Below are 57,671 nucleotides of genomic sequence, written 5' to 3'. Positions count from 1 at the left end.
GACTACCGGACAGTTGATGAAACAAAACTGAACGAACCACAATATAACTGGGGCTATGATCCTAAAAACTACAATGTGCCGGAAGGCTCGTATTCTACTGATCCTTATGATCCAGCTGCAAGAATTACAGAATTGAAGACAATGATTCAGGAATACCATAAAGAGCAGCTGCGGGTTGTAATGGATGTTGTGTATAATCATGTATTTGCAGTAAATGAATCCAGTTTCCATAAGCTTGTTCCAGGCTACTATTTCCGCTATAACGAAGATGGAACACTTGCCAATGGCACAGGAGTCGGCAATGATACAGCTTCGGAAAGAAAAATGATGCAGAAATTTATCGTCGACTCTGTTGCATATTGGGCTGAGGAATATAATCTTGATGGATTCCGCTTCGATCTGATGGGCATTCATGATACTGAGACAATGAATAAAGTAAGAAAGGCATTGGATAAAATTGATCCTACTATCATTATCATTGGGGAGGGATGGGATTTAAACACACCACTGGCAGCTGAAAGAAAGGCCAATCAGAAAAATGCCGAAGATATGCCTGGCATTGGCCATTTCAACGATGGCATCCGGGATGGTTTAAAAGGCAGTGTGTTTGATGAACTGGATAAAGGTTTTGTAAATGGCAAACAAGGCATGGAAGAATTTGTTCAGCAAGGAATTGCAGCAGGATTGGAATATCCGGGCACTATGGCCACATACAAAGATCCTGAACAGGCGGTTACCTATGCTGAGGCGCATGATAACCACACTCTTTGGGATAAGCTTGAACTGACTAATCCAGACGCAGCGGAGGAATCAAGAAAGAAAATGCATAAATTGGCTTCTTCCATTATACTGACATCCCAAGGAATCAGCTTTGTTCATGCAGGCCAGGAATTCATGCGGACAAAATACGGGGATCACAACAGCTATAAATCCCCTGACAGTGTAAATCAGTTAGACTGGGACCGCCGAACAGATTTCAGCGGGGAAGTAGACTATTTTAAAGGTCTGATTAAGCTCAGAAAGCATTATAAATCGTTTAGAATGACATCAGCTGAGGATATTCAATCAAAGCTTGAATTTATTGATGCCCCAGATAATACGGTGGCTTATAGACTGGATGCAAAAGGCCTAAAAGATAGAGCGAAAGAGATTGTTGTAATCCATAATGCAAATACAGAAACAGCCAAAATAACACTTCCAGGCAAGGGCCCTTGGCATTTGCTTGCAGACGGAAAACAGGCAGGGATAAAAACCCTAAAGATATATCAGTCAAAAACAATTGAAGTACCTGCACAAACAAGCTTTATTCTAAAAAGATAAGTAACGGAGGAGAATCCTGTCAGGGGATTCTTCTTTTGTTTTGCTTAGCGGAACAGATTGTTTTAAAAATTTCATAACTATATAGGTATTTTAACTCCCTTTGCTAAATTTTTAGGTTAATATTAAAATAGATGTCTACAATTTGTTCTACAATGCAAAGGGAGCTAAAGTATGAAATTGATAATCGCGGAAAAACCCGATCAGGGTATGACGCTGGCTTCTATTTTTAAAATGAAGAAACACCAGGGATATATTGAGATTCTTCCGAACGATATATTTCCCCATGGGGCTCATGTTACTTGGGCTATAGGCCACCTATGCCAGCTGTCTGCCCCTGAAAAATACAAGAAGGATTGGAAAAAATGGTCATTGGATACATTGCCCATAATTCCGGAGCAATTTCAATATGAAGTGACAAAGGATAAAGCAAAACAATTTAATATAATCAAACAGCTTGCTTCTAATCCTAACTTAACAGAAATTATCCATGCTGGTGATGCAGGGAGAGAAGGCGAGCTTATCATCCGGAATATTCTAAGGCTTACCGGTACCAGAGTGCCCATGAAAAGGCTCTGGATCTCTTCCTTGACACCTAAAGCCATAAAGGAAGGGTTTCTTACCCTGCTGGATGAAAGTGACACAAGGAACTTATATTATGAAGCCTATACGAGAGCATGTGCCGACTGGATCGTTGGCATGAATGCTTCACGATTATACAGTCTTCTTCTGCAGCAGAAAGGCTTCTCGGATGTTTTTTCAGTAGGAAGGGTTCAGACTCCCACTTTAGCTTTAATCGTAAAAAGGGAACAGGAAATCCAGAATTTTGTTTCCGAACCTTTCTGGGAAGTAAATGCACAGTTTAAAGTAAACGGGAAAAAATATACCGGCAAGTGGGAAAAAGATGGGGAATCAAGAATTAAGACGAAGGAGCTTGCCGAAAAGATTGCGGCATTCTGCAGGGACAAAGATGCACAGGTAGAAGATGTGCAGGCCGAAAAAAAAGAATTCCTGCCGCCGATGCTTTATAACCTTTCTGCATTGCAGGCAGAAACCAACCGCAGGTTCAAATTCCCGCCCAAAAAAACACTTGATGTATTGCAGAAGCTTTATCAAAAAGGAATCGTTTCATATCCTCGCTCAGATTCCAGGCATGTAACAGAAGGAGAAGCGGAAATGTTTCCGGAGATCCTCAGGAAAATGGAAACAAAAGATGAGTATAAGGAATTTTTCCCTTTGCCTTCAAGCTCGATTTTGCAGAATAAACGGTATGTGAATGATAAAAAGGTAACTGATCACTATGCTATTATTCCGACCGAACAAGTGCCCGACCTGGTAAGATTATCTTCGGATGAAAAAATTCTCTATGACCTGATCGTTAGGAGCTTAATAGCTGCACATTATGGAAAAGCTGTAACAGAATATACAACTATTAAAACCCTTGCAGATGGAAGAGCTTTGTTTTTATCCAAGGGAAAAGTACAGCTTGAAGAAGGCTGGAGAAAAGTGATTCCGCAGCAGGAGAAGGAAAAGGAACCGATTCTGCCTTTATTGCAGGCGGGTGATCAAGGTACAGTGTTAAAGGCGGATGTAAAAGAAAGCAAAACCCAGCCGCCAAAAAGGTATACGGAAGGCCAGCTGATTACACTGATGAAAACGGCCGGGAAGCAAATCGAAGATAAGGAACTTGAGAAGGTCCTGATGAAGACGGAAGGCCTTGGAACGGAAGCTACAAGGGCGGGAATCATCACAATGCTGAAGGAGCGCAAATACATTGATATAAAGAAGAATCTTGTATATGCAAACTCAAAAGCAAAAATCCTGATAGAAGCAATAGGCACAGAAATACTGGCTTCTCCAGAAATGACAGCCAAATGGGAACAGCGGCTGAAGGATATTTCGGATGGTCAGGCATCCCCCAAACAATTCATGGAGCAAACCAATAAAATGGTTGGCCATTTGATTTCCGCCTCCATTGAACATGCGGGAAAGTGGACATTCTCTGAGGAAGATAAAGAGGGGTTCACGCCCGGGAAATTCAAGCAAAAAAGAGCAGTCAATCTGGGCAAATGCATGCTGTGTGATGGTAAAGCTGTTGATAAGGGGAGCTTTTATGGCTGCTCCAATTATAATAAAACAAAATGCACTTTCACTATTTCCAAAAGCATTATGGGCAAGACGATGACTCAGAAACTGATCAAACAGCTACTGAAGGATGGGGAAACAGACTTAGTTGAAGGTTTTACAAGCAAAGGAAAGGATAAAACATTTTCAGCTAAATTAACCTGGGACCGACAGGAGAATAGAGTCAAATTTCTCTTCCCGCAAAAGACCTGAATTTGCTTGCTGCAGCGAATTTCCTTGTCTCCATTTTCCAACTGTAGTAAAATCGTTAAAGTCTTATAATTGTTAATGAATGAAATAAAGTGGACATGGCGCTCTGCGCATTTATAATATCTGAATTTATATCTTTGAATTTTGAGAATGGTCTAGCTCGAGCGGCTACCCCCTCGAGATCACAAGTCAATCCTCCCAAAGAGGCAAAGAACGCCTTTCTGATAGGCTCGTCTTGTGTTTGTCGGGGGTGGGCAAGGCGCTTGCGCTTTTCTAATTGGCAGGAGGTTGCGTAATGCCAACACCAAGTATGGAAGATTACATTGAACAAATATATATGTTAATCGAGGACAAAGGATATGCCAGAGTTTCTGATATTGCCGAGGCTCTCTCTGTACATCCCTCTTCTGTGACAAAAATGGTTCAGAAGCTTGATAAGGATGAGTATCTAGTTTATGAAAAGTATCGAGGGCTTATTTTAACGCCAAAAGGAAAAAAAGTCGGCAAGAGGCTTGTATATCGGCATGAGCTTTTAGAACAGCTCCTGCGTATTATTGGAGTTAAAGAAGAAAATATTTATGAAGATGTGGAAGGCATTGAACATCACCTGAGCTGGGATGCCATCGATAGGGTTGGCGACTTGGTTCAGTTTTTTGAAGAGGATGATAGCCGCATTGGAGTGCTGAGGGAAATCCAGCGTAAAAATGAAGAAGAACAGTAAAAACCTGACTGCTTTCGTCAGGTTTTTTTCATGCACCGGACTTTTTTAATAGAAGCTGGGAAAATCATCAAAAGATGACGCAAAGGAAGGATTCAGATATATCGAACCATCTTCGTTTTCATAAATTTGAATACCTTCAATCAAGCCTTCTTTAGCCTCCAATAGTGCTTTCCGATAAGAAATGATCCTTCCTCCGGAAGTCTGGAATGAAATAATCTCTTCATTGTTGTTTCTGTAGACTGCAGTCAGCTGTTCACCGTTCATATAAACACTCCTTATTCATTTTCTATCAGTATTGTTGCCTTTTTTAACATTTTATAATCAGAGGTATTTTTGATAATCTTAGCGAATTTAAAATATTGGGAACTTTTTTAATGAACAATCGTATGCATACACGGGGGGATATGATGAGCACTTTTAACTGGTCTGCAGAAGCAGAGAGGCTTTGGGATGAAAATTCGGAATCATGGAATGCAAAGAGTGCAGCAATGTGGGAGGAAGGGAGCCGAAAGGATATCATCTCCTTCTTCGAAAAGCATGTCAAAAAGGGATCTGCCGTATGTGACCTTGGATGCGGTGATGGGTATGGTTCATATAAACTTGCTTTGGCTGGCTATAAAGTTATCGGGATTGATGTCTCTGAAGAGATGATACATAAAGCAGAAAAATTGAACGAAAAAACAGGTGCGGTATTTAAGAAAGAAGACATTTCAGATCTTACCCTTGAAGAGAATGCACTTGATGCGGTCCTTGCCATCAATTCACTGGAATGGACAGAGAGCCCGCTGGATGTATTAAAAGAAATTCGGCGAACTGTTAAGCCGGGCGGAAGGGCATGTATAGGCATTCTTGGTCCAACAGCTGCACCCAGGGCTAACAGCTACCGCAGGCTTTATAAGGAAAAAGTTATCTGCAATACCATGATGCCGTGGGAGTTTGAACGGCTTGCAAAAGAAAACGGATGGTCAAAGATTGATGAACTTGGTGTTTATAAAAAAGCATCAGACCAGCTTTCAAAAGGCTCGCTGACGGATGAGCTAAAGCAATCATTATCTTTTATGTGGATCTTTATGCTTGAAAACAGGAAAAATGAAGGGATGGGAAGAGAATGAGCAGATATTCAATTGAAGAGTTTGTAAAGCAGACAAAACAGCAGGATAAAGGAGAAGGATTATTTGAACTTGAAACACCAAGGATGCTCGAAATTAATTTAACCAGCCAGGTTTGGGCTAAAGCAGGCGGGATGGTTTCCTACCGCGGCCAAATTAAGTTTGAACGCGAGGGGATACTCGAGCATGGCTTAGGAAAAATGTTTAAAAAGGCACTTACTGGAGAAGGGGCAGCTTTAATGAAAGCTACGGGCAACGGAAAGCTGTACCTTGCAGACCAAGGAAAGAAAATTTCAATTCTGAATCTCGATGGAGATGCCATCTTTGTAAATGGGAATGATCTGCTTGCATTCGAGCCTTCTATCAGCTGGGACATTAAGTTAATGAAGAGGATGGCAGGCATGCTTGCAGGAGGTTTGTTCAACGTTCGTTTAGAAGGAACAGGAATGGTGGCTATCACTTCTCACTATGAGCCGCTGACACTCTTGGTTACTCCTGATAATCCGGTGTATACAGATCCAAATGCGACAGTTGCATGGTCAGGTACACTGCAGCCGGAATTTGTGACAGATATCTCATTTAAAACGTTCCTTGGAAGAGGAAGCGGAGAGTCGATCCAAATGAAGTTTTCAGGCAACGGCTTTGTAGTAGTTCAGCCATTTGAAGAAGTGTATTATGCTCAGCAATCATAAGGAAAAGCCGGTATTTGAGAGGGGCAAACCTCTCAAATACCGGCTTTTTTTATGCTTTGCTGCAAACTAAGTTATCCGTTCACTGCACTATTAATCCCAATCATAAGGAGTTTCCTGGTAAACATAGTAGTTCAGCCAGTTGGAAAACATTAAATGGGCATGTGACCGCCATTTATTATGGGGGGTTCTGCCGGGATCATTATTCGGGAAATAGTGTTTTGGCATGGGGACCTGCAGGCCTCTGGTTCTGTCTCTTGTGTATTCTTCCGCAAGTGTGCCTGCTTCATATTCCAGGTGTCCTGTTACCATGATTTGTCTTCCGCCGTTGGCACTCATGATGAAAGGACCCGCTTCCTCAGATGATGACAGGAGCTTGACTTCCGGGTGTTTCAGCAATTGCTCTGTATAAACATCAGTATGGCGCGAATGCGGAGCAAAGTAGATGTCATCGAATCCTCTCAATAATTTCTCGCTTCTGTCATGGACTTCATGAAGGTAAACGCCTGAGCACTTTTCAGGCAGCTCATATTTTCCAATTCCAAAGTGATAGAATAACGCTGCCTGTGCTCCCCAGCATATATGCAGGGTGGAAGTAACATTCGTTTTCGTCCACTCCATAATTACGGTTAGTTCCTCCCAATAGTCCACTTCTTTAAAGTCGAGAAGCTCTACAGGTGCTCCAGTTATGATCATCCCGTCAAATTTGCGGTTTCGGACTTGCTCAAACGTAGTATAGAATTGTTCGAGATGCATAGGACTGGTATTTTTTGATTGATGTGTGGCAGTTTTTAAAAACGAGATGTTCACCTGTAAAGGCGTATTTCCAAGGAGTCTTAAAAGGTGTGCTTCGGTTTTTTCTTTTTCAGGCATCAAATTCAGGATGAGGATATTTAATGGGCGAATATCCTGCTGTTTGGCACGATCCTCATCCATGATAAATATATTTTCTTCCTCTAAGATCTCCCTTGCAGGAAGCAGCTTAGGAATTTTTATTGGCAAGTGATCATCTCCCTGTGCAAAAATTCAATTAAACTTATTATAAAGACGATTCGAAATTGTATCAATGCTTCACTGTGTGAAAATGCGAAAATATCAAAAGTAAATGACAATATTTCGATTCGGGGATGGTACAATATAGCTGTAAGGAACCTATACATATTGGATTCTAGGGGGATAAAAATGAATGTGAAACCGATTGTAAAATCAGACATTGAAATTGCCCAGGCATCTGCAATGAAGCCTATTGCGGAAATAGCTGAAAAAATCGGGCTCTTAGAGGATGATCTGGAGCTTTTCGGCAAGTATAAAGCAAAATTATCCGCTGATACCTTAAAGAAATTAAGTACGAAAGAAAGCGGAAAAATAATTCTTGTCACCTCCATTAATCCGACACCTGCAGGAGAAGGAAAATCCACAGTAACAGTCGGTCTTGCCGATGCTTTCAACAGACTTGGCAAAAAAGCTATGGTCGCGATGAGGGAACCTTCTCTTGGGCCAACTATGGGAATCAAGGGCGGAGCAACCGGCGGAGGGTATTCGCAGGTTCTGCCGATGGAAGACATCAATCTGCATTTTACCGGTGATCTTCACGCAATCACTACAGCCAATAATGCATTGGCTGCCCTGATTGATAATCACCTCCAGCAGGGGAATCTGTTAAATATTGACCAGAGAAGGATAGTATGGAAGCGTGCCCTGGATTTGAACGACCGTGCATTAAGAAAAATAGTCATTGGCCTTGGAGGGCCTGTACAAGGTGTTCCGAGAGAAGATGGATTTGATATCACTGTGGCTTCAGAAATTATGGCCGTCCTATGCCTTGCCTCCGACCTTCAGAACTTGAAGGAAAGACTGGGGAAAATGGTGATAGCATACAATTATGATAAACAGCCGGTAACAGTAGCCGATCTTGGAGTGGAAGGAGCTCTTACCTTGCTTCTTAAAGAAGCAGTCAAACCTAATCTGGTGCAGACAATTGAACATACACCGGCATTGGTTCATGGCGGCCCGTTTGCCAATATTGCTCATGGATGCAACAGTGTGATTGCAACTGCCGCTGCCTCCAAGCTGGCTGACTATGTAGTGACAGAAGCCGGTTTTGGCGCGGATCTTGGTGCAGAAAAGTTTTTAAATATTAAAGCCAGAACAGAGGGCATTGACCCTGAAGCAGTGGTGATTGTAGCTACAATCCGTGCTCTAAAAATGCATGGCGGCTTGTCAAAAGCAGAATTGGGCAAAGAAGATACTGAAGCACTCACTAAAGGCTTTGCTAATTTAAAAAAGCATATTGAAACAATTGAAAGTTTTGGCCTTCCGTATGTAGTGGCTATTAACCGGTTTATTTCCGATAGCGAGAATGAAATAGAGGTCCTTACAGAACTTTGCAGTGAGGCCGGCATGCCAGTGGCGCTGACAGAGGTTTGGGAAAAAGGCGGGCAGGGAGGAATTGAGCTGGCCGAGAAGCTCCTGGGAATTTTGGATGAAAAAGCAGCGAATTTCAGCCACCTATATGATTTATCTTTGCCTCTTGAGGAGAAAATTCTAACAGTAGCCCAGACGGTTTATGGCGCAAGCAAAGTGGAATACTCAACTAAAGCCAAAAAGCAGATAAAAGACTTTGAAAGCTTTGGCTGGGGCGTCCTGCCGGTTTGTATGGCTAAAACACAATATTCATTATCTGATGATCCTTCAAAGCTTGGAAGGCCATCAGATTTTACCATTACTATACGCGAGCTGAAGCCATCTATTGGTGCAGGATTCATTGTAGCACTCACCGGTGATGTGATGACTATGCCTGGATTGCCTAAAGCCCCTGCAGCCATGAACATGGATGTAGATGAAGATGGGAATGCTGTCGGCCTATTTTAAGGGGGAATTAGCCCATGTTTGACCCAACGGCCTTTGAGAATATGAAGGTTGTAATGGAAGGCGGATTCTATGACCGGGATCTGGACGGTGAAATAAGAATCGTTGATCGAAATGACATATTAAACTCAGCTAAAATGAGCCGGAGGTATGACATTACTTTCACAGACATTGCAAAAGGGCTGGCAGAGATTTTCTGTACCTTTACAATGGAAGCGGGATTGGATAATCTCGCAGCTGAGCTATTGCCTCAAGGGAAATCTGAGAAGCTGGCAGGCTGCCGGATTAATGTAAAATTTACAATTAAGCATCCACAAGATTCAAAAGCATTTCTGCAAATCCGTGAAGTTCTGCGTCATATCTGGGGCAGCGGACGGAAGGTCGAACAGACTGTAAAATACAACCCTGAAAATATGAAGGCCTTGGCTGAAACAGAAACCGTCATTTCTTTTAACCGGCTTATTCATGAAGAACAGATAGATGATCTGAATGAAATGATCACTTATATGACCGCTTCGATGAAAGCTTTAAGAAAAGTCTATATTTAATATGAATGCGTCTTGCCGAAAATAGCAAGGCGCTTTTTTCGTATGGAATTTATACGGAAAATTCAAAATTATATTTACAATCATTTACTCTGATAATACGATTAAGAAGGAATGGAAAAACATTCCGAATAATATCAAAAGGAGGAGAGGCAAATGGTTTTGGTTATCATTGAAGGAAAAGGAATTGAGAAGGGTAGACAAGACGTAACCTAGTCAGGAGGACAAAGGTATGATTCAAAGTACAGACAAAATAGTCATTGCAGAGTATCATGAGGGCTTTGCGGCAGGAATAGCAAAAATGTGGAACTTGAGCAGAGACAGCTGGGGCGGAGATACCAGTGTAATGACTGAAGAACAAGTAAAAACGAAGGAAGCGAATAATGGCAATATTACTTTATACTTAGCGCTGGATGGTGAAGAGGTCGTAGGCTATTGCGGGTTATCGGAATATAAAGAAGATACGGGATCCCTATACATCCCTCTTTTAAATGTAAGGCCGGATTACCATGGACGGAAAATAGGAAAGATGCTTGTGCTGAAAGCGCTGCAAAAAACAATTGAATTGGGCTGGCCGCGCCTTGACTTGTATACATGGCCAGGAAATGTGAAAGCTGTCCCGCTTTACAAAAAATGCGGTTTCTTCTGGGAAGACAGAGATGATACAACACACTTAATGAATTTTATTCCGGCTGTTCATCAGACACAGCTTTTGAAACCTGCCTTCGAAAAGCTTGATTGGTATAGCAGCAGCATGAGAGAAATTGACGTGAAGCCAGATGGAATCAAAGAAAGCGGCTTTACATTTTACGAGTATTTATGGGAGAGCGGGGAAGTGTCTGCGAGAGTCAGGTTTGAAAGAACGGGCAGAGGAATCAGTTTAATAGAAACGGATGATTACCTTCTAGAACTATCCATGGATCATCATGAAGTAATCGAAAATGAAATCCAAAATTTCCAGCTCAAACTCATCAATAAGACGGGAGTTCCTGTTTCTTTTAAGGCTGAAGGCAGTAACCAGGGAAGAGTCGAAGCTGTTTTCGAACATGACCTGATGGCCGAGAGTGACGCGGTAATTACCGGACAATTCATAGTGCATGAAGGGGAAGAGCCTAGTATCTGGAAAACGCATCCTTCATTAGAAGTTAAGGTGTGGGTAAATGGTGAGGAGTGTGAATTGCGCCTTGGTCTGCTGCCTAAGCAGCCAGCCAAAATTACAGGCGGTTCTAAAGGGAATCTCAGGTTTATAAATCAGGAAGCTGAATTGGAAATTGAGGTTGAGAACAACCTTGAAGAAGACGCCGTATTTCACCTTTCATTTCCTGTAAGTGATCTTGTCGAATTAGAAGAGCGGGACTTTAGAATAGAGCTTCACAAAAAAGGGCGTAAATTGCTGAAGGTGCCTTTCATTGTTAAAAAATATGGCTTTTATCAGCCGGAAATGGCAATATTGGCAACAAAGGAGAATGGAGACGACCTCGCTTTTTCATGCAGCTCAATGGGCATCCCCATTAAAAGCTTCGGTCAAAAGTTCGGGGGAGAGTCAAAGGATTATTGGCATATCTGCAATGGAATCTGCCAGGTGAATATCCGTAAATTGGATTATAAAATAACGGCTGGCAGGAACGAAAGTGTTAACCAGCCTTTCGCGTTTTTTGCTCCTAAACTTGGGAAACCCTTTTCAGCTGAATTTTCAAAGGCAAAGCCGGCGGCAGCTGAGTGGTTTACAGATGACACGGCAATCACTTTCAAATTGGTATTCAAGTCTGAAGCATTTACAGGTATTCTTGTATCATTGTTTACATCCCTATATGGTGAAGGCCTTGTTAAAATATGGGCTGAATTGACAAACGAAGGGGATGAAAAATATGAGAATCTGTATTTCAGCCAGCCGTTATATTATGAAATGCAGAAGCCGTATTTCCCCCTGGATAATGAAGTAATCGAGTTTTCTGACATAAAAGAATTGGGGTTCATGGAGTTATCAGGTATAACCGAAAATTGGTTTTTCGCCGATCATAACGGCGAGCCGGTTGGATTCTGCTGGCCGAAAAATGCGAAGTCCAATCCTGATGGGTGGCAATTTTACTATCAGCAGGAAACTGGCTGCATTGAATCGGGAGATCAGATAGTATTGGCACCTGGCTATTTATCAATAGGAGCTTTCCGGACATGGGAAGAAATGCGGCATTTTGCAGGTGTCGGGACAGAGTATAAAAAAAATGTTTACCAAGAAAAAGCACTAATTATCAATAGGGGAAATCCAGTTGCAAAAGAACAGGATACAGCAGAATTCACTCTTAAAACATATCGTTCTAGTTATCTTAATGGCACTATTGATTTATATTTAAATACAGATAAAAAACAAACCTCAAATTTCAGTCAAGAACAGGAATTAAGTGTGTTCAAATCCAATTTTCCTATTAAGGATACGGAACCTCTATCTATTATAAATGCTGAAATTACCCTTGACAGTGAAAAGAAGCAAGTAAGGGAACTTCTGCTTGTGCCCCGGGGTAATGTCCGTATGCTTACGGAAGAGCATGGCGGCAAGACTGTTTATATCATGGATAATGGCATCATTAGTTTAAAAGGTGCACCGGATTTTTATCCTGGCTTATTCTCATTAACCTATAAAGAGAGGGAGTGGCTTGATTCATCCTTTCCCGAACCGGTTGCCAAAGGATGGTGGAACCCATGGACTGGCGGCATGAAAACTGTGCCATCGCAAATGAGTGTGTTCTCGCTATTGAAGGAGTCATCTTCTGCTGAATTTACCAGTGTTAAAGATTCGTATGGAAACGAATGGTCTGCATTGGCCATCCGTACTAAAGTTGTCCATCACTCCATATGGAAAGGCCTTGAATATACACAGTATTTCGCGTTATTGCCGGGAGTGCCGCTCCTTGCCCATTGGGTAAAAGCGGAGAATGCAGGCGGGAAGTACCTGTTAAATGAAAAATGGATTACAGATTTATTTATAGCCGGTAGCTCATTAAAGGATCTTACTCTTACAGTAAGTGACAAAGGAGCAGAATCAGCATATCAGGCCGGAGTTGAGGAGCAGTCATTTGTTCTAATTGATGGATCCCGTATTTCCAGCTGCCTGTCTCCTGAAAATATGTATGTAATGAGAAGTAAAGATAATGAATTCCTTGGAGCATATATGAATAAAGAAGCATTCGAAGTTATTTCGGAACGAAAAGCAGGCCCATTGGCCAAACCGGGCTTTATTGCATTTGATGAAAGAAGCTTCGAGGGCAGACTGCTTAATAGACTCCACAACCTGGAATTCTGCTAAAGGAGAAATTATGAAAGTCATAGATGCACATATTCATTTTTCTGATATTAAATCATTTCATCATACTGCCAATGAACTCTCACTTGTAGATTATTCATACCATGGGCATCAGCAGGAGTTCCAAAAAGCTAATGTAGTCTTGAGCATTGCAATGGGGCTTACAGAAACAGAAAATATGGGCTTTCCGGATTATGAAGCAAGAACGCCTATGGGGCTTGACCTGGATGATAAGATACCGGCTAATGTTGTTTACTGCGCTGGCATCAATCCATATGATCTCAATGAAGGAGCTCTTCAAAGGCTGGAGGATAATCTGCAAAAGCCGAACGTGGCAGGGATCAAGACTTACCTGGGATATTATCCTTTCTACGCCTATGATGATGTTTATGAACCTGTGTACGAACTCGCTGCAAAATATGGAGTTCCTGTTGTATTTCATACAGGAGATACTTATTCAGAAAGGGGATTGCTTAAGTATTCTCACCCGCTGGCTATTGACGAGGTTGCTGTTAAACACCGGAATGTTAATTTCATGATGGCTCATTTTGGAGACCCATGGACTTTGACAGGAGCTGAAATCATATACAAGAATCCAAATGTCTATGCGGATCTTTCAGGCCTGATTGTCGGTACAGAAAAAGAATTGAAGAAGCGCAGCAAAGGAAGATTTTTGGATCATCTGAGGCATGCTTTAGTGTTTGCAGATTCTTACGATAAATTGCTGTTTGGAACCGATTGGCCTCTTGCGCCAGTGGGTCCTTATATTGAATTTATAAAAGAACTCATACCTGAAGAGCATCATGAAGATGTATTTTACAATACCGCTATAAAGGTTTTTCCTAAAATCAAGCCTTTTCTGCCATAGAACCTGCGGCTGGAAGAGAAATCTTTCACTTCCAGCCTTTCAAATAGTCTTAATTACATACATACACGTATAAATATCTTAAAAGGGGGCGGCTATAGTGGATAAAATTGCATGGGTAACAGACAGCACTGCTTTTTTAAATAACGAGTTAAGGAACCATCCTCACATGTACCAGATTCCGATGACCATCATTATGGATGGCAAAGAATATACAGATGGAGTTGATTTAACACCGGAAGAACTTTATGCGAGCTTAAAAACCCTTGATACTCCTCCAAAAACTTCCCAGCCATCCATTGGTGCTTTTCAGGAGTTATATGAAAATCTGCAGAAGGACTATGACTGTATTATCGCAGTGCTGGTATCGGCAAAACTCAGCGGGACCGTTTCTTCCAGTGAACAGGCCGCCCAGCTGGTTGATATACCAGTATACAGCATAGACTCCAAGATATTATCATACCCTTTAACAAGATTAATCCTTAAGGGGATGGAATTGGCAGAAGCCGGACTGGATATTAAAGAAATTATCCGCAGGCTTGAGGCACTCCGCGATACGGGAGAAACCTATGTCCTCATTGGGAGTCTTGAACAGCTTCATAGAAGCGGCAGGATGTCCGGAGTTCAGTTTTTCCTGGGCAGCATGCTAAATGTAAAGCCGATCATTTCAGTTCGTGATGGGGAATTAAGCGTAAAAGAGAAAGCCAGAAGCGAAAGAAAGGCAAAAGACAAAATTGTGAATCTGCTCAAGGGTGCACATGAGAGAAAACTGCTGAAGGAAGTATTCATCCTATACGGTTTGCATCCGGAAGAAGCGGAGGCATGGAAGAAGGAGCTCCAGGAAGAATTTAATGGAGTTGAATTTGGATGCTATTCTTTGGGGGCTACCATTGGCGTCCATGCAGGAGAAAATACACTTGGCATCAGCTGGCTGAATGGCCTGGAATAAAATAGCTTAGGGACCTGGTGCAGGAAATCAAATACTGGTTTTCTGCACCATTTTTTTATCGGTGCAGTCTGTAAGAATGAATCCAATAACTGGTTCTATAGATATAGCATTACCTTGCCATCGTTTCTTTTTGGGACTAATGTTAAAATGGAGTGTGGAGTTTGAAAGCAGGTGAAATAATGAAGGAAAAAAATATACATTTAACAGAAAAATTCGTCCGGGATACACTCGGAGAAGATTCGACCGGGCATGACTGGCATCATATTGAGCGGGTGAGAAAAAATGCCCTTTACATAGCTAAAAAGGAACAAGCAGGAGATCCTTTTTTAATTGAAATGGCAGCACTGCTTCATGATATACCCGATGCTAAACTGAACACTTCAAGGGAAGCTGGAGAAAGGAAGCTATCTGATTTTCTGCAGGAAATTGAGATTGCAGAAGAAGCTTCCAGCAGCATTAAGACAATTATTGATTCAGTTTCTTTTAAAGGAGGCAATAACAAGAAGGTCTTAACCGTGGAAGCTAAAATAGTCCAGGATGCGGACCGATTGGATGCGATTGGTGCTGTGGGGATTGCACGGGCATTTGCCTATGGCGGCAAAAAAGGGCAGCCAATTCATGATCCCGGCCTTGAAATCAGAAAAGTAATGACTGAAGATGAATACCGGAATGGTAAGTCATCATCCATCAATCATTTCTACGAAAAGCTATTGAAGCTGAGAGAACTGCTAAATACTGACACTGCCAGGGAAATGGCAGAAGAGCGGCATCAAATTATGGAGAAATATCTGCATCAATTTTTTATAGAATGGAATGGTCAAGCATGAAGATGATCTCTGTTGAAAATGTTACAAAAACATATGGAGAGAAAGAACTTTTTAATGATATATCTTTTACAATCGCTGAAAAAGAAAGAGCAGGACTGATCGGTGTAAACGGTACAGGGAAATCTTCCCTGCTTAAAGTGATTGCCGGTGTTGACCTGCCAGACTCTGGAGAAATAGTCACTCCTAGAGATTACACCATTTCATATTCAGCACAGCAGCCTGAACTCAACTATGATTTAACAGTTCTCGAGCAGGTTTTTGCAGGAGATGCGCCAATTCTTGTACTGCAGAGAGAATATGAACAAGCCCTGCTGGAGCTTAGCATGCACCCCGAAGATACAGACATTCAGCAAAATCTTTTCGAACTTCAAAAAAGAATGGATACCCTTGATGCCTGGGAAGTGAACACCGATGCAAAAACGATACTCACTAAGCTGGGTATCGAGGAGTTCAGCAAAAAGATTGGAGAGCTTTCTGGCGGGCAAAAAAAACGGGTTGCCCTGGCACAAGTATTGATCCAGTCACCTGACTTGCTGATTCTTGACGAGCCGACAAATCATCTTGATTTTGAATCGGTCAAATGGCTGGAAGAATATCTGGGCAGGTACAGGGGGGCTCTGCTCCTTGTAACACATGATCGTTATTTCCTTGACCGGGTTACAAATAGAATGTTTGAACTTGAAGGCGGAAATCTATACAGCTATAAAGGGAATTATGCTGCATTCCTTGAAGCAAAGGCGGTAAGAGAGGAAAATGAGGCGGCAGCCATCGATAAGCAGAAAAATCTGTTCAGAAGGGAACTGGAATGGATCAGAAGAGGTGCAAAAGCCCGTACCACCAAACAAAAAGCCAGAATCCAGCGGTTTGAAACCCTTGACAGCCAGCTTGCTTCAGTTAAATCCTCCGAAAAATTGGATATGTCCCTAAGCGGCAGCCGCCTAGGAAAACAGGTATTTGAACTCGAATCTGCTTCAAAAAAGTATGGCGCTCAAACGATTCTGGATCATTTTGATCTTCTTGTAAAACCAGGGGATAGAATAGGGATTATCGGAAGAAATGGAACGGGGAAATCTACTCTGCTTAACATACTGGCAGGCCGGATTCCGCTTGACTCAGGTAAGCGCATTATTGGGCAGACAGTAAAAATCGCTTACTATACACAGGAAAGCGAAGATATGGATGAGAACAAGCGCATGATCGAATACCTCAAAGAAACAGCAGAAGTGGTTGAAACATCCGATGGCAAAACGATTTCTGCAGCTCAAATGCTTGAGCGCTTCCTATTTCCGGCCTATTCTCACGGCACTCCTATCCGCAAGCTTTCCGGCGGGGAAAAACGAAGGCTGTATTTATTGAAAATCTTAATGTCTGAGCCTAATGTTCTTCTGCTTGATGAGCCGACCAATAACCTTGATACTCAAACCCTAACGGTTCTCGAAGATTATCTTGAAGATTTTCCCGGTGTAGTCATTACAGTTTCGCATGACCGCTACTTCCTGGATAAAGTGGCTGAGCAGCTTCTTGTATTAAAAGGCGAGGGCAAAATCGAATCCTACTATGGAAATTACAGTGAATTTCTTGAAAGCGAGAATGCCAAGCCTGTTCAGGAAGCTGATCATGCCCCCAAAAAGGCGAGGGAAACTAAGCCGAAAAAGAAGAGAATGAGCTACAAAGAAAAAAAGGAATGGGAAGAAATCGAGGGTAAAATTGAAGCGGCTGAATCCCGTCTCGAAGCGATTTCCTCAGAAATGGCCAGCATCGGCAGTGACTTTGAAAAGGGTCAGGCCTTAGTAGAAGAAGAAACAAAGCTGAATGAAGAGCTTGAATACTTGATTGAGAGATGGAGCTATCTTTCAGAAGCAGCTGAAAATGAATAATTCATACCCGGGGATTTTTCCCGGGTTTCTTTGCATATTCAGAAACAGCTAAAATGCCTCGATAATCTCCTTATGTTAAAATAATACCAGTTACCATCGTGAATATATAAAAAAGGGTGATACTTTTGAGAATAAAAGCAATCGAACCAACACCAAGTCCAAACACTATGAAGGTTATTCTTGATGAAGAGCTTCCGATGGGGAAGGCCAATAATTATAAAAAGGAAAAAAAGGAAGGAGCTCCAAAGATTATTCTAGATATACTTGAAATTGAAGGAATCAAAGGGGTGTACCATGTTGCCGATTTCCTTGCTGTCGAAAGAAATGCGAAATATGACTGGAAAGAGCTTCTCCCTCAAGTAAGATCCGCTTTTGGCGAGGATGTGGAAAATGAAGGCACAGAAGACAACGGCATCGATGAACATTTTGGCGAAGTCCAAGTGTTAGTCCAAATGTATAAAGGAATTCCCATGCAGGTGAAACTGACTGACGGCACAGAAGAAAAGCGCTTTGGACTTCCTGAAAACTTTATCAGTGCTGTTTCAGAGGCCCAGGATCCTGCAGATAACGTTGTCATGGTCCGCAAGTGGAAAGAATTCGGTGTCCGCTATGGAGACTTTGACCAAGTTGGCCATGATATTGTTGAAGAACTAATGGCTGCCTATCCAGAAGCAAGACTCCAGATACTTGTTAAAACGGCAAAAAGCCCGGATAAAGCGGAGGAAAAACACGCACGTTCCCTTCTTAAACTGTCTGTCGAAGATCTGGATTCCCCAGATTGGCGGGAGCGCTATCAAAAACTCGAACAGATGGATGATCCTGAACTGGAGGACCTGCCTGTGCTTGAAAAAGCGCTTAAAGATGAGAAGGCTTCAATCAGAAGACTTGCGACAGTTTATCTTGGGATGATTGAGGAAAAGAGTGTCCTGCCTCTCCTCTACAAAGCATTAAAGGATAAAACGGTTACTGTAAGACGTACAGCAGGGGATTGTTTGTCAGACCTGGGATTTGAAGAAGCAATGGACGCCATGAAGGAAGCACTGCAGGATGACAGTAAACTTGTGCGCTGGCGTGCGGCTATGTTCCTTTACGAAGTGGGTGATGAAAGTGTGCTTCCTGCTTTAAAAGCAGCAGAAGACGATCCGGAATTCGAAGTCAGCATGCAAATCAAATTGGCTATTGAAAGAATTGAACATGGAGAAGAAGCAAAAGGGTCAGTTTGGAAACAGATGACTGAATCCCGGAAACAGGGCCAGTAATAATTACAGGAAAAAACCGCTCACAGAATGAAAATCTGGAGCGGTTTTTTTGTTGGGCATATAAGGAATTGTTCCCGGCGTCTTAGGAAAGACGGCAGCAGTAATAAGGTAACGACTGAAGCAAAATTGTGTGCCCGGCTTTTTATAGAATGTCCCGTCCTCAATTATTGAATTCCATAACTCACACACACTGCAGTTTCACCCATTTAAAGCGAAAAATTATAATAAATTTGTAAAAATTATTGAAATTATCCGAAAAAGGGTCTATATTGGAAAGAAAATATTTGGGAGCAGGAGGCTTATCATATTATTCCCATAGAATAAGAGATTATGAATCTAGGGTAAACGGAGGTATTACATACTATGACTGGCTCACAGATGAGAAGTGATATGATCAAAAAAGGCACAGACCGGGCTCCGCACCGCAGCTTGCTGCGTGCTGCCGGGGTAAAGGAAGAGGATTTCGGAAAACCATTTATTGCTGTGTGCAATTCCTATATTGATATCGTACCTGGACATGTGCATTTGCAGGAATTCGGTAAAATTGTTAAAGAAGCAATCCGTGAAGCAGGAGGAGTTCCATTTGAATTTAATACCATCGGAGTAGATGATGGAATTGCCATGGGCCATATTGGCATGCGCTATTCTCTGCCAAGCCGCGAAATCATTGCAGACTCACTTGAAACAGTTGTTTCTGCACACTGGTTTGACGGAATGGTCTGTATCCCGAACTGCGATAAAATTACGCCTGGAATGATGATGGGGGCCTTAAGGGTTAATATTCCAACCGTTTTTGTCAGCGGAGGCCCGATGAAAGCTGGCGTTGATTCAAGCGGAAAACCTTTATCTTTAAGCTCTGTCTTTGAGGGTGTAGGTGCCTTTGAATCTGGACAAATCGATGAAAAAAGGCTTCAGGAAATCGAGCAGGTTGCCTGTCCGACTTGCGGATCATGTTCCGGAATGTTCACTGCAAATTCCATGAACTGTCTGGCAGAAGGGCTGGGTCTTGCACTTCCTGGCAATGGGACGATTCTGGCAGTATCAGAAGAGAGAAAAGAGTTTGTTAAACGTTCAGCCAAGCAGCTGATGGAATTAATAAAAAAAGACATCAAGCCGCGCGATATCGTTACAATTGATGCGATTGACAATGCATTTGCCCTGGATATGGCAATGGGCGGGTCAACCAATACAGTTCTTCACACATTGGCACTTGCTCACGAAGCCGAATTTGAATATCCGATTGAACGAATTAATCAGATTGCCAACCGGGTTCCGCATTTAGCGAAGATTGCTCCTGCTTCAGATTATCATATTGAAGATGTTCATAATGCGGGTGGAGTCAGTGCGATCATCAATGAATTGCTTAAAAAGCCGGACGCCCTGAATGGAGATTGTCTGACGGTTACCGGAAAGACGCTAAGGGAGAATGTTGCAGGCAGTGAAATTCTGGATAAAAACGTAATCCGTACCCTGGAGAATCCGCATTCTGAACGCGGAGGGCTGGCAGTTCTGTTTGGAAATCTTGCTCCTGAAGGATCAATTATAAAAGTCGGTGCTGTTGATGAATCAGTAGGCGGATACCATAGAGGACCAGCCATCTGCTTTGATTCGCAGGAAGAGGCATTATCCGGAATCATTACCGGCAAAGTGCAGGAAGGCCATGTTGTAGTCATTCGATATGAGGGTCCTAAAGGAGGGCCTGGAATGCCGGAGATGCTTGCACCTACTTCCCAGATTGTTGGCCGGGGACTTGGGGCAAAAGTCGGCCTGATTACAGATGGCCGTTTCTCAGGGGCTTCCAGGGGGATCAGCATTGGGCACATTTCTCCTGAGGCTGCTGAAGGCGGGCCTATTGCATTCGTGGAAAATGGAGATATCATTGAATTGGATTTGAATAACCGTACAATCAACCTGGAAATCTCCGATGAAGAATTTGAAGAACGCAAAGCCAATTGGCAAGGCTTCGAGCCAAAGGTCAAAAAAGGGTATCTTGCCCGTTATTCGAAACTTGTAACCAATGCCAGCACAGGCGGCGTTATGAAAATTTAATAATGTTAAGAAAGCCGGTCATTTATGACTGGCTTTCTTGCTGATAAGAGTTTTTGGCCGATATGTATGTGATTTAAGACGATAGAACACCGTAATAGGACGATAAAAAGGATTACAAAGTAATACCCGGCATAGAAAAATTGCATAAAGATCATACGTTATAGTATGCTTACTTTACAAACTGCAGCTTAAGGAGGAGGCAATTTTATGTCTATGGCATATGAAGAATATATGAAACAAATGGTAAAGCCGATGCGTGAGGAGCTTGTACAGGCTGGTTTTAAAGAACTGACGGCTTCAGAGGATGTAGAGCAGTTTATGGAAGGTCTTGAAGGAACAGCTCTTGTTGTTGTCAATTCAGTTTGCGGCTGTGCTGCTGGACTGGCTCGGCCGGCAGCTACACAGGCCGTTTTACGCAGTGAAAAGAAACCTGATCATTTAGTGACGGTGTTTGCAGGACAGGATAAAGAGGCAACAGCTAAAATGCGCGAGTACTTTGATGGATATGAGCCTTCATCTCCTTCTATGGCTGTTTTAAAAGGGAAGGAAGTTGTGCACTTCATTCACCGCCATGATATTGAAGACCATTCCATGGAAGCGATCATGGAAAATCTTCTTGCGGCTTTTGAGGCGAATTGCTGAGAATATAAAGATTAAACAAAACGGGGTGTCTGCTGGCACCCTTTTTTTATAGCAAAATTAAGAAATTCAGGTGAACACAATGATTATTACAACTGCCGGACGCACCAATGAAGCAATGAAAGAAAAAGCAAAAAAAATTGCCGAACAATTGGGTGCAGAATATATCAGCAGGAATAAAAGGTCTGTAGGAATGATCCAAAAACAAGTTCCTGAAGACTGCATAGTAGTTGGAAAAGAACGTTTGGAGCTTTTTCCGATAGGTGAAAGCCAGCCATTTTTCTTTCATCCCAGTTCAGCGATGTTCAGAGTAAAGCGTCTCCTAAAAGGAGAGGGTGATCCTTTTCTTCAGGCTGCGGGGCTTAAAGAAGGCAGCAGTATTCTAGATTGTACCCTTGGACTGGCCTCGGACAGCATAACAGCCAGTTATGCAGCAGGGAGTAAAGGCAAAGTTACAGGGCTGGAAGGAAATAAATATCTTTCCTTCCTGGTGGCGAATGGCCTTAGACAATGGGACTCCGGGCTTGATAGTATGAATCAGGCAATGAGAAGAATAAAGGTGGAGTCGTCAATGGCCCTTCCTTATTTGAAAAAATTGCCCCCGGACAGTTATGACGTTGTATATTTTGATCCCATGTTTGAAGAAAAAATCCTTGAGTCAGAGGGGATTAAAGCACTGAGGAACTTTGCTGTTTATGAGGACCTGTCAGAGGAAGTTATTTTTCATGCAAAAAGAGCAGCCAGACAGAGAGTGGTTCTGAAGGATCACTTTAGAAGTTCAAGGTTTGACCGATATGGCTTCAAAGTAATTGAAAGAAAGTCATCGAAATTTCATTTTGGGGTAATTGAAAAATAAGAAAAAGTGCCTGAATACCAGGCACCTTCTTATTTAATCTGCGATGGCCAGATAAACAAAGTAAGCCATCAGCAAAAGGCTTGCAATAACAAAGAATACAGACCAATCCATTTGAATTTCCCCCTTTTTATTCTCCTCGGCTTGAAGAAAACGATTTGTTCTTATTATTCCCGCTTTGCTGATTTATAATCCGGCAAATATATTTTTCACTATATATCTATTGTTCTTTTTAACGATACATGAAATCAATTTAAATTTGATTCGAAAAGAAGTATAATAGAAAAATAGAATTGAGATACATAGCGAGGAAGGATACTATGGAATTTCCTATTTCAAAAAGAATGGCTTCTTTTCCGGAAAGTGTGTTTGCTGAATTGTCCCAAATTAAGAATTCGAAACTTTCAGACGGATTTCCGGTGATTGATTTGAGCATTGGCAGCCCTGATTTGCCCCCTCCCGCTTTTGTTATGGAGGAGTTAGCAAGAGGAACCCGGGAACCAGAATCATATGGGTACTCGTTAACAGGTACAAATGAATTTCATACTGCAGTCTGCAGCTATTATAAACGAAATTTTGAAGTGAATCTTGAATCTTCAGAGGTGCTGCTTTTAATGGGTTCCCAGGACGGGCTGGTTCATTTGCCGATGGTTCTATGCAACCCTGGAGAGTATATCCTAGTCCCGGACCCGGGATATACTGCTTATGCTGCAGGTGCAGCATTGGCCGGGGCAAAGATGTACGGCATGCCCTTAAAAAAGGACAGTAGCTTCCTGCCGGATTTTGATGAAATCCCTGATGAAATACTCGCAAACACGAAATTAATGATTCTGAATTTCCCCGGCAATCCCGTTCCTGCAATGGCGACAGAAGAGTTTTTTCTTCAGGTGATCCATCTGGCAAAGAAGTACGGCTTTGCTGTATTGCATGATTTTGCGTATTCAGAACTTTATTATGAGAAGAGACCTCTAAGTTTTTTGTCTGTTACAGGGGCAATAGATGTAGGGATTGAAATGAATTCACTATCAAAAAGCTTTAATATGACAGGATGCAGGGTGGCATATGCTGCCGGTAATCAGCAGCTTATTGCGCTGCTGGCCAACTTCAAATCCAATTTGGATTATGGAGTATTCTTGCCGGTGCAGTCAGCTGCAGTGAAAGCATTGAATGATCAGTCCTCTTTTTTGAAGGACTTGAGAGAAACATATAGAAAAAGAAGAGATGTATTATTAAAAGAGCTGAAAAACATCGGGTGGGATATCAGCAAGCCGGAGGGGTCAATGTTTTTGTGGGCTGAGGTTCCAAATGGATACAGCTCCTCCCGGGATTTTGCGGTTGACTTGATTAACCGCTCCGGCGTAGTCGTAACCCCTGGAAGTGCCTTTGGCCAATGGGGTGAGGGATATGTTCGGATTGCACTTGTTCAGCCCGAAGATGTATTAAAGCAAGCTGCCGCAAATATTGAAAAAAGCGGCATATTTAAGAAAATCATTGCTTAGCAGAAAGGAAGGCGAAAAAACATGCCGAATTGGCTGAGAAAATCCTTTGTTGTACTTGTTACCATTTTAACATTTGGCCTCGTCACACCTTCTCAGGCTTTTCTATATGAAAATACCAGCCAGTTAAAAGCCTCTAGAGCTTCTGATGTGGAAAACTCGGAAAACAGTGCAGAACTTGCTGAAGAGGAAGATACTAATTTTGATAAGGATGACTTTATCAGGCAAATGCTTATAGAAGCTGAGGCACAATCATATGAGAAGTTTGGCGCAAAGATAGGCCCTGTTATTGAAGATGAGTTTAACGAGGTGATACTTCCAAATATTGAGAAAGCCATCCACGAGGTGGCGGTGCAGTTTCCCGAAGAAAGCCTTGCTAACTTAAAGGTTACAGAAACTCCGGGGGGCGGATTGTCGGAAAAAATCTTCCATATCACCAATAGCAAGGCGAATGAAGATGTCATTCGCTTCCATGTAAGAAGGGACCATCCTCCTCAGCAGGGATACTGGTTTAATTTTCACTATCATACACACCATGATAATTTTCAGGCCCATCATGAACTTGGATCAATTTACTGGAATAAAAACACTCCGCCGAAATGGATGACTTAAAGATTGAAATAAATCCTGGAATATGAAAAAATATTTTTATGGATTATGAAACTTTTCATGATTTATAGCGTAAATACATTTATTCTACATAATGGAGGTTTGAGTTGAAATGGCAGTAAGCTTATCAAAAGGACAAAAAGTTGACTTAACAAAAACAAACCCGGGTATGACTAAGGTAATAGTCGGACTTGGGTGGGACACGAATAAATACGATGGCGGAACTGACTTCGATTTGGATTCTTCTGTATTCCTCCTCGGAGACACTGGGAAGGTAACTTCTGAAAGCGACTTTGTTTTTTATAACAATACAACTGGTGCTAATGGTTCCGTTGTACATACTGGAGATAACCGTACAGGAGAAGGGGCTGGAGATGACGAGCAGGTGAAAATTGACCTTGCTAATGTGCCTGCAAACATCCAGCGTATTACGTTCACAATCACAATTCATGACGGAGAAGCACGCAATCAGAACTTTGGACAGGTATCAAATTCCTATGTAAGAATCCTTAATGAAGATACAGGCGAAGAATTGATCCGCTATGACCTGGGGGAAGATTTCTCTATTGAAACTGCACTTGTAGTTGGAGAACTATACAGACATAACGGAGAATGGAAATTCAGTGCGATTGGAAGCGGATATCAGGGCGGACTGGCTGCACTGGCAAAAGATTTTGGTTTACAGGTTGGATAAATAAGAGGTATATTTGCTTAATAAGGCTCGGCATTGCCGGGTCTTTTATACGGACAAATACTTGGGGGGAATAATACAAGAATGGAAGTTTTAGAGGCAATTCTGAATACTTATGCCAAGTTTTTTCACTGGGACATGTGGGTGGAGGCTTTATCAAAACCGGAAAGCTGGGCACTGATAGGTACACTAATAATTTTAGAAGGTTTGTTATCTGCAGATAATGCATTAGTACTTGCTGTAATGGTAAAACATTTACCAGAAAAACAGCGTAAGAAAGCACTTTTTTACGGACTGCTAGGTGCTTACTTCTTCAGGTTCCTTGCAATTGGAATCGGGGTATACTTAATAGAATTCTGGTATATTAAGGCATTGGGTGCAGCATATTTAGCATGGCTTGCAATCAAGTATTTTATTGATAAGCGGAAAGCCGAGCAAGACGGTGATGAAGAGGCCATTGAAGGGATTAATCAGCGAGGTTTATTAATTCGTCTTTTTGGCACTTTCTGGGGAACCGTCATTGCGGTGGAATTGATGGATATCGCCTTCTCCATAGATAGTATATTAGCTGCGCTTGGAGTAAGTGAAGAAATCTGGGTGCTGTTAATTGGAGGCATGCTTGGTATTATCATGATGCGTGGAGTAGCGGGAGTATTCTTAAAGCTGATTGACAGGGTGCCAGAATTGGAAACAAGCTCATATATTCTAATCCTTCTAATTTCTGCTAAGATGCTTGCCAGTGCGGCAGGTATTCATATTGACCATATTTATTTCTTTATTGTGTTGGTCATCGTGTTTGCACTTACTTTTGTAGTTCATGCAAGGAATGCAAAAAAGGAAGCTGCAGATCAGGGCTGAACTTAAATATCTAATTGCTCAACGTTTAAAAGGGAACAGACACTTGTCCGCTCCCTTTTATTTTTATCTTTTTTGGACGAAAAAGGAAGAAAGTAGTATTTATGTGAAGGAATGGAGCTGCAAAAATGAGACTATTTTCCGATCTTCCGGATGAAAAAATAAATCAGGTGTTTTACAAAAAGCCGGGCCATTTTAACAAGAGGTCAGGCAGGGATCTTTTAGCATATGCACTTGGAGCAACTTTGTATATGCCGGCTACAAGGCCTAATATTCATCAGGATCTGCTCTCAAAAAAGCATGCAGGCCTTACATCCATGGTCATATGCCTTGAAGATGCAATTGGTGATGATGAAGTGGAACAGGCAGAAGACCTGCTGTCTTTGGAATTGGAAAATTTGAGCTCGGACCTTGACAAGGGGCTTTGTGAAGAAGAAGATCTCCCTTTGCTCTTCGTGCGTATCAGAAGCTATGAACAGCTTATTAGACTCAAAAACAGAATCCCCAATGGCATGCATCTTCTCACTGGTTTTGTTCTGCCAAAGTTCTCTCCGGCTGAAGGATGCAAAATTTTAGCTGAAATTAAAAAGCTTAATTCTTATGGTTATTGTTTATATGCCATGCCGATTCTGGAAACTAAAGAAATCATTCAAAAAGAAACAAGGCTTGATGAATTAATCGGCATTAAGAAGGTTTTGGACCAGCATTCTGAACTGATTTTGAATGTGCGGATTGGTGCCACTGATTTTAGCGGGCTATATGGAATTCGCAGAAACTCAGATACTACTGTATATGATATTGCTGTTATCAGAGATTGTATCTCAGATATCATTAATATATTTTTGCGTTCCGATCAGCCATATGTCATCTCAGGCCCGGTATGGGAATACTTCTCCTCAAAGGAGCGTCTTCTGAAGCCTCAAATCAGGCAGACTCCATTCAGGGAACGTCTTGGGCAGGATGGGCTCAAAATGAGGACGGACTTGATTGACCGGCATATGGACGGATTAATTAGAGAAATTGCGATGGATATATCAAATGGCTTAACTGGAAAAACCATTATCCATCCAACCCATATCAGGCCCGTACAGGCATTGAATACTGTCACCCTTGAAGAGTATTTGGATGCACAGAGCATCGCCGGTCAGGCCGGCGGAAAAATAGGGGTTATGAAAAGCGATTACCAAAACAAAATGAATGAAATTAAACCCCATTTATATTGGGCTAAAAAAATATTATTAAAATCAGAAGTATACGGGGTGCTGCAGGATGAGATCACATACATTGACCTACTCAAAAACGAAATATTCAATTCAGATACTCAACTCATTAACCGTTGATATTCAGATAACCGATAACCCTTATGAGCTTGCGCCTGAAGATTTGTTTGTCATGGCCGCAAGAATAAATAAAAAAAGATCCTTTTTATTTGTCAGCAAAGTACTCGGAAAACATATTCCGATTAATCCGCAAATCGGACTCCTGACAGGGGAACTGCTTGCAAGCCGTTATATGGAAAAGGTAAAGAACGTAGACACAGGAAAGGCCGCTGAGCTTCTATCTGCTTTTAAAAACGGCTCAGGCGTCATAAACAGCAGCCCTTTTATTCATGAAGAACATAACCCTGTCATTATCGGTTTTGCCGAAACAGCAACGGCACTTGGGCATGCTTTCTTTCAATCATTTAAACGTGCCGATTACTTTCACACAACAAGAGAGCAGCTGATTGATAGGAATTCTGTCATAACATTTGAAGAAGAACATTCCCATGCTACTTCCCACAGGTGTTACACAAATGAAAGCCTTTTGGATAATAAGAGAGAGATCATTCTTGTTGATGATGAAATGACAACAGGAAAAACAGCTATTAATATCATCCGATCCATTCATGAACGCTTTCCCAGAAAGATTTATACAGTCGTCTCCATTCTGGATTGGCGTTCCCTAAAAAACCAGATTCTGTTTGATGATCTTGAAAAAGAATTGGGCATTATTATTCACAGTGTGTCTCTTCTAAAAGGGGAGATCGACGTTAAGGGTTCCCCTGAAGTGCATGAAAGTCAGTCATCGGATGAACTGAAAGGAAATGATGGGCTAATTTCCTATATTCATATAAATAATGAATTCCCTGAACTATTAAGCCCGGTGAATGAGCCTTCTGCTGCTCTAAGCGGTGAAGTCAAAACTATTCCTTATTTAAAAGATTCTGGCCGTTTCGGGCTGGATGCAAAACGCCAAGCCAGATTAAGTGTGTCATTAGCTGAGATCGGCCAATACCTATCAGGTAAACGGGATGGCAGGAATACGCTATGTCTTGGAACAGGGGAGTTTATGTATATCCCTATGAAACTTGCCTCATTAATGGGGGAAGGCGTAAAATTCCACTCAACAACACGCAGTCCCATTTTTGTAAGAAATGTTAATGAATATGGAGCCAAATACGGCATTTCCTTTCAAAACCCTGAAAACCCTGAAATGGCACAATTTGTTTATAACATTCCAGAGGACTATTATGAAGAACTATTCCTGTTTTTCGAAAGAGAGCCGGAAAAAGATTCACTTATGCCTTTTATCAATCAATTAAAGAAATATATAAAGAATATAAAAATAGTTTGCTTTAATGGGGGTGAAAGAAATGAATAGAATTGCCGATAAATTTGGTTCATATAGTAAAGATGACGTTGTATTTTTACTGAAGGATTTAAGCAGATATTCACTTGAAGGATCCATTGAGCAAAGGGAAAAAAACATTCAGTCCGGTCAGCATTATAGTGAAACACTTCCTATTGAATACCAGCCTCCTGAAAATTACCTTTCCCTGTTTTGGGAAACACTTGATGAATACAAACGAAAAACAGCATTGTCCACAGGAGTGGTTTCTGAACAAATTTGGAAGAAAAAAGGAGAAAATGCGGTTTTAGTTTCCCTGGCCAGAGCAGGGACGCCTGTCGGTATTCTAATAAAACGGTATCTTTATGAAGTATATGGAGTAAGATTGCCGCATTACAGCATTTCCATTATCAGGGACCGGGGGATCGACGAAAATGCGATAAAGCATATCTTAAACTCACATCCTGGCTGCAATATTCAGTTTGTGGATGGATGGACAGGCAAAGGGGCTATTTCTGTTGAATTAACCAAGGCCTGCAGACAATTCCATGAACATTATGGTGTTCTTCTCGATGACACTTTGGCTGTTCTTGCAGATCCAGGATTTTGCACAACACTTTATGGAACAAGGGAGGACTTTCTGATTCCAAGTGCCTGCCTCAATTCTACTGTTTCAGGATTGGTCAGCAGAACAGTATTAAATGAATCCTTAATTGGGCCGGAAGATTACCATGGCGCCAAATACTATAGGGAGCTGGAGGAAGCAGATGTTTCAAACCATTATCTCTCAGCGATTACAGAAGAGTTCTCGGCTATTAAACAGGAAGCAGCTGAACTTGCGGCCAAGATTATGGAAAACCCTGGGGAAGCATGTTTTAAAGGAATGAAAGAAGTTCAGAGAATACAAGAGGAATTTAAAATTGAATCTATTAACTTTGTAAAGCCGGGAGTCGGAGAAACCACCAGGGTTCTTCTGAGAAGGCTTCCATGGAAAATTCTGATGAGAGACCCTAAAAGCCCATATGTTCGCCATATTGTGATGCTTGCCCGGGAGAGGAATGTCGAGATTATTCATTATCCTGATATGAGCTACACATGCTGTGGATTAATTAAAAAGACGGGAGAAGAATAATGAGGATGTTTGCTTCAGACCTGGACAGGACATTGATCTACTCAAATAAAGCACTAGCTGATTTTGGTCAGACAGGAGAAAAAAATTTAATTGGGGTTGAGCGTAAAGATGGCAGGGAAGTGGCCTTTATGACGAACGAGGGGCTCTTGATGCTGAAAAGGGTATCCGCTCAAATGCTCTTTGTGCCTGTTACAACGAGAACTTACGAACAATATAAGCGCATTTTTATTTTTCAGGATGACCAACTTAATATTCCGTACACTGTCACATCGAATGGCGCAAATATCCATTATCATGGAAAGCCTCTTGAGGAGTGGTCCGGCATAGTACGAAAGCGTCTAAAGGCAGAGTGTGCATTGCTTGAGGAAATGATGGACAGATCACAATCTCTGGAACTGAACGGAAAAATAAAAACCGCTGAAAATCTTTTCTTTTACTATATTCTGAATGAACATATTACAACAGCAGCCAAAGAGGAAATAGTAAGGCTGACTGAGTCTTATGGGTGGAGAATATCCCTTCAGGGGAGAAAACTGTATTTTATGCCGAATCCAATCTGTAAAGGCGAGGCAGTAAAATTTATTAAGAATCGGGAAGAAATAAAAATTGTTTTCGGAGCAGGTGATTCAGTTCTGGACCATGATTTCTTAAAGTTCTGCGATTTCCCATACGTCCCAAACCATGGTGAGCTGGCAGCTAATCCAGCCCTCTCACATCCTTACTTGATTTCTAATAATATAGGGGCGGCAGCCGGGGAAGAAATTCTTAATGATGTTTTAAATAATATTAAAGAAAGAGTTTAGTCCGGCTGGTCCCTCAGCCATTTTTTTAAAGCGATAAATAAACAGATGCAAGACGTATAGCATCCTGTAAAGATTAAGCTGCTGATGGCAATAGACTGGTAACTAACAAAAGTGAAGACTGCAAGAATTAATGACAAGAAAAAGATGTCTGTGAAAACAAAAGAACTGGAACATAAAATATTCCTGATCATATCCAGATCATGATCAATCCCCTGATATCTCACTCTTCGAAAAAGCAGCCTCATACTGATTCACCTTCCTTTCACAGAGTACTCCAATTTATGCGGGGACAGGAATAATGGTGAAAAAGTTCATTTGAGGTTATTCAGCTATGAAAATACGGCTGAAATGAAACTTTCTTCCTGTTAAATCGTAAAGAAAGTTAACCATTTTAGAAATAGGCTGTATTCCTATGATATGATGGTAATAAGTTTACATATTTTTTCCCGTGTCATTATCCGGGAACTGAAACGCCATTTTTGAATGAAATGATAAGAATGCATCTTTCGCTCATAGAGGGAAGGGATATAAATTGAACTTGTCGTACAGTCAAATTAAAAATCACATTATAAAGATTACACATGAGAATTGGACCTCACACTTAACAAAGCCTAATCAAGAGCGTGACAGTTACAGAGAGGAACAGCAAACTTTGCATATTGGCCAGATTGTTGCCAGGTTTCTCGGAGTTCCGCTTGATGAAGATGAATATTATAATCGTCTTTTTGACCTTATTCACACAGAGAATGCAGGGCTGCTTCTTTTGAGTGAAGAACATCTGGATAAAACCATTAATAATCAGCATTTCCAGGCGATACAAAAAGTCCTGAACATTAACCAGGAACAGGATTTATCCATAAACCGCTTTGCTGCTTTCCTTGATGGGGAACAGCTGCTGCTTAAATCATCCTCACCTTCTATGCACAGGAAGATTAGAGAAGCGATGATCAGTATGCTGAAACTTTTTTCTGAACATGAACCAGCCGGATTAAAAAACCAGGATATCCGAAGAGTGCTTGTAGATGTGATTAAGTGGTCCACTAACCATTTGGGCACAGAACTTAAAGATATTGACCCTAAAAGGGCCATGCCAAAAATCCTATGGTACGGTAATGGGAAAAAGAGTCATTTTTATTTTTTGTATTACTTAATTCAAATCGGGTGCGATATTCTTTATTTTTCTCCTTCAGGGGAAGATCTTCCGGCAAAAATGGGGCCGGTTGGTCAGGAATCTTTTGTCCATCATTACCCTGAAAAGAAAAAGCCAGAGCCTTTTCCGCAAGAAAAGAGAAGAAGGAGTGCTACAGTTGCCTATAGAGCATCCAGGGAAATAGAAACCATCCTTAACCATGAGGGATCAGGACTTTATAAGCCCTGGCAGCTGCGGGATTATACACCTTCCTCTGTTACTTTGAAAACCACTTATGATGAGCTCTTTATTTTAATTAAAGAGAAAGCCATGATCCGCCCAAACTTCCAGGTGAAAGAAGGGAGGGTCATGATACCTTCCGTATTTTCAAAAATCCAGGGTGTAAGCAGGAACCGCAAGGAATACTGGGATCGAATACAAACAATCAGCCAGTATGATGAAAGTTTGCTGATAAGGAGATTTCCTTTTACAAATAGCGTCAACAATGATTTTCGGTTCCATTATCGGAATGCACTTGACAGGGAAGGAAAGCTTGATCCTGAAAAAATCATTGCAGGGCACTATTGGAGGTATCAGCAGCTTCCTGGCGGCCTGCAAAATGGAATTGCAATGGCGATTAGAAATATGTGTGAACGTCCGCGTATAAAGCCGCTTTCCGGTGAAGCGGAAGATGAATTGAAGATTTATCTATTTAGCCAAAGCCTGCAAATTCCGCCGAGCATTCTAAAATTAATGCAGCAATTTGATTATTCGCAGGAAGTCCCTAAGATTATCCTCTATAACAACGAGCTGAACGGGACGATGGTAAGATCGGATGCCGCTCTTCTTTTGCTGCTTAATCAGTTTGGACTGGATATTGTATTGTATAATCCGCCGGGCCATAACGACATTGAAAACTTCATTGAGGAAGATTTATATGATGTCCATTGGCTTGAGGATGTTGTTTTTGAACAGGAATTTAAGGAGCCATCTTTTCTAAAGAAGGTTCTCTTTCAAGGAATATTAAAAAATTTAAAGGGTGATTGAAAATGAATCCGACTAACGCAACAGATTTGAATTTAACAGCCCAGGTGCAGGATGACAAATTAACCGAAAATAAGGTATCAGAAATTAAGCTTGCTTTAAGGCAGGAGCCTGAGGTGCAAAATTTGGCCAGGTCCATCGATGAGAAGGACCAAATTCAAATACTTGAATTCGGTAAAGAGCCTGCAGTCCAGATTTCCCGCTTTTCCGATCAGATACTGAGCAACATGAGAACAACCAAGGTTGAAGATTCAGGTGAGCTTTTAAAGCAGCTCGGCAGAATTATGGACAAATTTGACAAGAAGGATTTCGAGCAGGGATCAAAAGGGATCTTTGGCAAGCTTTTCAAGCGCGGTGAAAAGATGATTGAAAAGCTTTTCGGGAAATATCAGACAATGGGCGCGGAAATTGATAAGGTTTATGTTGAAATTTCCAAATACCAAAGTGAAATGGTTGATTCCACATCCATGCTTGAACAAATGTATGAGCAAAATTATCAGTACTATCTGACGCTCGAAAAATATGCTGTGGCAGGACAGCTGAAAGCCGACGATTTAAAAGCCCATCAGCTTCCTCAGCTGGAAGAAAGGGCAGCCCGGGGGGATCAAATGGCTTCGATGCAGCTGGATACGTTAAGAAATGCCATCGAACTGCTGGAGCAAAGAGTCTATGATCTTGAAATGGCTAAAATGGTTGCCCTTCAAACTGCACCGCAAATCCGGCTGCTGCAGCGAGGCAATACTAAGCTGATCGGGAAGATTAATTCTGCATTCGTTACTACGATTCCAATTTTTAAGAATGGCCTGATTCAGGCAGTGGCAGCAAAGAGACAAAAACTTGTTGCAGATTCAATGAGCGAGCTGGACAGACGAACAAATGAAATGCTTGTGCGCAATGCCCAGAATATTTCTAATCAAAGCGCTGATATCGCAAGATTGGCAGGCGGTCCGAGCATTAAGATAGAAACCATTGAGGAATCCTGGAATATCATCATGAAAGGTATGCAGGAGACAAAATCAATAGAAGAAGAAAACAAGCGTTTACGGCAAGAAGGAACCAGGAGACTGGAACAGCTGCAGGACAATTTTAAAAAAATGAAGCAGCAGGGTTAGGCAGCTGCTCATTTTAAAATAAAATATAAATAATTGATGAGGTGGAATTGATATGGCAATAAATCTTCAAAAAGGCCAGCGTGTTGACTTAACTAAAGGAAATCCCGGATTATCTAAAATTATGGTAGGATTAGGCTGGGATCCAGTACAAAAAAGCGGAGGCGGCGGTCTTCTGGGATCTTTATTCGGAGGCGGCGGCGGTGCAAATATCGACTGCGATGCTTCTGTTATCATGCTTGGTGAAAATGGAAAGCTTAAGAGTAATAAAGATGTTATATATTTCGGTAATTTAAAAAGCAGCGATGGAAGTGTACAGCATTCCGGGGACAATCTTACCGGAGCGGGAGATGGAGACGACGAGCAGGTAATGGTTGATTTAAGCAGAGTGCCGGCACACGTTCACAAAATGGTTTTTGTTGTAAATATCTATGATAGTGTAAAAAGAAAGCAGCATTTTGGCATGATTCAGAATGCATTCATCCGTGTCGTTAACTCTGGAAATAATCAAGAATTGATTAAATATAATCTTACAGATGATTACAGCGGAAAAACTAGTTTAATTGTCGGTGAGATTTATCGCCATGGAGGCGATTGGAAGTTTGCTGCAGTTGGCACTGGAACGGCTTCTCCAGGCCTATCAGATGTTGTGCGTTCATATTCTTAATAAAGATATTCATTGGCAGGGCCCGAATTTATTCGGGCCCTTTTTGAATTTTCATTTAATTTTCCCATCATTTGTTTCCTTCAACTTCTTCATTCGTATGTTATAATTTTAATAGATTAACAGAACGGTTAAAAATTTTTTCTCCATTCAGGCAGTTCCGCAGCTTAGACACTTCAAAGAGCTCTGTTGCCCGTAAATTATACATCTTAGATTAGCAGAAGGGGCTTTTAAAATGCGCAAAATGGCACTGACATTTACAATCATGATGGTTTCCCTTGCACTGCTGGGGAACTCTCAGGCTGCCATGGGCGGGATCAAACTAAAAGATTATCCGAATTCCTCCCAGCTTAAAGAGTTTCTCAGTTTAAAATCTCCACGACAGCTTGGCGGCATTTTTATATTGCCGCTCGAACCTTTTGATGAGGGGGAGGCTGCAGAAATGATTTCCCGGGTGGATAATCTGCCAGCTTCCCTGCTGACCAAAATAGAGGATGAAGATATCAGGGTGAAATTATTCGTAGGAAAGCTTACTGATAATCCTACAGCCCAGCACCTTGAAGGGGTAATTCCCCGCGGCTATACAGGGGGTACCACTTGGGACGATGTCCCGGGGATTGGCGGGGCAAAAACAGTCCTTGTTAAAATAGGCTACAGTGAGAAGGGGAAAGGCCATGGATCCATTAACCTGGAACTTCATGAACTTGCCCATTCTGTTGATCGCTATGTTTACAATGGCATCCGATTTAATCAGAAGTTTCTCTCTGTCTGGAAAGCTGAGAAAGCTAAATTGTTCCCGGGTCAAAACTATTTTCTATCCTTCCCTGAAGAATATTTCGCTGAGGCTTTTGCCATGTATTTTGCAGGCGGGGAATCCAGGAAATCATTAAGTGTGAATGCTCCGAAGACCTATGATTTTATAAACAAATTAAACTAATTTCACCGTATTCTCTTAATTTTTATCCGATGTGAAATTTACGGAAATTCGTGTACAATAGCAATGAGTATTTAAAAAAGGTTGGGTTGAAATGAAACAATATTTGGATCTATGCAAGCATGTTTTGGAGAATGGGACAAAGAAAGAAGACCGCACTGGTACAGGGACAATAAGTACATTTGGCTATCAGATGCGCTTTAACCTGCAGGAAGGCTTCCCATTGGTTACAACAAAGAAATTGCATTTAAAATCCATTATCCATGAGCTGTTATGGTTTTTAAACGGTGATACCAATGTAAAATACCTTCAGGAGAATGGTGTGCGAATCTGGAATGAATGGGCTGACGAGGAAGGCAATCTTGGGCCGGTATATGGTCATCAATGGAGATCATGGACAGGTGCCGATGGAAATACAGTTGATCAGATTAGCAGCCTGATTGACCAGATTAAAACAAATCCTGATTCCCGCCGGCTGATAGTAAATGCCTGGAACGCAGGAGAGATAGAAAAAATGGCTTTGCCGCCTTGCCACTGCATGTTCCAGTTTTATGCAGCAGATGGAAAGCTTTCCTGCCAGCTTTATCAGAGATCTGCGGATGTTTTTCTCGGGGTTCCGTTTAATATTGCTTCCTATGCTTTACTGACTATGATGGTTGCACAGGTGTGCGATCTGGAGCCTGGTGAATTCGTACATACTTTCGGAGATGTGCATATTTACCAGAATCATATTGACCAGGTAAACCTCCAGCTGAGCCGTGATCCCCGGCCGCTTCCAAAAATGATCATTAATCCGGATGTGAAAGATATTTTCAGCTTTAAGTTTGATGATTTCCAGCTGGAAGACTATAATCCCCACCCTCATATTAAAGGAGTTGTCAGTGTATGATTTCTTTAATGTGGGCAATGGATGAGAATCGAGTGATCGGCAAGGATAATAAACTTCCCTGGCATCTGCCTGAGGATTTAAAGTTCTTTAAAAGAACTACGATGGGACATCCGATTGCCATGGGACGAAAAACCTGGGATTCAATCGGAAGACCTCTGCCGGGGAGAGAGAATATTGTTATTACCCGGAATAAATCCTTTTCCTGTGAAGGATGCACAGTTGTAAATACGGTTGAAGAGCTTCTGAAGTACAGCGGTGTAAAGGAAGATGAAATCTTCGTCATTGGCGGTGCCGAGATTTTTAAAGCCATCCTTCCTGCAGCAGATCGTCTCTATTTGACTATGATTTATGACCAATTTGCAGGAGACACATACTTTCCGGAATTAGACATGTCAGAATGGGATCTCCTTTCAAGGGAGAAGGGCACCAGGGATGAAAAAAATCCATATGATTTTGAATTCCTCATTTATAAAAGAAAATAATCTTAAAAGCAGCTCGCTCCGGCGGGCTGCTTTGTTTTTATCATTTATTCTGTAAACATATAGTGAAAGGAACCTGATTATTATATAATGTAAACCATCCCAAGATCTGGAGGTCATTATGCTTCGATTAATAATCTTTTTTCTGTATATGGGCGGATATTTGGTTTATAGCCTGCCTGCACTAACCCGAATGAGGAAACTGAATGCTGCGCTCCCTGTTGAGGAACGAGACCGCATTATCCATAAAGTGCCGCAGAAGTGGTCCAGGACAATTATGAAAATCTCAGGCTCTCAAGTGAAAGTTAAGGGGCAGGAATTGATTCCGGGCGGACCTGTTGTCATTGTTTGCAACCATGAAGGGGATTTTGATATTCCAGTCCTTCTTGCATCTATTGATAAACCTTTTGGTTTTATTTCAAAAGTTGAAGTTAAGAAAGCACCCATTATCTCTTCATGGATGGAAGTCATGAACTGTGTTTTTATTGATCGCAGCAATCGCAGCAAGGCTGTCAATTCTTTAAAGGATGCTGCATTACTATTAAGGCAGGGGCACTCTCTCCTGATTTTTCCGGAAGGAACCAGAAGCAAGGGCGGTCAGGTAGCGCCTTTTAAGGTGGGCGGATTCAGGCTTGCACAGGATGCAGGTGTTCCGATTGTGCCAATTTCCATTAAAGGGACAGCTGATGTGTTTGAAAAGAATGGGAGGCTCATAAAGCCGGCTAAAATAGAAATCCAGGTGTGTAAGCCTGTGAATTCCAGGATCGTTCAAAATATGGAAGCAAAGTTTCTTGCGCAGGAAGTAAGAGAAATAATCTGCAGCAGCCTTACAGGCAAGAAGATCGCGTCATAAGAAGAAGGCCCCTTTCAGTCAGGGGCCTTATTTAAATTATGCGGTTAATTAAATTAGAAATTGGGATTCACTAAATAATCTGTCATTTTCTGAATCATTCCGTGGTATTCTTTGGGATCGCAAAACTCTTCTGCTGTAAAGTTGGTTTTCACCCATTGTATTAATTCGTCAGCACTGTTGAAGTACTCTCCGCTCGTGTCGCTTTTCCGAATCATATACCTGCCGTTATCTTCATCCAATGTTACTTCTACAGGCAAAGCGCTATCCAGACTGCATAAAGAAAACTCCATTCCGGCACCCCTTTGAGATATAAATTAGCTTTTGCTTATTATATGTCAGTTTCAGCGATTTCTATCCTTAAAATAATTCGAAAAATGTAAATTTTAAAAAAACCCGATTGAAATCATGATTTGTCATGGTATAATGTACAAATTAATAACTTGTAAAGAAGAGGGTGGCAAAATGGAACAGAAGGTAATGACAAAAAAATGGGTGCAGTTGGAAGATATTTTGATTGCATACCAGCAGCTAAAGGATATTGTTGCCCATACACCTTTACAGAAAAATGAACGTCTATCAGAAAAGTATGGGTGCAATGTCTATCTGAAAAGAGAAGATCTTCAGCATGTCCGCTCATTTAAATTAAGAGGTGCCTACTATAAAGTTAAATCTTTAACTGCGGTGGAGCTGGAAAATGGTGTTGTCTGTGCAAGTGCTGGGAACCATGCACAGGGAGTTGCCTATGCATGCAGGCATCTTGGCGTCCAGGGAAAAATTTTTATGCCGGCAACCACACCGAGACAAAAAGTAAGTCAGGTGGAGCTGTTTGGGAGGGACTCAGTGGAAATCATTCTCGTAGGAGATACCTTTGATGATTCCTATTACGAAGCTCTTAAATGTGCAGAGGCGGAAAGCAGGGCATTTATTCACCCATTTGATGATCAAATGGTGATTGCAGGACAAGGGACAGTAGCGGTGGAAATCCTTAACGACTGTGAAGAGCCTGCAGATTTTGTTTTTGCGAGTATTGGCGGAGGCGGATTAATGGCCGGACTGAGCACTTACATAAAAAGTATATCACCGGAAACACAGATGATTGGAGTAGAACCGGCAGGAGCACCATCGATGAGTGAATCTATCAGGGCTCAAGCAGTAGCGCCTCTCGAGGAAATTGATAAGTTCGTAGATGGAGCGGCAGTAAAATGTGTCGGTGAAAAAACCTATGAAATCTGCAATGAGCTTGTTGATGATATTTTCATGGTGCCTGAAGGGAAAGTGTGTACGACGATCCTTGAATTATATAATGAGCATGCGATTGTGGCTGAGCCTGCAGGTGCGCTGCCAATAGCCGCACTTGATATGTGCAGGGAGCAAATTAAAGGAAAGAATGTCGTATGTGTGATCAGCGGCGGCAATAATGATATTGGACGAATGCAGGAAATAAAAGAGAGGTCCTTGCTTTATGAAGGCCTGCTTTACCACTTTATTGTGAATTTCCCTCAGCGTGCCGGAGCATTAAGAGAGTTTCTTGACGAGGTTCTTGGCCCGGCAGACGATATTACACGTTTTGAGTACACGAAGAAAAATAATAAAGAAAATGGTCCAGCCCTTGTGGGAATTGAGTTAAAGCATAAAGAGGACTATAGTGACCTCATTTTAAGAATGAATAAAAAAGGATTTTCATACAAAGAGATAAACAAAGACAGTAACCTTTTTCATCTGCTGGTATAAGCACCCGGATGACTTGGCAGCTTCATATTATTTACTATGATTTGTGACTGAAATATGAATTTTGATGATATCTGTGACATTTCCTTTGAAAAGTACTATAATCGTATTAGATTCAGATGGGAAGTACTTAAAAGGAGATGTGAATATGCTTTCAAATATTGGTGTTCCGGGATTAATTTTAATCCTTGTTTTAGCGTTAATCATATTCGGACCAAAAAAACTGCCGGAAATTGGCCGTGCTTTTGGTGAAACACTTAGAGAATTCAAAAAATCCACCCGTGATTTAACGAGTGACGTAATGGAAGAATTTGAACAGGATTCTAAGAAAAAAACGGTTAAATAAGGTGTAAGGATATACTTCTTGCACCTTTTTGTTTTGGTTTCAGATACAGCAGGCTGGGCCATAGCCTGGTTTTTTATAAAATTAGCAGGAGAATTATATGGAAGAAAAAGAGTTAAATTTAGTCGAACATCTAGATGAATTAAGAAAAAGACTCATTATAACGGCATCAGCATTTATCCTGTTTTTTATTGCAGGCTTTGTTTTTGTGGAGGATATTTATAAATGGCTGGTAAGAGACCTGGACGTCAAATTGATTGTCCTGGGTCCAAGTGATATTATCTGGGTTTACTTTATGCTTGCTACGGTCATTGCAGTTGCAGGAACAATTCCCGTTCTGGCTTTGCAGATTTGGCTTTTTGTCAAGCCTGCCCTGACAGCCGCTGAGCGGAAGATTTCTCTTTCTTATGTGCCGGCGCTTTTTATATTGTTCATTATCGGTCTTTGCTTTGGCTATTTTGTCATTTTCCCCACAGTATTGAGTTTTCTTGTTGAATTGGGTGGAGAAATGTTTGAGGCTAATTTCACTGCGGATAAATATTTCCGCTTTGTCCTAAATATGACTTTGCCTTTTGGAGTTTTGTTTGAACTCCCTGTAGTCATCATGTTCCTGACTTCGCTTGGAATCATTAATCCTTATGTGCTTACTAAAATCAGGAAGTATGCTTATTTTGTCCTTGTCGTGATTTCAGTTGTTATATCACCTCCTGACTTCATGTCTGATATTCTTGTCACTATTCCATTGCTTCTGCTTTATGAAATAAGCATCAACTTATCTAAAATTGTTTACAAAAGAAAGCTGAAAAAGGCAGAGAATTCAGGAGAGGCATCTTCTTAAAAAAATTAATCAGATAGCATAATCAGACACATTTCGAGCCGTATTTGGGGTATAATATAAACAAACGGGTGAAAAAGAGGATTGATATTTTGCTATTTAAAAGCCTAGAGTTCAAAAATGCTGTTGGACAGAAGGTAAAAATTATTGAAATTCCTGTATTGGCAAAAGATAGCCCTTATTATTTTATGATCCAAGTCCGTTTGAAAACTTTTATTGCGGCCACTAACGCCAATGAGAAAACACTTAAGAACCATTCATTTAGAGAATATCTAAAGCGAGTTTTAAAGTGGCCCGTCTATGAAGAGATTTTTAAGACTCCAGAATTAAAAAATAACGCTTAACAACTTTGATGCCGGCAGCCAGCCGGTATTTTTTTGGCCACTTGAGGAGGAGAAATACAGGCTTTATATTTATCGCTTTATTTGTATTTTGCTTAAATGTATAATATGAACTAATTGTTAATCCAGGGGAAGTGAAAGCATAATGGCTAAAATTAAAATTGTAACAGATTCTACAGCTGACCTATCCAGCGAATTGATTGAAAAATTCGATATTGAAGTTGTCCCGCTATCTATTCACATAGAAGGTAATACATACTTGGACCGGGTTGATATTACTCCATCTGAATTCATGAGAAAAATGAAAGAAGCGGACGAGTTGCCTAAAAGCTCCCAGCCTCCTGCAGGAGTATTAGCTGAGGTGTATGACAGGTTTGGTGACCAAGGCTATGATATTCTCTCTATTCATATGACTGGCGGAATGAGCGGTACTGTTCAATCAGCAGAAAGTGCAGCAGCTATGTCACATGCAAATGTTACAGTGGTTGATTCAAGATATATATCCAAAGCACTGGCTTTTCAAGTATTGGAGGCTGCAAAAATGGCCAGCGAAGGGAAAAGTATTCAGGAAATTGTCAGCCGGCTGGAAACCATTCGCAGTAATACTAAATTATTTGTAGTAGTAGATACGCTGGAAAATCTTGTGAAAGGCGGAAGAATCGGCAAAGGCAAGGCCATGATCGGGTCCTTGCTGAATATAAAACCAATTGCCTCGCTTGAAGGCGGTGTATACACACCAGTTGCCAAAGTAAGAAGCCATACCCAGGTGGCCAAGTATTTGGCCAAGCAATTTGCAGAGGATATCAAAGGGAAAACAATAAAAGGTGTAGGCCTTGTCCATGCAGAAGGCATTGAGTTAGCTTCTAAACTGAAGAAAATGATTGAAGAGCTGGATGCTGCTGCAGAAATTGAAATCGAAGAAACAACTCCAATTATCAGTACACATACGGGACCAGGAGCAATTGGATTTATGTATCATCTGGAAGATTAATAAAACGGACGCATGGCTATCAGGCTATGCGTTTTTTTGCAGTTTAGGAATTTATAAAATATAACGATGTGAATAACTTTGATGAAAAATTATCTGCATCCAGCTCCTACCCGATCAAGGGCCTTCCGTTTTTGACCAGGATATAAATGCTGCACTTTTAAAACTTTGGCGTTTTTAGAGGATTTCAGCAGAATTTTGCCGAAAAAGGTTAGATAGCTACTTAGAATATAAGGAATCGGTGACTGCTATATGAAGGATCAAATAAAAAATCTGCCTTTGTTCAGAAAAGTACTGTTATTCTCCTTCCTCATTTCTATCTTTGTCACAGTTTTTACAGCAGGCATCAGCTTTATGGTTGAAACCCGGCATCTGGAGAAGCAGCTTACAGATAGAGTGACTGACATGGCTTCTCTTTGGAGCTCTGTTATAGAGTACAAAGATGTTGAAAAAGTAAAGGAATATCAGGATCCGTCCGATCCGGCTTATAAAAGGCTGCAACATGTTATTTCATTGGTAAATGAAAAGGCAGCCTATTCAAATGCTTCACTGCTGATGCCGGAAAAAAGTGATGATAACTCGGTAAAGTTATTAGTAACTTCCAAAAGCTCTAAAGAAATGGGCCTGGAATCATTTTCATTTTATTCGGCAAGTGACGATTTTATAGATGGTTTAACGGAAGCTGTGCAGAAGAGAAGTACTGCATCCAGTAAGGTTTATCAGGATCAGTTTGGCACCTGGATTTCTGCCTTTTCACCTATTGTGGACTCTAAAGGAAATATTATTGCCATATTATGTATCGATATTGATGCTGCTGTGCTGAAATCGATTCAAAGAGATTTAGCCCTTTATTTATCAGGCTTATTTTTAATCATTATCTTTTTAGTATATTTTGTTTTGAAACGGGGTCTTAAAAAAGTATTAGAGCCAATTAATGATATTATTTCAGGTTTTAAAGAAGTCAGCAGCGGTAACTTTAACGTAAAGTTAAAGCCTTCTAATCAAGCAGATTTAGGCATTCTTTCAGAGAGATTTAACTTTATGACCACCCGGCTGGCTATCCTTTTTGAAAGACTGTCTGCCACTTCCGAGCAATTTGGGACAGTGCCAAGGAATACTCCCTCTTCACATCGCTTTGAAGAAGCAATAGGGGAAATGGAGCATATCATGGAAAGGACAAAGATTCTTAAAGAGCTGCAAAGAGCTGAAAAGATGAACGCAATTGGCCAGCTTGCTGCTTCGGTGGCACATGAAATCAGAAACCCAATGACGGTAGTAAAAGGATTTCTACAAATTTTTTTGGCTAAGGAAGAAATGACCGAAGAAGAAAAAATGTACATAAAGCTTATGATTGATGAGATGGATAGGGCGGAAACAATCATAAATGATTATTTATCCCTTGCCAAACCTGATATAGAACAAGTAGAGGCAATTAATGCCGGAGAACTTGCTGCCGGTGTAATTGATCTAATGAACTCTTATGCCATGATGTCAAAAAATATATCTGTTGCTTCCGAGATATCTGAAGGTATATGGATACAAGGGAATGCCAGTGAGTTAAAGCAGGTTTTGATCAATATTTATAAAAACGGCATTGAAGCCATGAAAAATGGGGGCTGTTTGTCACTTTCGGTATCCACTGAAGGTATATATGGTGTTTTTGAAATTTCTGATACCGGGATTGGTATGACAAGAGAAGAAATGGATAGATTGGGAACCGCTTTTTATTCTTTGAAAGAAAAGGGAACTGGGATGGGCCTGCTGGTATGCTACCAAATTGTCGACCGGATGAAGGGACGTATTGAGGTTAATAGTGAAAAAGGAAAAGGAACGGTATTCCGGATATTCATTCCGCTGGCAATTGATTAGATTTATAGAGCTTTATCCTGTAATTGAAAATATTTGCCATTCTTGTTTATCCCCCGAATAAAATGAATTATGGGGGTGTAGGGTTGAAGAAAAAAAATGTCCTTTTATTCAGTGACTTTGGAATAGATGATTTTGTTGCGGTGATCTTTGCCTTTTTCTCAGAAGAAATCAATATCGTGGGGATTGTTGCTGATTATGGAAATGTATCAAGGGAAGATGCCATCCGAAATGCTGCATACCTGCAAGAAGTAACTGGACACAAGGAAATTCCTGTATTCAGCGGAGCTGTTTTGCCATTAACCGGGGAAGTTCCGGTGTATTATCCTGACGTCCACGGTATAGAGGGACTCGGCCCGATTGTGCCGAATCTGGAGAATTCCAATGACATATTTGAAAATTTTGATGATTTCAAAGGCCTGATCCAGAAGTATGAAAATGATATAATTATAGTAAATGTAGGCAGGCTTTCATCACTGGCTGCGGCATTTATTCTTTACCCTGGACTCATGAGTAAAGTCAGTGACTTTTACATAATGGGAGGGGCATTTAATGTTCCTGGCAATGTGACTCCGGTAGCTGAAGCAAATTTTTATGGTGATCCATATGCGGCCAATGTCGTGTTTGCGAATGCACCGAAGAAAATTCATATTCTTCCTTTGGATGTAACGATGTCTGCAATCATTACACCAGCTGTTGTCGACGCCCTTGATGCTTATTATCAGTCTGTACAAAATAAAGTAGGCTTGCTTATTAAGCCTATGGTTGATTATTATTTTCATTTTTATAAAGGAACCTCCCCTGGCATAAGCGGCAGTCCCCTGCACGATTTGTTAACCTTTTGGGCAATGCTAGAAGAAGCTGAAATTCAATATATGGAAGTCCCGGTAAAAATAATTGTCAACAGAGGGGAGGCGTTCGGCCAGAGCATTGGAGATTTTAGGAATGCACCTCCTGAAGATAAGATGAAATACCGGATTCATCGGATTGCTGTACAATTTAATTATTCAAGTTTTATCAGGAAATTTTATGAGATAATGACCAATCATAAAACGAAAACACCCTAAAAGGAAAAATGTGTTTATGCGGATGCTTCCGGCTTATCCCGCTATTTCTTAAAAAAGAGGCAAAAGCTTCTATTCACAAGTTTGTCACAAGTACTTCTTTCTTCTTTCAAGAATATTTGCTAAAATTAGCATCGTAACTAATTAAAGCAGGTGAATGTATGAGAAAAAGAGTTTTTGCCATTATCGTTTCAGTTTTTATGCTTTTAGTCCTTTCAGCATGTGGACAGAGTGGCATAAAGGATGCGTTAAACTGGGAACTTGCAGATTTTAAGTATACAAATCAGGACAATCAGGAAATTGGTTTAAAGGATCTTGAAGGCAAGGTATGGGTTGCGGACTTTATTTTTACTAACTGTGAAGATGTATGTATGCCAATGACAGCTAATATGAAGAAGCTTCAGGATTTGGCTAAGAAGGAAGGCATTAAAAATATCGAATTTGTTTCTTTCAGTGTTGACCCCAAGGTTGATACACCGGAGGTATTAAAGGAATTTGCATCAACATACAATGCAGATTTCACCAATTGGCATTTTCTGACCGGCTATTCCCAGGAAGAAATTGAAAAGTATGCTATGGAATATTTCAAAGCCATTGTGAAAAAGCCGCAAACAGGCGATCAGGTTATCCATGGAACTGATTTTTACCTTGTTGACCAGAACGGCAATGTAATGAAATATTATACCGGTCTTAATGAAATTCCATTAGATGAAATAATGAATGATATTAAAGCCTTGCAATAGACCTTGGAAAAGGTCTATTTTCTTTTCAGATAAGCCCGGGAACCTTCCGGGCAAAAGCTAATTCTTTTTAATAGTAAAGTACATGTTATAATATGATTGAATTATATAGGCAGGTGATAGTATGATAAAAAAATTCACCTTCATCTTTTTGATCATGCTTTTTCTCGCCTCCTGCAGTTCCTCAAACAACAGCGAAATCATTCATTCTGAAAAAGAATCTAAACTTGCACTTAAAGAGGAGATTCCCTTCGACTTTTTTCCAAGAAATATTACTGTTGCTGCAGTAGGGGACTCTTTAACCCAGGGGGTTGGAGACAGTACTGAACGCGGAGGCTACGTGCCATATCTTGAAATGTCACTGGAAAAAGACAAAAGTGTGCAAGACGCTGTTTTTTATAATTTTGGAGTAAGAGGCAATCGTTCCGATCAATTATTGAAAAAGCTAGGGACTGAAGAAGTAAAAGATGTTGTGAAGAGTGCAGACGCGGTTATCATAACCATTGGCGGAAATGATGTGATGAAAGTAGTCCGCGAGAATTTTTCAAACCTAAAGCTGAGAGCTTTTGTTAAGGAAAAGAAAAAATATGAGCAGAATCTGATTGATGTTTTAGATGCGATTAAAGAGGTAAACCCTAATAGTAAAATCATTTTAATAGGATTATATAATCCCTTCTTAAAATGGTTTTCCGAAATAACGGAAATAAATGATATTCTTGAAGATTGGAATGGCACAAGCCAGACAATATTAAAAAAGTATCCGGGAACCTATTTTGTTGAAATAGATGATATTTTCGAAAATACCGATGATAATCTTTTATATACAGACTATTTTCACCCAAATGACAAAGGATATGAATTAATAGCTGACCGAGTTCATCAAATCCTCACAGAAGAAGTTCTGAAAGAAATTCCGTATAAAAGGAAAGCAGAAGGAAATGGAGAGAAGATTATTGAAAGATAGCAAATGGAAAAAGCTGTTTTTTGCGCTGCTGGTCATTAATGCACTCATCTTAATTGTGCTGTTTATTTTTATCAGCATGCCGGCAGATGATGAAGGCTATACAGCGATCACCGAGAATAGTGATAATTATGTTCCTTTTAACATAAAAGCCAATAAAGAAGACTTGAATAGAGTCATTAACCACTATCTTGAAAAAGAAGGACTGACAGGGGCAATAGATTATAAAGTTCTCTTGAATGATGAAGTTGATTTATATGGCACAATCCCTTTTTTCAGCCAGGATTTGCAAATGAAATTATCATTTGAACCAGAAGCCTTGGAGAATGGGGATGTTGTCCTCCAGCAAAAGTCCATATCTGTAGGGCAGCTGAATCTTCCTGTATCACATGTCCTAAAGCTGGTAAAAGACCGCTACAAGGTTCCAGAAGGGGTCACAATCCAGCCGCAGAAAGAACGAATTTATGTGTCGCTGCAGGAGATGAAGCTGAAAAGTGATGTGAAAGTAAAAGTGGATGAATTTAATTTAAAGCAGGATGATATTCGTTTTACCCTTCTTGTGCCGGTTAAATGAGAAAAGGGAATCCTTTCGCAAAGGATTCCTTTTTCTGTTAATGGGTATTTGAACCCATTAGTCTGGAATCAGAATTGCTTCAAGCACAGGCTCATTGGCAACAGAACCTACAGCCAATAGGGTGTAAGCCTGGTCTGCTTGAAATTGCATCCGAGGAATTGCCAGGGCTACATTGGGGGTGCCTGATATCCTTGCTTCCAAGTCGACAGTCATTGGAGTTAAGGCCAGATATTTGCTTGCCTGCCTGAAAGCGATATTGGGAAAAACGACATCCCGGTTTTTTACGGCGATATCAACCGCAGGAGCATCAGCTGAAAGATGGGCAAATCTGACTTTTGTTTCTCCAGCAGGCACTTTATGGTGGTCTTCTAAAATAACAAGCTTTAATTTCGATGCAATTCCTGCGGCAGCAATTGTATAAGCCTTACCTGCGGCAGCAATGATTTTTCTGCTTAGAAGCGTGGACACCATATTGCCTGCTCGATATATGTCTATCTGATGCTTGCCGGCTGGCAGGGAAGCATAGCCGCTTGCTTCTTTATAGTGGAAGTCCTTCAAAATACGCGTACCGTCTACATAAATATCAACCTGACCGGCATCAGGTGAACCATGAAAGATCCGTACTTTTGCCTGCTGTCCCTCAGAAGGCTGCTGGTTTTGTGTCCGCATTATTTGAAAAGCCTGATTCAGGCAATGTAAATGTTTATAGTAATAAGCAATATGCTGTGCAGGATCAATATATTTAAAATACTGCGAAAGAAGATCATACTTAGCTGCTCTTTGGAAGTACCATTGCCGATTTCTCTCTGAAGCCATGCTTCTCCCTCCTAAATCTGCTCCAATAACATATGATTCTGACTGGATGAATGCCACATGGGGAAAATGAAGTAGAGAAAAAAATAGGCTTTACTTCTGGTGCAATATTCCATATAATATAAACAAATAAACGAAAGCGGGTGATGTGCTATGAAAAGAGAAATTTATGCAAATACGTTCATTGTAAAAAATTCAGGCACAGCCCAAATGGAGATCGTTTAATCGAGCGGAACAGTTAGTTTTCCACTGCTTATTGAACCTTGCATTATTAAACCATGGGCTGATTGCCTATGGTTTTTTGTATGTAAATTAAATTTCTATAAGCATGGAGGAACAAACATTGACAATCAATAAATTTGGATTTAATAACTTTTTTAAAGAGGCTTTTTCAGTGTATGAAGATAAAGATTATCAAATTGGCCGTGTTGCACTAGAGCATAAAAGAATGTATCGCGTTTGGACAGATAACTCTGAAATGCTTTGCGAAGTATCAGGGAAGTTTTCTTTCAGTGCATCTTCAAGGGAAGATTATCCAGCTGTCGGTGACTGGGTTGTCATCAAAGAAAGGGCAGGAGAACAGCGAGGGACGATTCATGCTGTCCTTCCAAGAAAAAGCAAATTTTCACGGAAAACTGCAGGGATGAATACTGAAGAGCAAATTGTAGCAGCCAATGTAGACACTATTTTCCTTGTTAATTCTCTTAACGAGGATCTTAATTTAAGGAGATTGGAACGTTATTTGCTTTTATCATGGGAAAGCGGGGCAAATCCTGTTATAGTTCTTACCAAGGCTGATCTTTGTGAAAATCTGGAGGATCAGCTTGCTGATGTGGATAGTGTCGCCATGGGTGTTCCTGTTATCTCAATCAGCGTCATTGAAGAGAAGGGAATAGACCAGCTTAAGCCTTTTTTAGAGCCAGGAAAAACAATCGCCTTACTCGGCTCTTCAGGCGTAGGGAAATCCACTCTTACAAATTACCTTCTTGGCGAGGATAAGCAAAAAGTCCAGGATATTAGGATTAGTGATGATAAAGGAAAGCATACAACTACCCATCGGGAGCTCATCCTGCTGCCTGACGGTGCCATATTAATTGATACTCCAGGAATGAGAGAGCTTCAGCTGTGGGAAAGTGAAAATGGGCTTTCTGAAAGCTTCACAGATATTGAGCAAGCCGCTGAAAACTGCAGGTTCAGGGACTGTACACATGAAAATGAGCCAGGCTGTGCTGTGCATAGGTTGATAGAGGATGGAGACATATCAGGGGAACGTCTTAACAGCTATAAAAAGCTTCTCAAGGAACTCGCTTATCTGGACAGAAAGCAGGATAAGAGAGCCCAATCTGAAGAACGCAAACGCTGGAAAAAAGTGAGTGCCGGGGCAAAGAACAAAAGAATGTGAAAATTCATAAACCTCAGAAACCTCTTCGCTAAAGAGGTTTCTTTTGCATATAAGGAATCTTTTCATTAATCTTATGTATATAGCTTTAAATTATCATTCTAAGGGAAAAAGTAAAAGATAGAAAAGTGCCGGAAAGAGGTGGAGTAAATGACAGAGAAACTATTTGAAAAGGCAACATTTGCAGGAGGCTGCTTTTGGTGTATGGTAAAACCTTTTGATGAACAGCCTGGAATTAAAGAAGTAATATCCGGATATACCGGAGGGAATGTAAAAAATCCTACTTACCAGCAAGTCTGTTCAGAAACGACTGGTCATTACGAAGCAGTTCAAATTACATTTGATCCTGTGGTTTTCCCATATGAAAAGCTTCTTGAACTATATTGGCAGCAGATTGACCCAACAGATGCAGGCGGGCAGTTCTATGATCGCGGCCAATCATATCAGACAGCGATTTTCTATCATAATGAAAAACAAAAGCAATCAGCAGTAGAATCCAAACAAAAGCTTGAAGAAACCGGACCATTTACGAAACCGATAGTTACCAGGATTCTGCCTGCTTCAGACTTTTATCCTGCAGAAGACTATCATCAGCATTATTACAAAAAAAATCCGGATAGATACAGTTCCTATCAAACCGGCTCTGGAAGAAAGGCATTTATTAATAAGCATTGGGGTGAAAGATAATGGCAAAAAATAGAGAAGATTTAAAGCAGAAACTTGATCCAATGCAATATGAAGTCACTCAGAATAATGGCACGGAGCCGCCATTCCGCAATGAATATTGGAATGAATTTAAAGAGGGAATCTATGTCGATATTGTTTCCGGCAAGCCTCTCTTCAGCTCAAAAGACAAGTATGACGCAGGATGTGGCTGGCCAAGCTTCACAAAGCCCATACAGGATGAAGAAATTGTGGAAAAAGAAGATCGCAGCCACTTTATGGTTAGAACGGAAGTGAGAAGCAAATCAGCCGATTCTCATCTTGGTCATGTTTTTGATGATGGGCCGGGACCTGAGGGCCTCCGTTATTGCATTAATTCTGCTGCACTAAGGTTTATTCCTAAGGAAAAACTGGAGGAAGAAGGCTATAAAGAATTTCTGCGATTATTTAATGATGCAAACTAAGAAATGGAAGGTGTTTTTATGTTTAAGAAATTATTTGGCAAAAAGGAAGCAGTTAAAGCAATTGAGGTTAAGGCTGCTTTGACAGGCACGGCAGTTAATCTGGAAGACGTGCCTGATCCTGTATTTGCAGAAAGAATGATGGGGGACGGTATTGCAATCGAACCTGCAGAAGGGGTGGTTGTTTCCCCGGTAAATGGAGAAGTAGTTCAAGTGTTTCCTACCAAGCATGCAATTGGCATTCGTGCTGAGAATGGTGCAGAGATTTTAATTCATATAGGCCTTGAAACGGTTTCGATGAAAGGGGAAGGGTTTGAGACCCATATTTCCGAAGGATCAAAGGTCAGTGAAGGGGATAAGCTTGTCACTTTTGATTTAGCTCTAGTTAAAGAAAAGGCAAAGAGCACTATCACTCCGATCATTGTCACTAATGGCGACCAGGTCGCTTCTCTTGAGAAGAGTGTGGAGGGACCTGTGGCTAGAGGGACATCTACGATTATGACTGTTACTGCAAAATAATTAGAAAAAGCCGCCTAATTTTTAGGCGGCTTTTTCTAATTATTTCTTAAAAACTCCGGTCCTTTTCCGGAACTCCCTTCGAGGTCATTCCTCCAGATAGAATAAATTTCATTGCATTTTCCGACTTAACATCTATGATCTCGATTTGATCCTTTGGTATTAAGAATGTGAAGCCGGCTACCTGGAAAGTCTGCGGAACATAGACAGCCGCATATTCCTTCAGCGGGTCATAAAATTCTTCCAATTCTTCTGAAGTAATAAACCCGAGACTCTTCATTTCGGTCCCAGGGATTGTAACCAATGCTACTTTTGAGAAAGATTTCTTTTCACCCAAGAAGGAATGGACAGTATCTTTAATGACTGTGTAAATCGTTTTAACAAGAGGAATTCTTTCCAGCATTCGATCCACAAGTTTAATAATGGAACCTGTAAGGAAATTGGTGGAAAGCCATCCTAATAAAGTAATCAGGATAAGTGTAGCTATTAGTCCGATTCCAGGGATATAATCATCTTTTAAATAAGGCTTTAAGAGATTCCCCAAAATGCTGTCTAAAAACAAAAAGGTTTTTACCACAACAAATATTGCTAAAATAATGGGCACAATTGTTAGAATCCCATTGATAAAATTCTTTAATAAACTTTTCATGAATTTCTCCTCAATCGAACGAAAAACCTTCCTATTCTGATCTGCTCAGGATGGAAGAAATTTGAATAACAGCATCGTTCGTGCTGTTGTTTACTGATTTTTCATCCGATACAATAAATTTCACATGGTGCGTTCCGTGATCAAGGCCGCTAATGATATACTGGTATCGCTCTTTAGTTAATGGCCACCAAGCGGATAAAGATGTGATATATGCATCATCTATAAAAACATCCATCTTTCCGCCTTTTTCACTTCGAATCATATTGACGCCTAGGAAGGGGCCGCTAAATTGATATTCAAGACTGTCACCCGCCTTGCTGCTCTCCCAAATGCCGTCTTTGTGAATAAATGAACCCGATATGTCCGTTACATGAGGAATCGATGCTATTTCAATATCCGCATTTTCATGAATGGGGGCAGAAAGTTCAGCAATTTCTGCATGACTGCCGGCTAATTCTCTTATTTTCTTTATTAGTGTATCTGCATATATTTTGTAGCCCTCATCATTTGGATGGACCATATCCTTTGTCAGTTCCTGAGCAGGCAATCCGGATTGTCCGAACGGCTTTCTCATATCCACATTTTTTGCGCCATAGTGATTAGAAATAACAGAAATGGCCTGGACAAATGCTTCATTATCAAGCGGATTTTCTGTAATGGTTATGATCTCGGTATCAGGGTAGAGCTGTTTGGTTTTCCGGATAAGCCCTTCGTAGAAATATGAAAATTGCTTTTCATCCATATATTTGCGGTCATTCTCCCCAAACACGATAAAAGTTAAATCAATTTTCCCTAAATGTTCGGATTGCTGAAGCTTATATAAGCCTTCAAAGGCAGTGGCACCGCTTTGGACTATAGAATGCCTTCTGGCTTTGATTTCAAATTCACTATGAAGATGCCGCTCAAGCCTTGTAAACCATGCAGATGATTTGGAGGTCGCACCTGACCCCCTGCCAATGCTATCCCCGATAATGAGGTAATTGATATTCTCTTTTGATGATAACTTTTGATACACGTTAGTTGGATTTGCCCCTTCAACTTTAGATAGGCTATCAAACAAATGATACAAACCATATATAAAAGTGATGATAAAAAAATATATGCCGATCTTCCTTTTCTTCATTGGTTTGAATCCCCCGCTTCTTTTCTGAATCCTTAATGTTATCGTACCCTAATAATGGCTATGGGGGAAGATTTAAAATGGAGTTCAGCGTTTTTTTATAAAAATGGGCAAATGCACATGCGGGTCAAGTTCTCCGCACATACATTAATATTGAAAATGCCCAAGAAATCTTGTTGAGGAGTGATTATTAATGTATAAAGGTGCAGTTGCTGGTGCTGGCTACGACCAATGTTTTCCAGGATATGGATATCCTGTAGCGGGTGCTCAATATGGAGGATGCGGATATGGCGGTTTCGCATTGATCGTCGTATTGTTCATTCTATTGATCATTATCGGAGCATGCTGCTGTGGAAATTGGTAATATAAAATGAATCTTGTGGAGGCTGCTCTTTAGGAGCAGCCTTCAGTTTGTTAAGGGGCCAGCAATTGCGGTTTATTCGCGGAATTTTACATAAACTTTTGTAAAACCGAACAATATTGATTAATTTTATTAAATAGTTCGTAAAAAGATTGACCATTTATTCAGTGTTTGATATAGTTACCTAGGGTTGATGAAATTAACGAATAATGCGTCTGGGGGAATAGGACGATGAATGCAAATTATGATGTTATTGTTGTCGGTGCTGGACCGGCTGGAATATTTACTTGTTATGAACTAACACTAAAAATGCCTGAAGCAAATATTTTATTAATTGATAAAGGTCATGATATTTATCGGAGGAATTGTCCGATTTTACAGAAAAAGATTGAGAAATGCCCGCCGGCCGCGGGAAGAAAAGAGTATGCAGGGTGTTTGCCGGCATGTTCAATCACCAATGGTTTTGGCGGAGCAGGGGCTTATTCAGATGGGAAATTCAATATTACAAGTGAATTCGGCGGCTGGATGACAGATTATCTCCCTGATTCCCAGGTTGTTGAATTGATCAAATATGTAGATGAAATTAATTTGAAACACGGTGCAACTGAAAGCATCACAGATCCAATGACGGCTGAAGTGAGAGATATTGAGCGCCGCGGTTATGCAGCGGGACTGAAACTTCTTCGTGCACAGGTTAGGCATTTAGGTACGGAGCAGAACCTTGAAATACTAAAAAGCATTTATGAATATTTGCGTGAAAAAATTGATATGTCTTATAAGACAGAGGTTGAAGATCTTATAACCGAAAAAACGCCTGATGGCCATCGCATTATGGGGGTTAAGCTTAAGTCCGGAAATGAAGTTCATGCTGATAAGGTGGTTGTAGCACCCGGGAGAGATGGATCTGTTTGGCTGGCAAACCTCCTGAAGTCCCGCCGCTTAAAGATGATCAATAATCAAGTCGACATTGGTGTCCGGGTCGAAACTTCCAATATTGTCATGGAAGAGATTAATAAACATCTTTACGAAGGAAAGTTCACATTTAATACATCTGTCGGTACAAGAGTTCGGACATTCTGCAGCAATCCTTCTGGCCATGTCGTAGTGGAAAACCACTCCGGAATCATGCTGGCGAATGGCCATGCTTATAAAGACCCTAAACTGGGAAGCCCGAATACAAACTTTGCTCTGCTTGTATCCCATACATTCTCAGAACCGTTTGATAAGCCAAATGAGTATGCACACGAAATCTCAAGGCTTGCCAACAGCCTTTCAAACGGCGGAATCATTGTTCAAAAGTATGGAGATATATTAAAAGGAAGAAGATCAACTGAGAAGAGGATTAAAGAAGGTTTCCTGGAGCCAACCTTAAAAGAGGCGGTACCTGGCGACCTAGGCCTTGTGCTTCCATATAATACAATGAAAAGCCTGATTGAAATGACTGAGGCTTTAAACCATGTATCTCCTGGTCTTGCATCAGAACATACACTTTTTTATGGCGTAGAGGCAAAATTCTACTCTGCGCGCCCAAGACTTAATAACCGTTTCGAAACGGAAATTAGCGGCCTTTATGTCGGCGGGGACGGTGCAGGCATCACTAGAGGTCTCGCACAAGCGGGAGCTTGCGGAGTCTGGATTGCAAGGGATATCGTAGAAAAGAAAAGCAATGCACCAAGAAGGGAAGCTGCAATAGTATAAAAGCAGAAAGGCCAAGCTGAAAAGCTGGCCTTTTTTCAATATGTAAAAACAGTCATTTCTTAACGAGATTGTATCTGATAAAATGTAAAAAAAATAAACAAGGCTCAAAGGAGCAAAGGAGAGGACATAATGCTTGCAGAGCGTTTAAAGCCAGGAGATGAAATCCGGGTCATTGCACCGGCAAGAAGCATGGCCATCATAAAAGGCGAACAATTGCGAATTGCCCAGGAACGGCTGAATCAGCTTGGATTCACAATAACATACGGCAAAAATGCGGAATTGCATGATGAGTTTTTCAGTACTTCTATTGAAGAGAGAATTGAAGATTTGCATGATGCTTTTACTGATCCTAATGTAAAGGGGATCCTCACAGTGATTGGCGGCTATAACGCCAACCAGCTTTTGAATTACATAGACTTCGAGATAATAAAAAACAATCCGAAAATACTTTGCGGATTTAGTGATATCACGGCACTGCAGGGAGCAATTTATAAAAAAACAGGATTGATCACCTATTCAGGCCCGCATTTTTCAAGCTTCGGTGTGAAACATGGGTTTGAGTACACTCTTGATTCTTTTATTAATGCAGTAACCAATGACGCTCCCTATGAAATCCTCGCTTCGTCAGATTGGAGTGATGATCCATGGTATCTTGATCAGGAAGACAGGCATTTCATCAAAAATAATGGGTATACGGTAATCCAGGAAGGGGATGCAGAAGGGAGATTAATTGGAGGAAATTTATGCACACTTAATTTGCTGCAGGGGACAGAATTCATGCCATCATTAAAGGATTCAATCTTATTTATTGAAGATGATGAGGAATCACATGCTCTTACATTTGATCGGGATCTTCAATCACTCCTGCACCTGCCTGATGCTCAAGGCATCAAAGGAATCCTGATTGGCAGATTTCAGAAGAATTCCCAGGTTACCGAAGAGGCACTGAGAAAGATTATTGAGTCAAAAAAAGAGCTTCACGGCATTCCTGTGATAGCTGATGTGAATTTTGGCCATGTACAGCCTTATGCCACTATCCCGATTGGAGGAAGGGCAGCAATAAAAGCAAAAGGTTTTGAAAGTGAAATTTGGATTGAACAGAGATAATTAATCCCCGGATCATATGCCGGGGTATTTTTATGCAAAGAAAAAAATACAACCATTTCCTGTAGTAAATCTCTGTAAATGTTTGTATTATATTTCTATCATACCCAAATGAGGTGCACAATGGAAATTCTGGAAAACCTAAAAGGCCTGGCAGAAGACAGGCAGTTTTTAAAGGCGCTGAATGTTCTGGCTAATGAGTTGGAAGATATGAAAAAATCAAAATTCTCAATTATTAAGAATAAATTAGCAAAAATATCTTCAGTTGAAGATTTTAAGCTGCTCATTCGATTATTTGACCGTGGAGTGATGTACCAATATAGCGGGTTTCTTGCCCGCTATGCACACAGGCGTTTTAAAACACTTCAAACCGCCATTTGGTATTGCGATGAGTTAATTGACAGTGGAAGGTCACTGGAAGCAAATTATATTATAACGGAATATTTGAAAAAGATGCCGCATGAAGCAGAAACTGAGCTGAGGATAAGTGCTTTATTTACAGAAGTACATAGCCTTCTTGAGTTAAAAAGAACAAAAGAAGCAGTGAAAAAGCTCGTTGAAATGGAGGCGATCAGCGAAAAGCCAATCTGGGATAAACTTGGATTTTATTATCTGCAGATAGGAGACCGTGCAAAGGCAGAATCTCATTTAACTGCTGGCCTGAGAGATGAAGAACGGGGACTTGCTTGTTATCTTTTGTTATCAGATCTATACGCATCAAATGGAGGAGGGGGAAAGTCTCTTCAAACGATTAAAGAAGGCATGGAAGTCCACCCGCTGGCGCCTGCATTAAAATTGGAGCTTATTCGCAGATACAGAGATTTCGGCTTGCATGAGGACATGCTAGCAGAAATGAGTGAGCTCGATCGACTTGTTCCTTTTCACAGCTATGAGTGCTATTTTGAACATCTTAGAGCTCTTTCCTACTATCAAAAAGATGAACTTGAAAAATTACATCACTTTATCTCTCAGAAGAAAATGAAGGACAGTCCTTTCTCAGGAGATAAGGGGTTTTCTGAAACAGGTGATGCAGTAAAGCTCTCAATCAATCCAATTGTACAGAAAAGCAATTACTGTGTGCCTGCCAGCTTTGAAATGCTCTTTTCTTATTTTGGTAAAAAGGAAACTCAGGATGATATTGCTGAACATATTTTTGATGTGACTGGTTCAAAGCTGTCTGCATCTGCGGAATACCTTGAAAAAGAAGGTTTCGCATACCGTTTCTTTACAGGTGAAAAGGAGCGTTATAAGGCATTATTGCAGCAGGGGATACCCATCATCCTTAGTGTGGACTTTGAGGCATCTTCACATGTGCAGGTTATGATTGGGATTGATGAACGATTTGGCTTTTATTTGGTACAAGATCCAAACTTTCTTGATACAATGTATGTTCCTTATGGAGAGTTCCAAAAGCTTGCTGTAAATACTAACTTTTTGTCGATTGCGGCAGTGCCAATAGAGAGAGAGGCGGAGCTTGAATTCCTGCCTATGGATGATCACCTGTATTATAAAAAACTTCACTCCCTTTCGGAAATGGTTGAAGAAGACATAATGAAAAATGAACCTGCTATGGCAGACTTTTTATCTTCTTCAATGAATGAGCCTTATACGCTCATATATACATTAAAATTTTTTTCCGGGGATAAACATAAAGAATTCATTATTAAATGTTCCGAAAAGCTGCTGGCCATTTTTCCTGAGTCAGACTTTTTTAAGCTGTATGCAGCTCAGGCATATATACGTTTAAACGAAATCGATCGAGCGGAAAAGACTTTATCACTTGTCAATAGAAAAACCTTTAGCCCATTATACCAATATTTGAGTGGAAGGATCCAGATGTATAAGGACCAATACTATTCTGCGATCGGCTATTTCAGAAAATCCCTTCAGCTTGACCCAGACCAATACTATATTTGGAGTTATATTGCGCTGTGCTTCCTCTATAATTCTG

Annotated in this window: 56 protein-coding genes (2 of these 56 cut by a window edge); 49 read left to right on the top strand and 7 right to left on the bottom strand. The window is 40.9% G+C overall.

Features of this window, described 5'->3' with window-relative positions; all coding sequences use genetic code 11:
- The 3 genes from pulA to mntR all read left to right on the top strand — a co-directional run.
- Positions 1-1,320, top strand: partial view of a type I pullulanase gene (pulA, locus tag A361_RS18980; protein ID WP_335582799.1) — the end only. Its footprint begins 1,605 nt before the window's first position; the window shows 1,320 of its 2,925 coding nt (coding positions 1,606-2,925); its start codon lies off the left edge, out of view; it ends in the stop codon at positions 1,318-1,320.
- A gap of 171 nt (positions 1,321-1,491) precedes the next feature.
- Entirely contained in the window at positions 1,492-3,654 is a 2,163-nt protein-coding gene (locus A361_RS18975; RefSeq protein ID WP_019379736.1) for a DNA topoisomerase III, read from the top strand.
- 292 nt (positions 3,655-3,946) lie between these two features.
- Positions 3,947-4,372: a transcriptional regulator MntR gene (gene mntR / locus A361_RS18970; protein ID WP_009332650.1), complete on the top strand. Its 426-nt coding sequence runs from the start codon at positions 3,947-3,949 to the stop codon at positions 4,370-4,372.
- 45 nt (positions 4,373-4,417) lie between these two features.
- Here mntR and A361_RS18965 read toward each other — a convergent pair whose 3' ends face one another.
- Complete coding sequence (locus A361_RS18965; protein WP_009332649.1) at positions 4,418-4,636, bottom strand: DUF3892 domain-containing protein; 219 nt, start codon at positions 4,634-4,636, stop codon at positions 4,418-4,420.
- A gap of 143 nt (positions 4,637-4,779) precedes the next feature.
- On the opposite strand from A361_RS18965, the gene A361_RS18960 reads away from it, so the two are divergent.
- Together A361_RS18960 and A361_RS18955 are read left to right on the top strand one after the other, a co-directional pair.
- Complete coding sequence (locus A361_RS18960) at positions 4,780-5,484, top strand: class I SAM-dependent methyltransferase (RefSeq protein WP_009332648.1); 705 nt, start codon at positions 4,780-4,782, stop codon at positions 5,482-5,484.
- Entirely contained in the window at positions 5,481-6,173 is a 693-nt protein-coding gene (locus A361_RS18955) for an AIM24 family protein (protein WP_009332647.1), read from the top strand. The genes A361_RS18960 and A361_RS18955 overlap by 4 nt, the downstream gene beginning before the upstream one ends.
- Before the next feature lie 90 nt (positions 6,174-6,263).
- Here the strand turns inward: A361_RS18955 and metA are convergent, their stop codons facing one another.
- The gene (gene metA / locus A361_RS18950; RefSeq protein ID WP_019379735.1) at positions 6,264-7,172 is read right to left on the bottom strand and encodes a homoserine O-acetyltransferase MetA; all 909 of its coding nucleotides are present in this window, start codon (positions 7,170-7,172) and stop codon (positions 6,264-6,266) included.
- 180 nt (positions 7,173-7,352) lie between these two features.
- Here metA and A361_RS18945 point away from each other — a divergent pair, with 180 nt between their 5' ends.
- From A361_RS18945 to A361_RS18855, 19 genes are all read left to right on the top strand, one after another.
- On the top strand, positions 7,353-9,041 hold the full coding sequence (locus A361_RS18945; protein ID WP_009332645.1) for a formate--tetrahydrofolate ligase: 1,689 nt from the start codon (positions 7,353-7,355) through the stop codon (positions 9,039-9,041).
- 14 nt (positions 9,042-9,055) lie between these two features.
- Complete coding sequence (locus A361_RS18940) at positions 9,056-9,586, top strand: hypothetical protein (protein WP_019379734.1); 531 nt, start codon at positions 9,056-9,058, stop codon at positions 9,584-9,586.
- Positions 9,587-9,815: 229 nt separating this feature from the next.
- On the top strand, positions 9,816-12,884 hold the full coding sequence (locus tag A361_RS18935; RefSeq protein ID WP_019379733.1) for a GNAT family N-acetyltransferase: 3,069 nt from the start codon (positions 9,816-9,818) through the stop codon (positions 12,882-12,884).
- A gap of 10 nt (positions 12,885-12,894) precedes the next feature.
- On the top strand, positions 12,895-13,749 hold the full coding sequence (locus A361_RS18930) for an amidohydrolase family protein (protein WP_019379732.1): 855 nt from the start codon (positions 12,895-12,897) through the stop codon (positions 13,747-13,749).
- A 97-nt stretch (positions 13,750-13,846) separates the two neighbouring features.
- Positions 13,847-14,695, top strand: coding sequence for a DegV family protein (locus tag A361_RS18925; protein ID WP_019379731.1), 849 nt, complete (start codon positions 13,847-13,849; stop codon positions 14,693-14,695).
- 176 nt (positions 14,696-14,871) lie between these two features.
- The gene (locus tag A361_RS18920; RefSeq protein WP_026041553.1) at positions 14,872-15,522 is read left to right on the top strand and encodes an HD domain-containing protein; all 651 of its coding nucleotides are present in this window, start codon (positions 14,872-14,874) and stop codon (positions 15,520-15,522) included.
- On the top strand, positions 15,519-17,399 hold the full coding sequence (locus A361_RS18915) for an ABC-F family ATP-binding cassette domain-containing protein (protein ID WP_019379729.1): 1,881 nt from the start codon (positions 15,519-15,521) through the stop codon (positions 17,397-17,399). Before A361_RS18920 ends, A361_RS18915 begins: the two co-directional genes overlap by 4 nt.
- 125 nt (positions 17,400-17,524) lie before the next feature.
- A complete protein-coding gene (locus tag A361_RS18910; protein WP_019379728.1) occupies positions 17,525-18,658 on the top strand; it encodes a conserved virulence factor C family protein in 1,134 nt (377 codons plus the stop codon).
- A gap of 378 nt (positions 18,659-19,036) precedes the next feature.
- Positions 19,037-20,707 carry a dihydroxy-acid dehydratase gene (gene ilvD, locus A361_RS18905; RefSeq protein WP_033196461.1) on the top strand — a complete coding sequence of 557 codons (1,671 nt, stop codon included), beginning with the start codon at positions 19,037-19,039 and terminating at the stop codon, positions 20,705-20,707.
- A 207-nt stretch (positions 20,708-20,914) separates the two neighbouring features.
- Positions 20,915-21,349 (top strand): BrxA/BrxB family bacilliredoxin, encoded by a 435-nt coding sequence (locus A361_RS18900; protein ID WP_009332636.1) that lies wholly within the window; start codon positions 20,915-20,917, stop codon positions 21,347-21,349.
- 79 nt (positions 21,350-21,428) lie between these two features.
- Positions 21,429-22,202, top strand: coding sequence for a class I SAM-dependent methyltransferase (locus A361_RS18895; protein ID WP_009332635.1), 774 nt, complete (start codon positions 21,429-21,431; stop codon positions 22,200-22,202).
- A 317-nt stretch (positions 22,203-22,519) separates the two neighbouring features.
- Positions 22,520-23,698 carry an LL-diaminopimelate aminotransferase gene (locus A361_RS18890; protein ID WP_019379727.1) on the top strand — a complete coding sequence of 393 codons (1,179 nt, stop codon included), beginning with the start codon at positions 22,520-22,522 and terminating at the stop codon, positions 23,696-23,698.
- Between the two features lie 21 nt (positions 23,699-23,719).
- The gene (locus A361_RS18885; RefSeq protein WP_019379726.1) at positions 23,720-24,307 is read left to right on the top strand and encodes a YpjP family protein; all 588 of its coding nucleotides are present in this window, start codon (positions 23,720-23,722) and stop codon (positions 24,305-24,307) included.
- Between the two features lie 109 nt (positions 24,308-24,416).
- Positions 24,417-24,998 (top strand): TerD family protein, encoded by a 582-nt coding sequence (locus tag A361_RS18880; protein ID WP_009332632.1) that lies wholly within the window; start codon positions 24,417-24,419, stop codon positions 24,996-24,998.
- An 81-nt stretch (positions 24,999-25,079) separates the two neighbouring features.
- Positions 25,080-25,853: a TerC family protein gene (locus tag A361_RS18875; RefSeq protein WP_019379725.1), complete on the top strand. Its 774-nt coding sequence runs from the start codon at positions 25,080-25,082 to the stop codon at positions 25,851-25,853.
- Between the two features lie 125 nt (positions 25,854-25,978).
- Entirely contained in the window at positions 25,979-27,190 is a 1,212-nt protein-coding gene (locus A361_RS18870) for an HpcH/HpaI aldolase/citrate lyase family protein (RefSeq protein ID WP_019379724.1), read from the top strand.
- Complete coding sequence (locus A361_RS18865) at positions 27,120-28,493, top strand: phosphoribosyltransferase family protein (protein ID WP_236887912.1); 1,374 nt, start codon at positions 27,120-27,122, stop codon at positions 28,491-28,493. The genes A361_RS18870 and A361_RS18865 overlap by 71 nt, the downstream gene beginning before the upstream one ends.
- Complete coding sequence (locus A361_RS18860) at positions 28,486-29,592, top strand: cysteine protease StiP family protein (protein ID WP_019379722.1); 1,107 nt, start codon at positions 28,486-28,488, stop codon at positions 29,590-29,592. The genes A361_RS18865 and A361_RS18860 overlap by 8 nt, the downstream gene beginning before the upstream one ends.
- Positions 29,592-30,395: an HAD family hydrolase gene (locus A361_RS18855; protein WP_019379721.1), complete on the top strand. Its 804-nt coding sequence runs from the start codon at positions 29,592-29,594 to the stop codon at positions 30,393-30,395. The genes A361_RS18860 and A361_RS18855 overlap by 1 nt, the downstream gene beginning before the upstream one ends.
- On the opposite strand, the gene A361_RS18850 is transcribed toward A361_RS18855, so the two are convergent.
- On the bottom strand, positions 30,392-30,640 hold the full coding sequence (locus A361_RS18850; protein ID WP_019379720.1) for a hypothetical protein: 249 nt from the start codon (positions 30,638-30,640) through the stop codon (positions 30,392-30,394). The two genes, A361_RS18855 and A361_RS18850, sit on opposite strands and share 4 nt — an antisense overlap.
- Before the next feature lie 293 nt (positions 30,641-30,933).
- Here A361_RS18850 and A361_RS18845 point away from each other — a divergent pair, with 293 nt between their 5' ends.
- From A361_RS18845 to A361_RS18815, 7 genes are all read left to right on the top strand, one after another.
- Positions 30,934-32,571: a YceG family protein gene (locus tag A361_RS18845; protein WP_051005529.1), complete on the top strand. Its 1,638-nt coding sequence runs from the start codon at positions 30,934-30,936 to the stop codon at positions 32,569-32,571.
- A 2-nt stretch (positions 32,572-32,573) separates the two neighbouring features.
- Positions 32,574-33,680, top strand: coding sequence for a toxic anion resistance protein (locus A361_RS18840; protein WP_019379718.1), 1,107 nt, complete (start codon positions 32,574-32,576; stop codon positions 33,678-33,680).
- A 52-nt stretch (positions 33,681-33,732) separates the two neighbouring features.
- A complete protein-coding gene (locus A361_RS18835) occupies positions 33,733-34,344 on the top strand; it encodes a TerD family protein (protein WP_019379717.1) in 612 nt (203 codons plus the stop codon).
- Positions 34,345-34,576: 232 nt separating this feature from the next.
- Positions 34,577-35,278: an anthrax toxin lethal factor-related metalloendopeptidase gene (locus A361_RS18830; protein ID WP_019379716.1), complete on the top strand. Its 702-nt coding sequence runs from the start codon at positions 34,577-34,579 to the stop codon at positions 35,276-35,278.
- A 91-nt stretch (positions 35,279-35,369) separates the two neighbouring features.
- A complete protein-coding gene (locus tag A361_RS18825) occupies positions 35,370-36,164 on the top strand; it encodes a thymidylate synthase (RefSeq protein ID WP_009332622.1) in 795 nt (264 codons plus the stop codon).
- Complete coding sequence (locus A361_RS18820) at positions 36,161-36,646, top strand: dihydrofolate reductase (protein ID WP_009332621.1); 486 nt, start codon at positions 36,161-36,163, stop codon at positions 36,644-36,646. The genes A361_RS18825 and A361_RS18820 overlap by 4 nt, the downstream gene beginning before the upstream one ends.
- A 118-nt stretch (positions 36,647-36,764) precedes the next feature.
- A complete protein-coding gene (locus tag A361_RS18815) occupies positions 36,765-37,496 on the top strand; it encodes a lysophospholipid acyltransferase family protein (RefSeq protein WP_019379715.1) in 732 nt (243 codons plus the stop codon).
- A gap of 53 nt (positions 37,497-37,549) precedes the next feature.
- Here A361_RS18815 and A361_RS18810 read toward each other — a convergent pair whose 3' ends face one another.
- A complete protein-coding gene (locus tag A361_RS18810; protein ID WP_009332619.1) occupies positions 37,550-37,786 on the bottom strand; it encodes a hypothetical protein in 237 nt (78 codons plus the stop codon).
- A 172-nt stretch (positions 37,787-37,958) separates the two neighbouring features.
- Here A361_RS18810 and ilvA point away from each other — a divergent pair, with 172 nt between their 5' ends.
- The 10 genes from ilvA (at position 37,959) to A361_RS18760 (ending at position 46,936) form a co-directional block, all read left to right on the top strand.
- Complete coding sequence (gene ilvA, locus A361_RS18805) at positions 37,959-39,227, top strand: threonine ammonia-lyase IlvA (protein ID WP_009332618.1); 1,269 nt, start codon at positions 37,959-37,961, stop codon at positions 39,225-39,227.
- A 145-nt stretch (positions 39,228-39,372) separates the two neighbouring features.
- Complete coding sequence (locus tag A361_RS18800; RefSeq protein ID WP_009332617.1) at positions 39,373-39,570, top strand: twin-arginine translocase TatA/TatE family subunit; 198 nt, start codon at positions 39,373-39,375, stop codon at positions 39,568-39,570.
- Positions 39,571-39,667: 97 nt separating this feature from the next.
- Positions 39,668-40,405 (top strand): twin-arginine translocase subunit TatC, encoded by a 738-nt coding sequence (gene tatC, locus A361_RS18795; protein WP_009332616.1) that lies wholly within the window; start codon positions 39,668-39,670, stop codon positions 40,403-40,405.
- An 89-nt stretch (positions 40,406-40,494) separates the two neighbouring features.
- A complete protein-coding gene (locus A361_RS18790) occupies positions 40,495-40,746 on the top strand; it encodes a DUF2535 family protein (protein ID WP_019379714.1) in 252 nt (83 codons plus the stop codon).
- A gap of 142 nt (positions 40,747-40,888) precedes the next feature.
- Positions 40,889-41,734, top strand: a complete 846-nt coding sequence (locus A361_RS18785) for a DegV family protein (RefSeq protein WP_009332614.1) — start codon at positions 40,889-40,891, stop codon at positions 41,732-41,734.
- Between the two features lie 249 nt (positions 41,735-41,983).
- The gene (locus tag A361_RS18780; protein WP_026041551.1) at positions 41,984-43,600 is read left to right on the top strand and encodes a sensor histidine kinase; all 1,617 of its coding nucleotides are present in this window, start codon (positions 41,984-41,986) and stop codon (positions 43,598-43,600) included.
- Between the two features lie 83 nt (positions 43,601-43,683).
- Complete coding sequence (locus A361_RS18775; RefSeq protein ID WP_019379713.1) at positions 43,684-44,664, top strand: nucleoside hydrolase; 981 nt, start codon at positions 43,684-43,686, stop codon at positions 44,662-44,664.
- Positions 44,665-44,822: 158 nt separating this feature from the next.
- Positions 44,823-45,404: an SCO family protein gene (locus A361_RS18770; RefSeq protein ID WP_009332611.1), complete on the top strand. Its 582-nt coding sequence runs from the start codon at positions 44,823-44,825 to the stop codon at positions 45,402-45,404.
- A gap of 121 nt (positions 45,405-45,525) precedes the next feature.
- A complete protein-coding gene (locus A361_RS18765; RefSeq protein ID WP_019379712.1) occupies positions 45,526-46,365 on the top strand; it encodes an SGNH/GDSL hydrolase family protein in 840 nt (279 codons plus the stop codon).
- A complete protein-coding gene (locus tag A361_RS18760) occupies positions 46,355-46,936 on the top strand; it encodes a YpmS family protein (protein WP_009332609.1) in 582 nt (193 codons plus the stop codon). The genes A361_RS18765 and A361_RS18760 overlap by 11 nt, the downstream gene beginning before the upstream one ends.
- Before the next feature lie 57 nt (positions 46,937-46,993).
- Here A361_RS18760 and A361_RS18755 read toward each other — a convergent pair whose 3' ends face one another.
- Positions 46,994-47,752: a DUF4397 domain-containing protein gene (locus A361_RS18755; RefSeq protein WP_019379711.1), complete on the bottom strand. Its 759-nt coding sequence runs from the start codon at positions 47,750-47,752 to the stop codon at positions 46,994-46,996.
- A gap of 340 nt (positions 47,753-48,092) precedes the next feature.
- Here A361_RS18755 and rsgA point away from each other — a divergent pair, with 340 nt between their 5' ends.
- From rsgA to A361_RS18735, 4 genes are all read left to right on the top strand, one after another.
- Positions 48,093-49,151: a ribosome small subunit-dependent GTPase A gene (gene rsgA / locus A361_RS18750; protein WP_009332607.1), complete on the top strand. Its 1,059-nt coding sequence runs from the start codon at positions 48,093-48,095 to the stop codon at positions 49,149-49,151.
- 147 nt (positions 49,152-49,298) lie between these two features.
- Positions 49,299-49,835, top strand: coding sequence for a peptide-methionine (S)-S-oxide reductase MsrA (gene msrA / locus A361_RS18745; protein WP_009332606.1), 537 nt, complete (start codon positions 49,299-49,301; stop codon positions 49,833-49,835).
- Entirely contained in the window at positions 49,835-50,275 is a 441-nt protein-coding gene (gene msrB / locus A361_RS18740) for a peptide-methionine (R)-S-oxide reductase MsrB (protein ID WP_009332605.1), read from the top strand. The genes msrA and msrB overlap by 1 nt, the downstream gene beginning before the upstream one ends.
- 18 nt (positions 50,276-50,293) lie before the next feature.
- A complete protein-coding gene (locus A361_RS18735; RefSeq protein WP_019379710.1) occupies positions 50,294-50,791 on the top strand; it encodes a PTS sugar transporter subunit IIA in 498 nt (165 codons plus the stop codon).
- A gap of 46 nt (positions 50,792-50,837) precedes the next feature.
- Here the strand turns inward: A361_RS18735 and A361_RS18730 are convergent, their stop codons facing one another.
- Both A361_RS18730 and A361_RS18725 read right to left on the bottom strand, forming a co-directional pair.
- The gene (locus A361_RS18730; RefSeq protein WP_019379709.1) at positions 50,838-51,437 is read right to left on the bottom strand and encodes a DUF502 domain-containing protein; all 600 of its coding nucleotides are present in this window, start codon (positions 51,435-51,437) and stop codon (positions 50,838-50,840) included.
- A gap of 31 nt (positions 51,438-51,468) precedes the next feature.
- Positions 51,469-52,560: an SGNH/GDSL hydrolase family protein gene (locus A361_RS18725; protein ID WP_019379708.1), complete on the bottom strand. Its 1,092-nt coding sequence runs from the start codon at positions 52,558-52,560 to the stop codon at positions 51,469-51,471.
- 190 nt (positions 52,561-52,750) lie between these two features.
- On the opposite strand from A361_RS18725, the gene A361_RS31345 reads away from it, so the two are divergent.
- The 4 genes from A361_RS31345 to A361_RS18705 all read left to right on the top strand — a co-directional run.
- Positions 52,751-52,921 carry a YjcZ family sporulation protein gene (locus A361_RS31345; protein WP_009332599.1) on the top strand — a complete coding sequence of 57 codons (171 nt, stop codon included), beginning with the start codon at positions 52,751-52,753 and terminating at the stop codon, positions 52,919-52,921.
- Positions 52,922-53,149: 228 nt separating this feature from the next.
- Positions 53,150-54,616 (top strand): NAD(P)/FAD-dependent oxidoreductase, encoded by a 1,467-nt coding sequence (locus tag A361_RS18715; RefSeq protein WP_019379707.1) that lies wholly within the window; start codon positions 53,150-53,152, stop codon positions 54,614-54,616.
- A 129-nt stretch (positions 54,617-54,745) separates the two neighbouring features.
- Positions 54,746-55,723 (top strand): S66 family peptidase, encoded by a 978-nt coding sequence (locus A361_RS18710; RefSeq protein ID WP_019379706.1) that lies wholly within the window; start codon positions 54,746-54,748, stop codon positions 55,721-55,723.
- A 120-nt stretch (positions 55,724-55,843) separates the two neighbouring features.
- On the top strand, positions 55,844-57,671 hold the 5' end (the start) of the coding sequence (locus A361_RS18705) for a tetratricopeptide repeat protein (protein ID WP_019379705.1). It continues 2,378 nt past the right edge of the window; the window shows 1,828 of its 4,206 coding nt (coding positions 1-1,828); its start codon is at positions 55,844-55,846; the stop codon falls past the right edge of the window.

The sequence above is a fragment of the Cytobacillus oceanisediminis 2691 genome, from assembly GCF_000294775.2.
Classification (GTDB): domain Bacteria; phylum Bacillota; class Bacilli; order Bacillales; family Cytobacillaceae; genus Cytobacillus; species Cytobacillus pseudoceanisediminis.
This window is presented reverse-complemented; position numbering and strand designations above follow the sequence as displayed.

Bases quoted from the DNA above. Each gene is read 5' to 3' on its own strand.
- A361_RS18780 (WP_026041551.1), top strand. From the start codon at position 41,984: ATGAAGGATCAAATAAAAAATCTGCCTTTGTTCAGAAAAGTACTGTTA.
- ilvA (WP_009332618.1), top strand. From the start codon at position 37,959: ATGGAACAGAAGGTAATGACAAAAAAATGGGTGCAGTTGGAAGATATT.
- A361_RS18960 (WP_009332648.1), top strand. From the start codon at position 4,780: ATGAGCACTTTTAACTGGTCTGCAGAAGCAGAGAGGCTTTGGGATGAA.
- A361_RS18725 (WP_019379708.1), bottom strand. From the start codon at position 52,560: ATGAAGAAAAGGAAGATCGGCATATATTTTTTTATCATCACTTTTATA.
- A361_RS18730 (WP_019379709.1), bottom strand. From the start codon at position 51,437: ATGAAAAGTTTATTAAAGAATTTTATCAATGGGATTCTAACAATTGTG.
- A361_RS18755 (WP_019379711.1), bottom strand. From the start codon at position 47,752: ATGGCTTCAGAGAGAAATCGGCAATGGTACTTCCAAAGAGCAGCTAAG.
- A361_RS18875 (WP_019379725.1), top strand. From the start codon at position 25,080: ATGGAAGTTTTAGAGGCAATTCTGAATACTTATGCCAAGTTTTTTCAC.
- A361_RS18785 (WP_009332614.1), top strand. From the start codon at position 40,889: ATGGCTAAAATTAAAATTGTAACAGATTCTACAGCTGACCTATCCAGC.
- A361_RS18890 (WP_019379727.1), top strand. From the start codon at position 22,520: ATGGAATTTCCTATTTCAAAAAGAATGGCTTCTTTTCCGGAAAGTGTG.
- A361_RS18855 (WP_019379721.1), top strand. From the start codon at position 29,592: ATGAGGATGTTTGCTTCAGACCTGGACAGGACATTGATCTACTCAAAT.
- A361_RS18880 (WP_009332632.1), top strand. From the start codon at position 24,417: ATGGCAGTAAGCTTATCAAAAGGACAAAAAGTTGACTTAACAAAAACA.
- A361_RS18945 (WP_009332645.1), top strand. From the start codon at position 7,353: ATGAATGTGAAACCGATTGTAAAATCAGACATTGAAATTGCCCAGGCA.
- A361_RS18955 (WP_009332647.1), top strand. From the start codon at position 5,481: ATGAGCAGATATTCAATTGAAGAGTTTGTAAAGCAGACAAAACAGCAG.
- tatC (WP_009332616.1), top strand. From the start codon at position 39,668: ATGGAAGAAAAAGAGTTAAATTTAGTCGAACATCTAGATGAATTAAGA.
- A361_RS18840 (WP_019379718.1), top strand. From the start codon at position 32,574: ATGAATCCGACTAACGCAACAGATTTGAATTTAACAGCCCAGGTGCAG.
- msrA (WP_009332606.1), top strand. From the start codon at position 49,299: ATGACAGAGAAACTATTTGAAAAGGCAACATTTGCAGGAGGCTGCTTT.
- A361_RS18900 (WP_009332636.1), top strand. From the start codon at position 20,915: ATGTCTATGGCATATGAAGAATATATGAAACAAATGGTAAAGCCGATG.
- A361_RS18710 (WP_019379706.1), top strand. From the start codon at position 54,746: ATGCTTGCAGAGCGTTTAAAGCCAGGAGATGAAATCCGGGTCATTGCA.
- A361_RS18830 (WP_019379716.1), top strand. From the start codon at position 34,577: ATGCGCAAAATGGCACTGACATTTACAATCATGATGGTTTCCCTTGCA.
- A361_RS18835 (WP_019379717.1), top strand. From the start codon at position 33,733: ATGGCAATAAATCTTCAAAAAGGCCAGCGTGTTGACTTAACTAAAGGA.
- A361_RS18930 (WP_019379732.1), top strand. From the start codon at position 12,895: ATGAAAGTCATAGATGCACATATTCATTTTTCTGATATTAAATCATTT.
- A361_RS18765 (WP_019379712.1), top strand. From the start codon at position 45,526: ATGATAAAAAAATTCACCTTCATCTTTTTGATCATGCTTTTTCTCGCC.
- A361_RS18810 (WP_009332619.1), bottom strand. From the start codon at position 37,786: ATGGAGTTTTCTTTATGCAGTCTGGATAGCGCTTTGCCTGTAGAAGTA.
- A361_RS18965 (WP_009332649.1), bottom strand. From the start codon at position 4,636: ATGAACGGTGAACAGCTGACTGCAGTCTACAGAAACAACAATGAAGAG.
- A361_RS18860 (WP_019379722.1), top strand. From the start codon at position 28,486: ATGAATAGAATTGCCGATAAATTTGGTTCATATAGTAAAGATGACGTT.
- A361_RS18715 (WP_019379707.1), top strand. From the start codon at position 53,150: ATGAATGCAAATTATGATGTTATTGTTGTCGGTGCTGGACCGGCTGGA.
- A361_RS18815 (WP_019379715.1), top strand. From the start codon at position 36,765: ATGCTTCGATTAATAATCTTTTTTCTGTATATGGGCGGATATTTGGTT.
- A361_RS18870 (WP_019379724.1), top strand. From the start codon at position 25,979: ATGAGACTATTTTCCGATCTTCCGGATGAAAAAATAAATCAGGTGTTT.
- A361_RS18895 (WP_009332635.1), top strand. From the start codon at position 21,429: ATGATTATTACAACTGCCGGACGCACCAATGAAGCAATGAAAGAAAAA.
- A361_RS18915 (WP_019379729.1), top strand. From the start codon at position 15,519: ATGAAGATGATCTCTGTTGAAAATGTTACAAAAACATATGGAGAGAAA.
- A361_RS18935 (WP_019379733.1), top strand. From the start codon at position 9,816: ATGATTCAAAGTACAGACAAAATAGTCATTGCAGAGTATCATGAGGGC.
- mntR (WP_009332650.1), top strand. From the start codon at position 3,947: ATGCCAACACCAAGTATGGAAGATTACATTGAACAAATATATATGTTA.
- A361_RS31345 (WP_009332599.1), top strand. From the start codon at position 52,751: ATGTATAAAGGTGCAGTTGCTGGTGCTGGCTACGACCAATGTTTTCCA.
- msrB (WP_009332605.1), top strand. From the start codon at position 49,835: ATGGCAAAAAATAGAGAAGATTTAAAGCAGAAACTTGATCCAATGCAA.
- A361_RS18940 (WP_019379734.1), top strand. From the start codon at position 9,056: ATGTTTGACCCAACGGCCTTTGAGAATATGAAGGTTGTAATGGAAGGC.
- A361_RS18800 (WP_009332617.1), top strand. From the start codon at position 39,373: ATGCTTTCAAATATTGGTGTTCCGGGATTAATTTTAATCCTTGTTTTA.
- A361_RS18820 (WP_009332621.1), top strand. From the start codon at position 36,161: ATGATTTCTTTAATGTGGGCAATGGATGAGAATCGAGTGATCGGCAAG.
- A361_RS18975 (WP_019379736.1), top strand. From the start codon at position 1,492: ATGAAATTGATAATCGCGGAAAAACCCGATCAGGGTATGACGCTGGCT.
- A361_RS18865 (WP_236887912.1), top strand. From the start codon at position 27,120: ATGAGATCACATACATTGACCTACTCAAAAACGAAATATTCAATTCAG.
- ilvD (WP_033196461.1), top strand. From the start codon at position 19,037: ATGAGAAGTGATATGATCAAAAAAGGCACAGACCGGGCTCCGCACCGC.
- A361_RS18885 (WP_019379726.1), top strand. From the start codon at position 23,720: ATGCCGAATTGGCTGAGAAAATCCTTTGTTGTACTTGTTACCATTTTA.
- A361_RS18850 (WP_019379720.1), bottom strand. From the start codon at position 30,640: ATGAGGCTGCTTTTTCGAAGAGTGAGATATCAGGGGATTGATCATGAT.
- A361_RS18825 (WP_009332622.1), top strand. From the start codon at position 35,370: ATGAAACAATATTTGGATCTATGCAAGCATGTTTTGGAGAATGGGACA.
- A361_RS18735 (WP_019379710.1), top strand. From the start codon at position 50,294: ATGTTTAAGAAATTATTTGGCAAAAAGGAAGCAGTTAAAGCAATTGAG.
- A361_RS18770 (WP_009332611.1), top strand. From the start codon at position 44,823: ATGAGAAAAAGAGTTTTTGCCATTATCGTTTCAGTTTTTATGCTTTTA.